This is a genomic window from Streptomyces griseobrunneus, from assembly GCF_046713465.1.
GTDB lineage: Bacteria > Actinomycetota > Actinomycetes > Streptomycetales > Streptomycetaceae > Streptomyces > Streptomyces microflavus.
Map to the genome: position 1 here is coordinate 2,676,859 of NZ_CP177080.1, position 57,146 is coordinate 2,734,004.

A 57,146-nucleotide genomic window follows, 5' to 3' on the forward strand; every position below is an offset into this window, starting at 1 on the left:
GGCGACCAGGCCCGGTCCGGCCGGTGCCTCGCGGTCCAGATCCGGTCCCGGAGGCAGTTCGAGCAGGCATGCCCTGGCCTCCAGCGTCAGGGGGTGCCACGGACCCAGCTGTGCATGTCGCCCGGCCACCGTCCGGTGCATCAGCCGCACCGCTTCCGCCGGCTGACCGAGCCAGGTCAGCGGACGGGACAGATGGAGGCAGGTGGTCAGGGTGTCGAGCGCCTGGGGCCCGCAGATCCTCTCAAGGTCGTCGAGCAGCCCCCGGTGCAGCTGCGCCGCCTCTTCGAGGCGCCCCAGCCGGTCGGTCGCCTTCCCGATCCGCTGCCTCAGCCGCAGCACGAGAACGTGATCGTCACCCAGCCGCCGTCGCGCGAGGTCCGCCGCTTGTTCGGCCGTGGCCAGCGCGGAGGTGTAGTCGCCCGAACGGTGCTGGGCCGTCACCAGACGCAGTGCGCAGTCGGCGGCGCTCTCGGCGGTGCCGACCCCGGTCTCGGGCCAGGTGATCACGCGGCGAAGCAGCGCCAGGGCGTGCGGGGCAAGGGCGGCGGGCCGACTGTCACGCAAGCCGCGTTCGGGCGACGGCGGCAGGGAGCGCAGCAGGAGTCCGGCCGCCGCGGCTGCGAGTCCGTCGCGTTCACCGGCCGGGGTGACGCGCGCGACGCTGTCGAGCAGCACCCCATGCGTGCGCAGGCAGCGGTTGTCGCCGGGCACGAGTTCGGTGAGCGAGCGGTCGAGCAGTCCCCGGAGCGCCAGTTCCACCCGCTCGGCGGGCAGCGGCAGGTCGAGCCGGGCATCGGCCAGCAGGGACAGGGGTAAGGGGTCGTTCGACCAGCAGGCCAGCAGGTGTAACAGGGTGACGGCCTCGGGCAGGTTCTGCGCGGTCAGGGAGTCCAGCGAGAGCTGCCATGTTCCGCTCACCAGGTGGCGCGAGTCGTTGCCCCCGCCCGGGGCACCCTGATCGATGAGCTCGATGGGATCCGCAAGGTCCCGCAGACGACGCCCGTACTCCTCCATGGTCCAGGGTGCGATCACCTGGTGGGCCAGGAACCCCCCGGCCAGGGTCAGAGCGAGCGGCAGGCGGCCGAGACGGTCGGCGACGGCGGCTGCGTCCGCGTCCGAACCTGCGCCGGGGGCCAGATCGCACAGGACCTGGGCCGCCTCCGCGCGCGGCAGGACACCTACGTGCAGCAGCTCGGCCGCGGGCCACCAGTGGCCGGCTGCCTGCCGTGTGGTCACGAGGACGATTCCGCGCGGGCTGGTGCGCACCCATCCGCCGTCTCTCAGGACCGCCGGGTCGTCGGCGTTGTCCAGGACCAGCAGCCACGGCAGGTCGGACCGGTCGAGGTAGTTCCAGACCAGGTCGGCGGCTGCGCGCAGTCCGTTGCGCGCGGCCATCAGCTCACCGTCCCTGGCACCGCGGTCGGCGGCCACCGCGAGCATCCCGCCCCGCAGGGATGCCTGGTCCGAGGCGTTGACCCACAGGCCCACACGTCCGAGTTCCCTGGTGGCGTGGTCGAAGAGCGCGCACGCCACGGCCGTTTTGCCGCATCCCCCCAGACCGTGCAGGACGAACACGGTGTTTCCGGCCCCCTCGGACACCGCTTCCCGCAGGCGTCCGACCAGCTCGCTGCGATCCCTGAGGATCGCCGGGGCCCGGCCGATGGGTGGATGACGTATCGAATCCGGGCCGGTCCAGGCGGCCCCGTGATGGTGGTGCTCGACGATGTGCTGGTCGCCGGAAGCCTGGTAGACGCGGCCCTGGTCGCTGGCCCGGCCGTCGTTGTGGCCCGTCACGGCTGGTCGATCATGAGGTCCCGGCCGGCCTGGTAGACGCGTGAACTGCCGGAGGCGGTGGCCCGTTGGGTGACGGTCACGGCGGCTGGTGCGTCGGGCGCCAGCTCGGTCAGCAGGGCGCGCAGCTCGGCCGCCAGCTCGGGGTGGGCGACGAGAAGGCGGCGGACGCGGCCTCGCCACTCCAGCGCGACCTCGCGCTCGGCCTCCTCGTCACCGTCGGACCGCGCGTCCAGGAGATCCCGTCGTGAGGTGTCGAGTTGAGCGGCGACCTGCTCCTCATCGTCCGGCCGTACGCGTCGCCACAGCGCGAGCACTCCGTTCCGCGCACCGCTCCACGCGTCGGTGGCCAGCAGCGTCGCGATCGTCGTCCCAGCGGTGCCTGCAAGCAGGGCGATTTCCGAGTCCATCCTCGGCCTCCCTCGATCCGGTCCGGGCTACAACTCTAGGGAGCCGGAGCAGGGTCGGTACACCGCGCCGATGAAGGCGCCCCGCATACCCCTCAGTGCGCCGCGAGCCTCTCCACCAGACCGATCCCCCGCGCCAGCAACTCCCGCTCCTCCGGAGTCAGTTCCGACTCGATCGCCCGCGCGAGCCAGTCCGTCCTGCGTCCCCGCTCCTCCTCCAGCAGCGCCTGCCCGGCGGTGGAGAGTTCGACCAGGCTCTTGCGGCCGTCGGTCGGGTGTGCGCGGCGGGTGATCAGGCCCTGGTCCATGAGCAGGCCGACTGCCCGGGCCATGGACTGTGGGCGCACCCGCTGGTCGGCCGCCAGTTCGCTGGTGGTCATCGCACCGCTGCGGTCCAGGGCGCCGAGAACGGCCACCTGGCCGAGCGGCATCTGGTCCTCAAGCTTCACGCGGCGCGTGAGCTTGCCCATCGCGGTGCGCAGTTCGGCCGCGATGGCGGTGGATTCCGGAAGGGACATACCGAATTTTAACGCGGGCGGGGCGGGCAGCCGCACGGCCGCACAGCGAGACCGCCAGCAGAACTGACCAGCACAACTACGCAGCGCCACTGCACAGCGCAACTGTACAGCGCCACTGTACAGCGCAACTGTACAGCCAAGCTAAACAGCACAACTGAACAGCACTGCTGTAGGGTCGACGGAGCCGGGTCCAGCGCCACCGTCGCCGCAGCCGAACCCGGCGAACGCATGCGACAACGGGAAAGGCATCCCATGACCGCCATCACCTCCGTCACCGGCCGCACCGTCCTCGACAGCAGGGGCAACCCCACCGTCGAAGTGGATGTGGAGCTGGCCGACGGATCCATCGGCCGGGCCGCAGTCCCCTCCGGCGCCTCCACCGGCGCCCGCGAAGCCGTCGAACTCCGCGACGGCGACCCCGCCCGCTGGCACGGCAAGGGCGTCGACCAGGCCGTACGCAACGTGAATACGGAGCTGGCCGCCGCCGTCACCGGGCGCGAGGCCGAGGACCAGGCCGGCCTCGACGCCGCCCTCGTCGCCACGGACGGCACCCCCACCAAGTCCCGGCTCGGCGCCAACGCGATCCTCGGGGTCTCCCTGGCCACCGCCAAGGCCGCGGCCGCCGCGCACCGCCTGCCGCTCTACCGCTACCTCGGCGGCTCCGACGCCCGGCTGCTGCCCGTACCGATGATGAACATCGTCAACGGGGGCGCGCACGCCGACAATCCCCTGGACTTCCAGGAGTTCATGATCGCCCCGATCGGCGCGGAGACCTTCGCCGAGGCCGTACGGATGGGGTCGGAGGTCTTCCACACCCTGCGCCGCGACCTCCTCGCCGCCGGGCACTCCACGGGCGTCGGCGACGAGGGCGGCTTCGCGCCCGCCCTCCGCACCGCCGAGGAGGCCCTCGACTTCGTCGTGGCCGCCGTCGAGCGCACCGGCTACCGGCCGGGCACGGACATCGGCCTGGTCATGGACCCCGCCACGTCCGAGTTCTTCCGCGACGGTGTCTACGACTACACCGGGGAGGGTGTACGCCGCTCGCCCGCCGGACAGGTCGACTACCTGGTCAAGTTGATCGACACCTACCCCATCGTGTCGATCGAGGACCCCATGGCCGAGGACGACCTGCCGGGGTGGCGGGACCTGACCGCACGGGTCGGTTCACGCTGCCAGCTCACCGGCGACGACGTGTTCTGCACGAACGAGACCATCCTGCGCGAGGGCATCAGCTCCGGCGTCGCCAACTCGGTCCTGGTGAAGGTCAACCAGATCGGCACGCTCACCGAAGCCCTGGCCACGGTCGGCACCGCTCACCGGGCCGGCTACACCGTCGTCATGTCGCACAGGTCGGGAGAGACCGAGGACACGACCATCGCGGACCTGGCGGTGGCCACGGGCTGCGGCCAGATCAAGACCGGGTCGCTGTCCCGGTCCGACCGCACCGCCAAGTACAACCAACTCATCCGCATCGAGGAGGAGTTGGGCGACAGCGCCCGGTACGCGGGGGCGGAGGCGCTGCGGGTCGGCACGGCCGCCTGACCGCCCTCCCCGAAGCAGGCCGCCGGCCGGCCCGGGGGCCACACACCCGGGCCGGCCGTCGGCGGAGCGGGCGGCGGGCCGACCCGGGTGTACCGGGCCCGGCCGACGCCGGACCCGGGGCGCACCGGGCGCGGCGCCGGCCGGGCGCGGCGCGTGAAATCAGTTGCCGATGCCCGAGCTGCCCACGCCCGTGTTGCCGATGCCGGAGCTGCCGATGCCCGTGTTGCCGAGACCCGAGTTCCCCAGGCCCCAGTTGCCGGCACCGGCGTTGCCCAGACCCTCGTTGGCCACACCGGCGTTGCCCAGGCCGCCGTTGGCGATGCCCGCGTTGCCCAGACCCCAGTTGGCGATACCGGCGTTGCCGATGCCGTCGTTGAAGGCGCCCGCGTTGCCGATGCCGTCGTTGAAGACGCCCGAGTTCCCGATGCCCGAGTTCCCGATGCCTGAGTTGCCCAAGCCGTCGGCACTGGCCGTGCCCGCGCCGCAGATGGCCAGAGCGGCCGCGGCACCGAGCGCCGTCGTCACGCGGATCAGGGTAGTGCGCATCGTTGCATACCTCCTATTTGGGAATTCTTGCTCGCTATCCCTAGCACGCTGCCAGGCCGGATACGGCGGGATGACTGCCTGAAGCCGCCGTGTCGCCCAGAGGTCTCGTCCGACGGTGGCAGGGCACGGGCCGCCGGGCCCGGGAAACGCGCTCACGGCCGGAAGCGGTCCCCTACGGCCCGTCCAGCGGGTCGGGCCGGGGTGCCGCAGGGTCCGCCGGCCACCCGTCGACGACCGCCGCCACCGCTTCGAGTGTGGGGTCCAGGACGTCCCAGTCGTGCGCGGAGGGGTGCCCGGCGAACAGCCCGCACGCGTCCTCGCTCCGCGCGTCGATGGCGGTGCACCAGGCCAGCCCCGCCAGCCTGGCCCGGTTCTCGTTCCACCGCACCCAGATGCCCTCGCGGTTCGCGTCGTCGTCCCACAGCAGGGTCGCGTGGTCCTCTTCGTGGTCGTCACCGAGTTCGCACAGGACGTACCCGGCCTGGGGCAGGTGCCCGGGGGCGGCAAGCCGGACGACGTGATCCGGGGGCGGTAACAGGGCCACGGCAGTGCACTGGTTCATGGGGCGGAAAACCTCCGGTTGCCGTCAAGGCTCGTCGGTGTCGGTGTTGGTGTCGGGCCCGCCGCGCTCGGTGATCAGTTCGCCGAGCGGGTCGGTCACGGAGAACGAGTGCGGGCCGGGATGGTGGTCGAAATACGCGCACAGGGTGACGGTCCGCGTGACCAGGTCGCGGAGGACGGCGGGGCACAGCCGCACGACGTCGAGCCGGTGGACGCGGTGGGCGCCGGTCCCCGCCCAGAACAGCCACAGGTCCCGGTCGTCCACGGTCTCGGCCGCCCACACATGCGCGGCGTGCTCGACCGAATCGTCGTGCTCGCCCAGCTCACAGAGCAGGAACTCGTCCTGCGCGAGGACCTCGGGCGGGTGCTCGGGGCCGCCTTCCATGGTGGCGAGCGCGAGGAGCGCTTCGTAGTACGGAACATCGGTTACGGCGGTGCACTGCAGCACGGCGTCAGATCTCTTCCCTGCGGTGCCGGGGCGGTACGAAGCCCTCGGCCGCGGTCTCCGAGTACAGGGGCGGCGGGTGGGCGGACCCGACCGGCCACCCGGCCAGGGTGACCCGCAGCCCGACGACGGGGTCGACCACCGTGAGCAGGGCGGGGTGGCCGGACTCCAGGGTGCATATGGCCTCGTCCTGCCGCTCCTCGTCACCGGCCCACGCCCGCAGCTCTTCCGGGGCGTCGGAGCCGTGGAAGGTGACCGGGCGGACGTCCCGCGCCCGGAGCCACGGCGAGCCGGGCGGCAGGTGCCGCCCGTGGCCGTCCGCCAGCCGCAGCGCCTGCCTGCGGAGCCACCGGAGGACGAGCCGGCGATGGGGTACGGCGATCCCGCCGAGCCAGACCGTGCGCCCGCCGCCGGTCGCGGTGACGGCCGCGATGTAATCCAGGTCCCTCATGCGGACCGCCCCCGAACCCTCAGGCGGCGCAAGGGGGTTGGTGGCTCGGGCGCTCTCACAGCACTTCCCCCCGGCTTCGGGCGTTGAGGCGTGCGGTGCGGGCGCGCAGTTGCTCTATGAGCAGGGCAGGGCGTACGTGACGGGGCTCAGCCTCCCACTCGCGCCCGCCGCCCACGGGGCGGAGGGACCAGTAGATGCCGGCCACCCCCCGGAACTCGCCCACCCGGTCGGCGCGGCTGGTGTCGACCATGAGGGTGCCGAGGGCGGGGAGTTCCGGGAGGCCAGGCGGCTCCTGGGTATTCGGACGCGCGTTCTCGCCGTACACCGATAGTTCCTCTCCGTAGCTGAATGACTACCGGGGTGGCTCAGCGTGGCCTAGCGTTGAATCGCCTTCAACGTTGCAGGGGTGGAGAGAACGTTGGTAAACCTCAAGGACTTGAACCCGGACGCCGGCCCGGAAGCGGCCTACGGCGCACGCCTACGCAGTGCGCGCGAGGAGCGGGGCTGGAAACAGGACGACCTCGCCGGGCGGATCGGGTACACCGGACGCCATGTCTCCGGGGTGGAAACTTGTCACAAATCCCCAACTCGCAAATTCTCGATTGCCGTTGACGTCGCACTGGGGTTCGTGGGATCGGCGGAGTCGTTCGAGCGCGAGTGGCGGAAGATCAAGCACGGGGTGCTGTTGCAGGGCTTCCCCGAGTACCTGGCCCTGGAGGGCCGGGCGGCGGAGATCAGGCTGTTCGAGGTGGGCGTCATTCCCGGCCTGCTGCAGACGCGGGAGTACGCGCAGGCGCTGGCCGACGGAGCGGTCGACCGAGGGGTCATCACCCGTGAACAGGCCGATGAACGGGTCGCGTTCCTCATGGCGCGTCAAGCTGCTTTGATGCGGGACGTACCGCCCGTGCTGATCGCCGTGCTGGACGAGAGCTGCATCCTCCGGCCGGTCGGCGGCCCGGACGTCATGGAGGCGCAGTTGCAGTACCTGATCGACTTCGCCGCCCAGCCCCACACCACGCTCCAGATCGCCCCGTACAGCATCGGCGAGCGTCGGCCCTTCAACCGGTCGGTGAACCTGCTGACCCTCCAGGACCGGTCCGTGGTCTCCTACGTCGAGTCCGAGACGCAGGGACACTTGGACCGTGAACTCGGCTCCGTCATCCCGATGGTGAGGGCCTACCATCAGTTGCAGAACGTGTCTCTGTCGCAGACAGATTCCGTGGACGTGATCCACCAGCATCGGAAGGGCACCCCGTGACGACCGAAACGACGACCCAGCAGTGGGTCAAGTCCTCCTACAGCGACAACGGTGGCACCTGCGTCGAGTGGGCCCCGCACACCGCGTCCACCACCGGCATCGTCCCCGTACGCGACTCGAAGAACACGACCGGCCCGGTGCTCAGCATCCCCGCCGCCGCGTTCTCCGCCTTCGTGGCGGGCGTCCGGGCCGGAGACCTCGGCACCGTCTGACCGACCCGTCGGCCGGTCGGCCGCATCCCGCCCCACCGCGCCGAGTGCGGTGGGGCGTTCTGCCGTCCGGGGCCGGGTCCAGGTCCGGGTCCAGGTCCGGGTCCAGGTCCGGGTCCAGGTCCGGGTTCGGGTCCGGGCGAGCGGCGGTCAGCCGAAGTTGTTGACGGCGAGGCCGTTGGTCAGGGACGTGACGCCGCTCTGAACGCCGTCGACCTTGACGGTCTGGCCCGACACGTGTTTCACGTACACACGCAGGAGGAAGTTCCGCGTTCCGCAGGCCGGGTCGATCGGGATGTCGGTCAGCCAGGAGTAGCCGACCGCGTGGTGCGCGTCGTCGGTGATGGTCCGGCGCGCGGTCGTGCTGTGGGTGCGGCAGGCGTGGCCGCTCATGGAGAGCTGGATGAACTCGAAGCGGGCGTCCACGACCGCGTTCTTCCCTCGCGGGTGGGACTGCATGGCCTCGGCGCAGGACGCGGTGCCGTGGTAGCACGTGGTCAGTTCCAGGTTGGCCTGCGCGGAGACGCTGACCGCGTCCGGGTGCGCCTCCCACTTGCGGGACGGGGTTCCGTCGTCGTAGAAGACCCAGGCGTCCCGGCGAGCCGGACCGGAACCGACGTACGTGCACGCGCCCGTGGGGTCGGCGCTCTCGCAGGCGGGGTTCTGCCACCAGCCGGCACCGACCTGGTCGATGTCGTCCGCCTCCAGCCAGGTCTTGTCGGCGACGGCGGTCAGGTGGTAGCTGCCGGTCAGCGACGAGTAGGCCGTGCCCTGGAGCACGCAGGTGTAGGCGCCGGCCGCCGGGGCGGTGAAGAGCAGGTCCGCGAAGAGCGGCAGATGGCCCGGGGCGGCGTAGGTGACGGTGTCGCTGCCCTCGTGGTTACGGGCCGACGCGGCGACCACGGGCACGGTCGCGCCCGATGCGTCGAGGCATCGGATGCGCTGGGTCAGGCCGACGATCCCGGTCGTCGTGCTGGTCGCCTCCAGCCGGGCCCGCAGGTGGCGCTTCTCCCCCTCGGCCAGGGTCATCGTCCGCCGTACGAGGTCGACCGTCACGCCTCGGGGGATGACGGTGTCCACGGCCAAGGCGGTACGGGTGGTACTGCCCGCCCCCGCCGGGGCCACTCCTGCTCCGGCCGGTCCTGCTCCGGCCGCTCGGGCGGGCGGCGCGGCGGGCCACAGCGCCACCAGCAGCACCAGCCCCAGAGCGACTGTGAGCGCTCCGCGCGCGGCTCTGCCTGTTCTTCTCCTGCTGCCCATGTGCTCTGTCCCCACCCCTGTTCCGGTCCCCGACGTGCGGCGCGCCCGTCGGACACGGACGCGCGGTGCGACCCTACTGGTGCGCCCGGTGCGCCGAATCCCCGCAGGTCCTGGAACTCCCCGCACGTTCCCCGTACGCGGCGAAGCGGAACGGGTGCCATCCCTCGTGACGGTCAGGACGGGCCGGGACTACGCACCAGGGGCCGGGGTTCACCCAGGCGACCATGGACCGCGCCACGGGCCGGGACCGGCACCCGACCGGGGGTACCGCCCGTTCCTCGAAGGGACACCGATGCGCGGAAGACGGCCTCACGCCCTCCTGTTGCTCACACTCACCGCCCTGCTGGCCCTCTCGCTCAGCACCGCGCCGACCGCCGCCCACGCCACCACTCCGCAGGACCGGGGGACGGCGCTGCCGATCGCGTACCACTGCGATCTCGCGGTGGACCAGCTGCACCAGCGCGTGTTCATCTCCGACTACATGAGCGGCACCGTCCTGGTCGCCGACTACCGGGGCCGCCTGATCGGCACCATCAAGAACCTGCCCGGCGTCTGCGACCTGGAGCCGTCCGCCGACTCCCGCACCGTCTACGCACCGCTCGCTCTCGGCGACGCCATCAGCGTCATCGACACCGGTACCGCCCGGCAGCGCGCACGCCACGCCACCGGGGCCGGAACCGTGCCGTTCCATGTCGCGCTGATCGGCCGGACCCTGTTCTTCGGGTACGGGGAGGACGCGGAAGCGAGCATCGGCTCACTCACCCTCGGCACCACGCCCCCGCGCGTCCGTCTGGGGCTGGTCCCCGAGGGCGACTTCAACGGGGCGCCGCTCATGGTGACCTCCCCCGCCGTGCCGGGCAGGCCAGTCGCCGGGGACCAGCGGACGACCCCGGGGGACATCGGGGTCTACGACGTCTCCGGGACGGGACTCGTACAGCGCGCCTGGGTGCGTGAGCCGGGCGGCAGCTCGTCCTTCAACGACCTGGGCCTCTCCCCGGACGGCAAGACGCTGCTGACCGCGTCCGGCGCGCCCTACCACCACCCCTCCTTCCGGCTGCCGGACATGAAGGAGGGGCACATCTACCCGAGCACGACCTAGCCCAACGCCGTCGCGGTCTCCTCGCGCGGCGACTTCGCGGCCGGGGTGAACAGCACCGAGCCGGAACCGGACATCCTCCTGTACCGGCTCGGTGCCGCTTCCCCGTATCGCACGGTGTCCCTCGCCCCCGCCACCGGCTACAACAACGGCGTGCTGCGGCCGCGCGGTGTCGCGTGGTCCCCGGACGGGACCCGCCTGTTCGCGATCAGCGAGCACAACGACGAGGATCATCTGCGGCTCGTGGTCATTCCGTCAGCCCACAAGCCGGTGTCCGGCTGAGCCCTCCGCCCCGCCGCGCCGAGCGCGCGGTGGGGCGGCCGCTCCGGGAACGTCCAGGGCGTGGCAGGTTCCGGACAGCCGACCCGCTCCGATGCTGCGCAGGCACACCATCGGAGTCCGGCAGACTTGCAGAAAGTTGTCATGCCCTTGACTATCCAAGCCCCCGTCAACAGGATCGGAAGCCCCACGGCAGACCGACTCGACGACGAAGAGGTACAGCCTCATGCGATCACGCCCCACCGGATTCCTCCTCGCGACGCTCGCAGGCGCGGTTCTCGCACTCGGCGGCACCTCCGCCGCATCCGCGTCCCCGGACACCGCCACCGCCACCACGGCCCCCGCGTCCACGGCGTCCGGGGACGTCGGAACGGCCGACGCCTGCTACACCTGGAGCGGCACCCTCCAGCAGGGTTCCAGCGGTGAAGCGGTACGCCAGCTTCAGATCCGCGTCGCGGGCTACCCGGGCACCGGAAACCAGATCGCCATCGACGGCGCGTTCGGCCCGGCCACGAAGGCGGCCGTGCAGCGCTTCCAGTCGGCGTACGGGCTGGCCGCCGACGGCATCGCGGGCGCCCAGACGTTCAACAAGATCTACCAGCTGCAGGACACCGACTGCACCCCGGTCAACTTCACCTACGCCGAGCTCAACCGCTGCAACTCCGACTGGTCCGGGGGCAAGGTCAACGCCGCCACCGCCCGCGCCAACGCCCTGGTGACCATGTGGAAGCTCCAGGCCATGCGGCACGCCATGGGTGACCGGCCCATCACCGTCAACGGCGGCTTCCGCAGCGTGTCCTGCAACAGCGCCGTCGGCGGCGCCGCCAACAGCCGCCACATGTACGGGCACGCGGCGGACCTCGGCGCCGGGCCCCAGGGCTTCTGCGCCCTCGCCCAGGCAGCGCGCAACCACGGCTTCACCGAGATCCTCGGCCCGGGCTACCCCGGCCACAACGACCACACCCACGTCGCCGGGGGCAGCGGCCGCTTCTGGTCCGCGCCCAGCTGCGGCATCTGACACCCGGCGGGGCGGGGGCGCGGATCAGCCGGGATCAGCCGGTACCGGCCTCCAGCAGCAGCTCCGCCAGTTCGCCCGGCACGGTGACCATGCAGTCGTGACCGCTGCGCACCTCCCGTACCCGCGACGGAGCCCCGTGGGGCTGCGCCGCGGGTACGGGCCGGCGCGTGACGCCCTCCGGCTCGCTGCCCACGCAGTGGATGTACGTACGGGGGATCGCGGCCGCCACCGGATCGCCCAGGCGGACCGGCCGCGAGGTCGAGCAGGTGCTGGGTGTGGGGCATGACGTCGAGGACGCTCTCACCGTCGGCCGGGACCATCGCGTCGACGAAGGCCAGACCGGTGACCCGCTCCGGGAGCCGGTCGGCGACGGCGGCTACGACCATCCCGGCATAGCTGTGGCCGACCAGCACCACGTCGGTGAGGTTCTCCTCGCCGAGAAGACCGACGACATCGGCGATATGGGTGTCGAGCCCCACGTCCGGGCCGAGCAGGTGCGTCTTCTCGCCGTGGCCGGTGAGCGAGGGGGCGGACACCCGGTGCCCGGCCCGGGTCAGGAAGGGCGCGAGCCGGTACCAGACGCGGCCGTCGTCCTGTTCGCGCTCAGCCGCGGTCCGTGCCGGCACGGCGAACTCGTCGACCTCGTCGGCGGCGTCTCCCGCAAGGTGCTGACCCAGACCCTGCGCAAGCTCCAGGGCTACGGCCTGGTCGAGCGCCGCGCGTACGCCGAAGCGCCGCCCCGGGTCGAGTGCCGCCTCACCGAGCTCGGCACGACCCTGGCCGAGCCCATCGCCGTACTGACGGACTGGGCGCGGTCGCACGGCGAGGCCATCGTCAGCTTCCAGGCGGAGGAGGAGGAGGACGACCGCCCGGGGAGCCCACCGAGTGAAGGAGCGCTCCCGGCAAGCCGCATGACGACGGGTCAGCTACGTGCGACTCATTGACAGTCGGGTGTCCCCCTGCCAACGTCTCGACTGACGGCGGCAGTTCCCGGACCCGGGCCCCAAGGGTCCCAGGGTCCACCGCGCACACCTCCCCCACCCCCGCGCCTCCCTCCCCCACAGCTCCGCCGCCGTCAAGTGGGAGCGCTCCCAGAGAAGGGCCGCACTCGTGAGAAGACTCCTTCGTACGCTCGCCGCCTCGGCGTTCGCCTGCCTGCTCCTCCCCCTCGGTGCCGGGCCGGGCAACGCCGCCACCCCCGCCACCACCGCCGCCGCCCTGGCCGACCCGATCGGCATGACCAGCGGTTTCTACACCGACCCCCACTCCAATCCCGCCGTCTGGGCCGCCGCGAACCCCGGCGACGGGCGCGCCGCCGCCATCCGCGACAACATCGCGTCCCGCCCCATGGCCCGGTGGTTCGGCGCCTGGAGCGGGGACATCGGGGCCGCAGTCGGCTCCTACGTGGGCGCCGCGGACGCCGCCGACAAGCTGCCCGTGCTGATCGCGTACAACATCCCCGGCCGCGACGCCTGCGGCGGGCACTCCGGCGGTGGCGCCGGGAACCCGGCCGCGTACCGGGCCTGGATCTCCGCCTTCGCCTCCGCCATCGGCTCACGGCCCGCACTGGTGGTGATCGAGCCCGATTCACTGGGCGACTTCAGCTGCCTGAGCCAGGCCCAGATCAACGAGCGCAACGCGATGCTCAGGGGCGCCCTCGCCGAGTTCCGTAACCGCGCACCCAACACCTGGACCTACCTGGACGCCGGGAACCCGGCCTGGATCAGCGCCGCCACCATGGCCCAGCACCTCGAAGGCGCCGGTGCCCGCGAGGCGCACGGCTTCTCGCTGAACATCTCCAACTACTTCACCACGGGCGAGAACACCGCCTACGGCAACGCCATCAGCTCGGCGCTGTCCGCGTCCTACGGCTACACGAAGCCGTACGTCATCGACACCAGCCGCAACGGCAACGGCTCCAACGGTGAGTGGTGCAACCCCGGCGGGCGCCGGATCGGAGCCGGCAGCCAGACGGGCGGCGGGGCCGAGATGCTGCTGTGGCTGAAGACCCCCGGGGAGTCCGACGGCAACTGCGGGGTCGGCGGCGGATCGGCGGCCGGGCAGTTCCTCCCGGAGGTCGCGTACAAGATGATCTTCGGGTACTGAGGAGGCGTGGGGCGGGCGGGCCTTGCGGGCCTTGCGGGCCGCAGAAGAAATTTTTGGCGGCCATGTCGAGAACCCGCGTCCCGCTCCGTCTCCCCGGTGAACGCGACCACAATGGGTCGTCCCGCACCGAGGAGAACCCCATGGCCAAGTACCTGCTGCTCAAGCACTACCGCGGCGCTCCCGAGGCCGTCAACGGGGTGCCCATGGACCGGTGGACGCCCGAGGAGATCTCGGCGCACATCCAGTACATGAACGACTTCGCCGGCCGGCTGGAGAAGACCGGGGAGTACGTCGACGGGCAGGCGCTCGCACCCGAGGGCGCGTGGGTCCGGTACGACGGGGAGGGGCGTCCGCCGGTCACCGACGGGCCGTTCGCCGAGACCAAGGACCTGATCGCCGGGTGGATGATCATCGACGTCGACACGTACGAACGCGCCGTCGAGCTGGCCGGGGAGCTGTCGGCCGCTCCGGGCGCGGGCGGGAAGCCGATCCACGAGTGGCTGGAGCTGCGGCCGTTCCTGACCGCGCCGCCCACCATCTCGGAGTGACACACCGATGGACGAGCTGCTGCTCCGGAGCATCGTTCCGGGCGTGCTCGGGGTCCTCGTCCGCCGCGGAGCCGGTTTCGCGGCGGCCGAGGACGCCGTACAGGACGCGCTGGTCGAAGCGGTCCGCGTCTGGCCCGCCGATCCGCCGCGCGACCCGAAGGCGTGGCTGGTCACCGTGGCCTGGCGGCGGTTCCTCGACGCGACGCGCGCCGAAACCGCCCGGCGGCGGCGGGAGGACCTCATGGAGGAGGCACCCACGCCCGGGCCCGCGCCCGGAACCGACGACACGCTCCAGCTCTACTTTCTCTGCGCCCACCCCTCCCTGGCGCCCTCGTCCGCCGTCGCGCTCACCCTGCGGGCCGTCGGCGGGCTGACCACACGCCAGATCGCCCAGGCCTACCTGGTGCCCGAGGCGACCATGGCGCAGCGGATCAGCCGGGCGAAGCGCACGGTGTCCGGCGTGCGGTTCGACCGGCCCGGCGATGTCTCCACCGTGCTGCGCGTCCTCTACCTGGTCTTCAACGAGGGGTACTCCGGCGATCTCGACCTCTCCGCCGAGGCCATCCGGCTCACCCGACGGCTCGCGGCCGCGATCGACCACCCCGAGGTGGCGGGGCTGCTCGCCCTCATGCTGCTCCACCACGCCCGGCGCGCCGCCCGGACCGCGCCCGACGGCAGCCTGGTGCCGCTCGCCGAGCAGGACCGGGGGCAGTGGGACACCGCCTCGATCGCCGAGGGGGTCCGGATCCTTCAGGCGGCGCTCGCCCGCGACCGGCTGGGCGAGTACCAGGCCCAGGCCGCCGTCGCCGCGCTGCACGCGGACGCGCCGACCGCCGAGGAGACCGACTGGGTGCAGATCGTCGAGTGGTACGACGAGCTCGTGGGGCTGACCGGCAGTCCGGTCGTCCGGCTCAACCGGGCGGTGGCCGCAGGTGAGGCGGACGGGCCCCGGGCCGGGCTCGCGGCCCTCGCGGAGCTGGACGACACGCTGCCCCGGTACGCGGCGGTGGCCGCGTACCTCCACGAACGCGACGGCGACCTGCGGACGGCGGCACGGCTGTACGCCGAAGCCGCCCGCAAGGCCCCGAACCTCGCCGAACGCGACCACCTGACCCGCCGGGCCGCCCGCCTCAACGCCCGGGAGGAGTAGGGGACGGCGTCAGAGTCACTGGCTTCTCGTCCCGTCCGTCACCCGCTCCAGCCGGTAGAGGTCGGCCACGCACCCGCCGGGCCAGTACCTGGCGCCTCCCTGGCTGAACGGCTCCAGCATGCCGCTGATGACGAGCCGTTCGTACGGCATCACCCGCTCACCGCCCGCCGCCCCCTGCCGCAGCCGCCGGTCCTGGGCGTCCCACTTCTCCGCCCGGGCCCGCATATTGCTGTCCAGGTTGAGCAGCGAGACGGCCGGGCCGAAGCAGACCAGCACGCAGAGCGCGGCGCACACGGCCTTCACCGGGGCCGTTCGGCGTACGTGCTGCCGCACGGCGAGGCCCAGGAGCGCCCCGGCCGCGACGAGGAGGACCACGTACAGCAGGAGGTAGTCGTTCCAGAGCCGGTTGGCGCTCGGGGCGCTCACCCGGTCCCGGAACACCGGGTAGGCGATCACCGTGCACAGGTAACCCGAGACGAGCAGCGTGAGCGGGGCGGTCCAGGCCAGGAGGGGCCAGTGGGCCGGTGGGCGGGGGGCGCGGCCGTCGCGGCGGCCGCAGAGCAGGCCGAGGATTACGCCGACCGCTACCGCGCCGACGTACTGCCAGGTCGTGACCACCGTGACGGTGATCTCCGCGAAGCCTCGGAGCGAGGCGGCGAGCGAGTCGGGGGCGAGGAGGGACGTGGTCTCGGCCGCGAACCGCTCCCGGCGGTGGAGGGAGCCGGGTGAGGTGATGAGGACGAGGCCGCCCGCCACCGTTCCGGCGATGCCCGCCGCGCACCACAGGCGGACGAACCCCCGGGCGGGGGCGGGGACCGCCCGGCCGCTCAGGAGCAGCGTGGCCAGCAGCACCAGCACCACCACGATCGCCGTCTCCTCCGAGAGGGTGGCGAGGAAGGCGCCCGCGAGCAGGGCGACGGCCAGGGCGGTTCCCCGGCCCCGGCGGGTGCGGGCGAGCAGCAGCGGGATCAGGGCGGCGCAGGCCAGGACCGGCGGCAGGGTGTGGGAGACGGAGGCGGCGGGCCAGTAGAACGTCTTGTACGTGTTCGGCGTGACGAACAGGAAAAGCGCGGTCATCATCGCCGCGACCAGCAGCGGCAGCCCGCGCGGCACCGTGATGCCGCCCCGGCGCAGCGCCAGGACGGTCACCGCCCAGAGGACCGCCAGCACCGGCACCCCGCTGACCAGGGGCAACCACTGGTGTCCGGCGACCTGGAACTTCGCGTAGGCGCCGACCAGCAGGGCGTTGGCCACGCGTCCGTTGTCGTCGAAGTAGAACTTGCCCACCAGGCCCGTGATGCCGTTGTCCCGTACGGCGGGGAGGAAGCACCAGTCGTCGGCACCGGGCCGCACCCACCGGCCGAACCAGGACGCGGCGGCGAGCAGGGCGAGGGGCGGAAGTGCGAGGGCGCTCACCCAGAGCGCGGTCGCCGGCCGTGCGCCCGGTTCCCGCACGTCCCGTGGGATCCGGTCCCCGGGCGTCGGCTCGTCCGGCACGGCGGTTTCCGGCGGGGTCCCGGTCATCAGGTCTCACCGGTCCTCGGATGAGCGCACGGAGGGCTGGGGGGCGGGGTGGGTGGTCGTCCTCGGAGCGAGGGACCTGTCCGCCACCGGGCGTCCGGGCAGTGGCCGGGCGGGACGCTCCGGTACGGAGACCTCTGGGGCCTCGGCGGCCTCGTTGTCGTTGGTGGCGTCGGAGGTTTCGGTGGCCTGGGCGCGGCGGCCCGACATGATCGCCCACCGGGCCAGCAGGAACGAGAGCGGTGTGACGATGATTCCGGCCGCCAGCGCGGCGAGGTTCTTGTCCATCCCGAGACCACTGACCGCGCCGTAGAGCAGTGCTCCGGACGCCACCAGGTTGGCCAGGCTGGAGACCGGGTAGCGCACGAACCCGTGCCAGGTCGGCTTCGTCCGGCAGGTGACGTAGGAGTTGAGGAGGAACGAGCAGACGATGCTGACCGCGTAGCCCAGCACATGGGCCGCGAGATAGGGGATCCAGCGGTTCAGCGAGGCGTAGACGCCCAGGTAGACGGCGGTGTTGACGCAGCCGACGAGGACGAAGCTGCCGAACTGACGCGCCGTGCGGGAGCGGCTGGAAGGGCTGGAGAGGGCGGGCTCGTGCGGCTCCACGACGACGGGCGAGCGGGCCTGGGAGGAAGCCTGCGGGGAAGTCTCTGGGGAGGCCTGCAGGTGGCGCTCCGGGAGGGTCCGGCAGGTCGCGTCGGTCTCCCGCACCACATAGGGCGGGCGGTGTTTCGCCTCGTGGTAGATGCGGCCCACGTACTCCCCGATGACGCCGAGGGTGACGAGCTGGATGCCGCTCAGCGCGACGACCGCGGTGAGGAGGGTCGCGTAACCCGGGGTCTCCGCGCCGTGCAGGACGACGGTGATCACCGTCCACAGCGCGTACGCCAGGGCCGAGACGAAGACCCAGAAGCCGGTGTAGATGGCGAGGCGGAGGGGGCGGTTGTTGAAGGAGAGGAGCCCGTCGATGCCGTAGTTCAGCAGGCGCTTGCTCCCCCACTTCGACCGGCCGGCCACGCGCTCGCTGTTGCGGTAGCGGAAGCTGACCGTGTCGAAGCCGATCCAGGAGAAGATCCCCTTGGAGAAGCGGTTGCTCTCGGGGAGCGAGAGGACGCTCTCCACGGCCCGGCGGGACAGCAGCCGGAAGTCGCCCGAGCCGTCGATCAGCTCCACGTCCATGCACCGCCGCACCAGGGCGTAGTACGTGTGGCTGAGCGTGGAGCGCACCATGCCCTCGCCCACCCGGTCGCGGCGCGGGATGACCTGGTCGTAGCCGTGCCGGTGCAGTTCGAGCATGCGGGGGATCAGCTCGGGCGGGTGCTGGAGGTCGGCGTCCATGATGACCACCGCCGCACCGCGCGACATGCGCAGACCGGCGAGCATGGCGGCCTCCTTGCCGAAGTTGCGGCTGAAGGCGGTGTAGCGGACGTGCTCGTCGCGCAGGGCGAGGGTGCTGAGGAGTTCCCGGGTGGCATCGCCGCTGCCGTCGTCCACGTAGCAGACCTCGAAGCGGGTGCCGGCGCCTTCGAGGACGGTGAGCAGGGCGGTGTGGAAGGCGTCGAGCACCTCGGCCTCGTCGAAGCACGGCACGACGACGGAGAGCTGAAGGCCGTTCATGGGAATCCTCCGGACTTCGGCGGCCGGTCACCTACGACTCAGGGACTCAGGGCCCCAGGGACCCAGGGCCCCGTTCTGATCTCTTTTCTCCACATTTGCCCATCCGCTGGGAGAGGCCGGGCCTTCCCCCTCCGGACGCGCGGTCCGCCGCGCCCTTTCATCCGAACAGCGCAGACGTCCCGGGGTGTCCGCCGGGGCCGCCCTGGCCCGCCTGGACTCCGGGTCGCGGGCTCCGACATGCGGACATAGCCTCGCGAACGTGACGCCATCCGTGGACCGTATCCGGAGCTCCGCGCCCGGCAGGGCCCTGCTCACCGGCCTGCTCGCGACGCTCTTCGCCGGGTGCTGGCTCGCCCTGCCCGGAGCGGTGGACGCCCGCGCCGAGGACCCGGTGGAGCTCTCCCGGGACGGCCAGATCACCGACCGGGTCGGGGCGCTGGGAGACCGGACGGACGCGGTGGAGGACGCCCTCGACCGGCTCTACGCGGAACAGCGCCTCCAGCTCTTCGTCGTGTACGTACGCGATTTCTCCGGGCGGTCCGGGCAGACCTGGAGCGACGAGACCGCCGACCGCAACGGGCTGGGCCAGAACGACGTGCTGCTCTCCGTCGCCACCCACGACCGGCAGTACGCCTACTCCGTGGACGCGGGCTCCGAGCTCACCGACGGGCAGCTGAGCGAGGTGGCGTCCACCGCGATCGAGCCCGCGCTGCGGGAGAACGACTGGGCCGGTGCGGCGATCGGGGCGGCGGACGGCTACGCCGCCGTCCTGGCCGGGCGCCCCGTGACCGCCCCCGCCGTCACCCCGGGCCCCGCAGACCCCGGTACGGGCGCCTCCGGCCCCTCCGGTGCGGGCGACTTCATCCTGCCGGTGGTCGTCGTCGGGGGCGCGGGGGCGCTCGCCGCGTTCGCGTACACCCGCCGCAAGCGGCGCTCCGCGACCCGCACCACCCCGGCCGCGACCGGCTGGGGGCGGAATGCGGAGGCGGGCGGTACGCCGGAGCCGCCGGTCCCCCTGGAGGAGCTGGACGCGCGGGCGAAGCAGGTGCTGGTGGACACCGATGACGCGGTCCGCACCAGCGAGGAGGAACTCGGCTTCGCGACCGCCCAGTTCGGCGAGGAGGCGGCGAAGCCCTTCACGGAGGCCGTCGCGCGGGCCAAGGACGAGCTGACGCAGTCGTTCCGGTTGCGCCAGCAGCTCGACGACGCCTTCCCGGAGGACGACGCCACCCGCCGCCGGATGCTGGAGGAGATCCTCACCCGGTGCGCGGCCGCCGACGAGGGGCTCGACGCCGTCTCGGAGGACTTCGACCGGCTGCGCGCCCTGGAACGCAACGCTCCGGAGGCCCTGGCCGCCGTCGAGACCACGTACCGCACGCTCACCGGGCGCGTCTCGGCGGCCGAGGCGACGGTCGCGGGGATGCGCGAGCGGTACGGGGACGGGGCCGCCGACCCCGTCGCGGGCGATGTCGAGCAGGCGAAGGACCGGCTCGCCTTCGCCGCCTCCGCCCTGGACCAGGCCCGCCAGGCGGTCGACGCCACCGACCACGCGCGGGCCGCCGTCTACATCCGGGCCACCGAGGGCGCGGTCGGCCAGGCGGGCACCCTCATCGACTCGGTGGACCGGCGCTCGGCCGAGCTGGCCGAGGCGGCCGGGAAGCTGCCCGCGGCCCTCACCGAGACGGAGACCGACCTCGCCGACGCGGGCGGACTCCTCGAAGGCACCGCGGCCGCCACCTCCACCGCCGACCTGCGGGGCCGGATCGCCCGCGCCGAGGCCGTACTCACCGACGTACGGGAGGCGATGGCTGCGGGTCCGTACGACCCGGTCGACGCGCTGCGCCGGGTGGAGGAGGCCGACGCGGCCCTGGACGAGGCGCTCGCCGGGGCCCGGGAGCAGGAGCAGGGCGGCCGGCGGGCCCGCTCGCTCCTCGACCAGGCGATGCTCACCGCCCGCTCCGCGATCGGGGCGGCGGCCGACTACATCACCACCAACCGGGGCGCGGTCGGCTCCCAGGCCCGCACCCGCCTCGCGGAGGCCCAGCGCCGCTGGGAGCAGGCCGGGCAACTGGCAGACGGCGACGCGCAGGGCGCCCTGGCCGAGGCGCAGCAGGCGGACGCGCTGGCGCGGCAGGCACTGGGCCTGGCCGAGCAGGACGTACGCGGCTTCCAGGGCCCGCAAGGGCCGGGAGGCTTCGGCGGTCCCGGCGGAACGCGGGGCGGCGGCGGCATGGGCGGGGCGGTGCTCGGCGGGATCATCCTCGGCGGCCTGTTCGGGGGCGGCCGGGGCGGCGGGATGGGCGGCTTCGGCGGCGGGCTCGGGGGCGGCGGCCGGTCCGGGGGGATCGGGGGCGGGCCGGGCAGTTTCGGCGGGGGCGGCACACGGGGGCGCCGGGGCGGTGGCGGCCGCTTCTGAACGACCGGCACACACCACACCACTCAGCTGTTCCCGACATCCAAGGAGCCGTGCCATGACCAAGCAGACCATCCTCGGCCGCGTCACCCAGCTGGCGAAGGCCAACATCAACGCCCTGCTGGACCAGGCGGAGGACCCGCAGAAGATGCTGGACCAGCTGATCCGCGACTACACCAGCAACATCGCGGAGGCCGAGCAGGCGGTCGCCGCGACCATCGGCAACCTGCGGCTGATGGAGCAGGACCACAAGGAGGACGTGGAGGCGGCCGCCGAGTGGGGCTCCAAGGCGCTGGCGGCCAGCCGGAAGGCCGACGAGCTGCGCGGGGCTGGGTCGGTGGCGGAGGCGGACAAGTTCGACAACCTGGCCAAGGTGGCGCTCGGCCGTCAGCTCCAGTCAGAGCAGGAGGCGAAGACGGCCATGCCGACGATCGCCTCGCAGAGCGAGGTGGTGGACAAGCTCAAGACGGGGCTCGACCAGATGAAGGTCAAGCTCTCCGAGCTGAAGGCCAAGCGGGACGAGCTGGTGGCGCGCGCCAAGTCCGCGCAGGCGCAGAACCAGATGATGGACGCCGTGAAGAACATCGACGTCCTCGATCCGACGAGCGAGCTGAGCCGCTTCGAGGACAAGGTGCGGCGCGAGGAGGCCCGGGCGCTGGGCAAGCAGGAGCTGGCCGCCTCCTCGCTGGACGCGCAGTTCGAGCAGTTGGACAGCCTGGGCGCCAGCGCGGAGGTGGAGGCACGGCTGGCGGCCCTGAAGACGGGGGCGTAACCGCTCCGGGCCCCGGGGCTCAGTACATGCTCAGCAGCTGCTCCACGGAGAGTTCCGCGGCCGGGGCCCCGGTCGGCAGGGCCAGTTCGAACCAGACGGTCTTGCCGCGCGGGGTGCGCCGCGAGCCCCACGCCGCGCTGAGCAGCCCGACCAGCTGCAGCCCGCGCCCGCCCTCGTCGGTGTCGCGGGCGCGGCGGCGGCGGGGCTGGACGAGTCCGGCGTCCCACACCTCGCAGACCAGGGTGCGGTCGCGCAGCAGCCTCAGCCGGATCTCGCCCTCGCCGTACCGCAGGGCGTTGGTGACCAGCTCGCTGACGAGGAGTTCGGTGGTGTCGACCAGGTCGTCCAGGTCCCAGGCCATGAGCTGGGAGCGGGCCAGTTCGCGGGCGCGGCCCACCGAGCGGGGTTCGCGCGGCAGCGTCCAGTCCCCCACCGCCTCCTCGGGCAGCCCCTGGATACGGGCCATCAGCAGGGCGATGTCGTCCTCGCCGTGCCGGGTGTCGAGCGTGGCGAGGACGAAGTCGCAGGCGTCCTCCAGGGGCATCTGCGGTCCGGTCAGCACGGCGCGCAGGGCGTCCAGGCCCTCGTCGAGCGGCTGTTCGCGGGATTCCACGAGCCCGTCGGTGTAGAGGGTGAGCAGGGCGTTCTCGGCGAGCTCCACCTCCACCTCCTCGAACGGTTCGCCGCCGACGCCCAGCGGCATCCCCGGCGGTACGTCGATGAGCCGGGCGGGCCTGCCGGGCTCCACGACGGCCGGGGGGAGGTGCCCGGCGTTGGCGAACGTGCAGCGCCGGGTGACCGGGTCGTAGACCGCGTACACACAGGTGGCGAGGTACACCTCGGAGAGGTCCGCCTCACGGGACTTCTGCGCCGCGCGGGAGGGCCACTGGGCTCCCCCGCTGCCGCCGAGACCCTCGGAGCGCTCGCCGCCGCCGGGGGAGCCGAGGCCGCGCGCGACCTCGTCCAGGGCGGAGAGCACCTCGGCGGGCTCCAGGTCGAGGAGGGCCAGCGTCCTTACGGCGGTACGGAGTTCACCCATCGCGACGGCGGCCCGCAGGCCCCGGCCCATGACGTCGCCGACGACCAGGGCGGTGCGGTGGCCCGGCAGCTCGATGACGTCGAACCAGTCGCCGCCGACCTCGGTCGCGGTGTTGCCCGGGAGGTAGCGGCAGGCGATGTCGAGCCCGGCGGCCTCGGGGTCACCGGGGGGCAGCAGGCTGCGCTGGAGGATCAGGGCGCGTTCGTGTTCACGGCGGTAGAGGCGGGCGTTGTCGATACAGACGGCGGCGCGGGCGGCCAGCTCGGTGGCGAGCGCCCGGTCCCGCTCCCCGAAGGGCTCGCTCCCCTTCGTACGGGAGAACTGGACGAGGCCGACGACGGTGTCGTGGGCGACCATCGGCACGGCGAGCGTCGACTGCACGAACCCCATGTCGTCGCCGGGGACCGCCTCGACCTGGCCCGAGCGCAGCGCGATCGCGCAGGGCGAGCCGAACGGGAAGCGGTGGACCGAGCCGAGCGCGGGCGGCAGGTCATGGGGGCCGGGGCCGCCGCTGCCCGCCACGGCGGTCGGCAGCGCGTCGGCGACGGCGCTGGCGTGGGCGACCCGGCGCAGCTCGGCCGAGCCGCCGCCGGATTCGCGGTGCGGGGGCGCCCAGCTGCCGGGTGCGGCCTCCTCGCCGGTGAGGAGGCCCTGGTAGAGGTCGACGGAGGCCAGGTCACAGAAGCCTGGGACGGCCACGTCGAGGAGTTCGCGGGCGGTGGTCTCCAGGTCGAGGGAGTTGCCGATGCGGGCGCTGGCCTCGTTGAGGAGGGCGAGGTTGCGGCGGGCGCTGGCGGCCTCGCGGGCGGCGATATGACGGCGGGTGACATCGGTGGCGAGGCCCGCGACGCCGACGGGGCGGCCGGCTCCGCTGTGCACCCGGTAGAGGTTCATGGACCAGTGGCGGCGGCCGGTGCCGCCGGGGGTGGGTCCGACCAGCTGGAGGTCGGTGACGGACTCGCCCGTCTCCATGACGCGTTTCAGCGTGGCGCCCAGCCGCTCGGCCTCGGGGCCCGGGAGGTAGTCGTCGACCGTGCGGCCCCGGTGGTCGTCGGCCGCGCCGCCGAAGACCGTGGCGAAGCGCTGGTTGGCCCGTACGACGGTGAAGTCCGTGCCGAACAGCACGAATCCGAAAGGAGATTGGCCGAAAATGGCCTGCGAGGCGGCGAGGTCCGTCTCGATCCTCCGCAACGCCCGGACGTCCACGACGATACAGAGCGCGGCCCGCTCACCGTCCGCCGTCAGACTGGGCATCACATAGACCTCGGCGAGCCCGTGCGCACCGCCCTCGCCCGGCATCCGGAACGGGACGAGGCCCGTCCACTCCTTGCCGTCCAGGATCTCGCCGACCCGCCGATGGCCGTCCGAGCGCAGCTCGGCGGGCATGAAGGCGTCGACCGGGTCACGCCCTATCGCCTCGTCCGCGGCCATGCCGAAGAGGCCGGCGGCCCGGCGGCTCCACTGCTCGATCAGGCCGTCGGGGCCGATCGAGAAGGAGGCGACCCTGATGTAGTCGTAGATAGAGCCGGGCGGACTGCTCTGCCACACGACGTCGCCCGTTGTCCCAGGTATTTCGCTCACGCGACCGTCCCCTCCAGCTCACACACCGGACCGGTCCTGCCCGCAGTATTCAGCACTACGGCCCCGACCGACACGGCGTTCACGATCACAGCAAGGTCTCAGTCCCTTTCAGCCAGGTTCTGCCCGACCTCTGGTGATCGCTGTGCGTCCCTCCCCACTCCTAACCAGGGAGAGCGAGCTCGAACCACACCGTCTTGCCACTCTTTCCACGACGGGTCCCCCAACGACGTGCGGAACAAGCCACGAGCTGCAGTCCTCGGCCGCCCTCGTCGTCGGGTCCCGCACTGCGTTCGGTGGGTGGATCCGGAAGCGGATCGGAGACTTCCACCAGCAGCCCCGGGGCGGCGAGCGGGCGGTCGGCGAGCCGGAGGTCGGTGGAGAAGTCTCCGGTGAGCCCGCCCGAACCGTTGCCCGAAGCGTTGCCCGAAGCGTTGCCCGAAGCGCTGTCCGAAGCGCTGTCCGATCCGTCGCCCGAGCCGCTCGGGCGCGAGCGCTCCAGCCGTACGCCGATGGGGCCGGAGGCGTAACGCAGGGAGTTGGTGACCAGCTCGCTGACCAGCAGGACCGTCATGTCACCGACCGCCGTGTCCAGGCCCCAGCAGTCCAGGGCGTCACGGACGGCGTGCCGGGCGCTGCGCACGGAACCCGGTTCGGCCGGGAAGGTCCACTCGGCGCAGTCGCCTTCGGTATCGATCACGCCGATCACTTCCCAGGGCAGACCACGGGCGCACCCCACAGATAAATGGGGACTAAACAGCCCATACCCACCATTTATTGCTTACTACCGCGCAACCCTTCGTTTGGTGCAGACGGGGGTACGGGACCCCGCCCGCCTCGGGCGGGGGGTCAGCGCAGCTCGCCCGCGGCTTCGAGGTCGTCGAAGAGCAGCTGGTCCACCGGCGGCACGAGAGGCCGGTCGGCGTAGGAGAACCACGCCACCTCCTCGATCTCGCTGCTCGCGGCCAGGTTCCCGCGATAGTCGGCGTAGTAGCAGCTCATCGTGACGAGGGGGGCGTCCGGACCGTCATGGGCGTGCGCCTCGTACGTACCGGCGTGGACGACGGTCTCCGGGATCAGGCCGACCGTCAGCTCCTCCTCGATCTCGCGCAGGAGGGTCTCCAGGTCGGTCTCGGCACCCTCGCGCTTGCCGCCCGGGATGTAGAAGACGTCCTTGCCCTTGGGGCGGGCGCAGAGAATCCTGCCGTCCTCGATCCGCACCCATGCCACCGTGTCGATCAGCACCGGCATACTCCGCACTCCACCCTCGCTCGCCGCACCCGGAACCCTCACACCGGACGGCCGGGACGGTCAGGACGCCCGGGGACGCCCCAGACGCTCGTACCGGACGGTCGGGACCCTACCGGCTGTGCGGCAGGGCCCCGGAACGCGATGGGGCGTCCGAGGGTCCCCAGGGGCCGGCGGCGCGGCCCTCAGGGCAGGCCTCAGGGCCGCCCTCCCTGGCCCACGCGCTCCACCCGGTACACCTGGCGGTGCTTGCGGTCGTCCAGGCCGTCGGCGACCTTCTGCGCCTCGGCCTGGGTGGCATATCTGCCGACCCGGTAGCGGTTGCCGCTGTCGTCCTGCCGTATCACCAGCCACGGGAGCACAGCACCACTGTCGCTCATCGTGTTGCTCCCCCGCATATGCCCCCTCTTTCCACCGGCGTGCACGTCTCTAAGGATCCCCAGGAAACCGCAGTACGCATATGCCCGAGCGTACGCCTGACCTTCACTCAGCGCAGGCGCCTTTACACAAAGAGATACACATCCGGCCATCACGAAGGGGGCGCATCCACTGGATGCGCCCCCTTCCCTGCACCATCGCCCCTGGTTCCGGGGCCGCCGCCCGGCCCGACGGGGCGTCAACTCATCTGACCGGCAAGTGATAGGCGACCCGGTAGCGGTCGGCGGGCACCACCACGTCGGCCGTCTCCACGGCCCGGCCGGAGGCGTAGTACGTGCGCCCGATGACGATGACCACATGGCCCGGCACCCCGCCGAGCGCCAGCAGCTCCTCCGCGAGCCCGGGGCGCGCGCCGACCTCCTCGGCCACGTTGTCCACGACGATGTCGATCGCCGCCATCCGGTCGACCACCCCGCAGCCACCCAGCGGACCCTCCTCAGGGAGCATCACCGGCGTACGCCCGGTGACAGAGAGGGGCTCCCAGGAGGTGGAGAGCATGATCGGTTCTCCCGCCTCCCGGAACACGTAATGCGTCCGCATGACCCGGTCGCCCGGCTCGACGCCCAGCCGCTCGGCGACCTCGGCGCTCGCCCCCTCCTGCTCGCTGCGGGACTCCCAGGTCCCGCGCACCCCGTCGGCGGTCTGCTCCTGGCGGAACGGGCTGGCCCCCTTCCCGGGCCGGTATCCGGAGCGGGCGATCATGCGGGGGACGGGGCGCTCGCGCACATAGGTGCCGGAGCCGGAGCGGCCCTCGACCAGCCCCTCGGCCATCAGGACCTTCCGCGCCTCCAGCGCGACGGTGTCCGATACCCCGTACTCCTCCCGGATGCGGGCCTGCGACGGCAGGCGGGTATGGGGCGGCAGCGCGCCGTTCACGATCTTCTCCCGCAGATCGCTCGCCACGCGCAGATAGGCGGGCTGCTCACCGAAAGTCACAGGCCACTCCCAACAGGTTGACAGTCTGCAACAGCCTGACAACCGTGGGTTGTGCACCGCAAGCATGGGCCAGGGTTTCACTCAATGTGGTGACGCTGCAGTCGTTCATGCATGAATCAACCGTGAGCACCAGGGCGCTTACCAGTCATTCCCCACCCGGAACCCGCCCCGAACCCGCCCCGAATCTGCCCCGAATCCCGCCGGTCGACACCGTCGCGGAGACCCACAACTCCCCAGCCCTTGACCGTTTTTGGTCCAGACCAATACCTTCCTGTGCACAGCACGGCTCCCGATGTCCCTCCCGCACCGGATCACGCACAGGAAACGAGCCTCATGCGTCGAAGAAACCTGTCCCGTCTGACCATCGCCGGCGTCGCCCTCGCTCTGCTGGCAGGCACCGCCCCGGCCGCAGTGGCCGGCAGCGACCGCGGCCAGAGCAGCGGCGGCGACCGCTCCAAGGGCAACCACCGCCCCGCGTACAAGAACATCGGCTACTTCACCCAATGGGGCGTCTACGGACGCGATTTCCAGGTCAACGACCTGCAGACCAGCGGGTCCGCGGCCAAGCTGACCCACATCAACTACGCCTTCGGCAACGTCAGCGCCGAGGGCAAGTGCTTCACCGGCAACATCCCCGGCCAGGCCGACGCCTGGGCGGACTACGCCCGCCCGCTCGACGCGGCGAACTCGGTGGACGGCGTCGCCGACACCGACACCCAGCCGCTCGCGGGCAACTTCAACCAGCTGCGCGAGCTGAAGGCCAAGAACCCCGGCCTCAAGGTCATGATCTCGCTCGGCGGCTGGAGCTGGTCCACCCACTTCTCCGACTCGGTGCGCACCGCGGCCTCCCGCAAGGCGCTCGTCGCCTCCTGCATCGACCTGTACATCAAGGGCAACCTCCCGGTGGACGGGGCGCGCGGCGGCCAGGGCGCGGCGGCGGGTGTCTTCGACGGGATCGATGTCGACTGGGAGTGGCCCGGCTCGGCGGCCAACGACGGCACGGTCTTCCGCCCGGAGGACAAGAAGAACTTCACCGCCCTGATCGGCGAGTTCCGCAGCCAGCTCGACGCGTACGCGAAGAGCCAGGCCAAGCAGGAGAAGGGCAAGGGCCACCACAAGCCGAAGCCCAAGCACTACGACCTGTCGGCGTACGTCCCGGCCAACCCGGCGGCGATCGACGCAGGCTTCGACGTGAAGCGCCTCATGAAGGACTTCGACTTCGTCAACCTTCAGGGCTACGACTACCACGTCTCGGGCGAGAAGAAGACGGCCCAGCAGTCGGCGCTGTACGCGAAGAACGACTTCAGCGTGGACCGGACCGTACGGGACTGGGTCCGGCGCGGCGCCCCCAAGCACAAGCTCGTGGTGGGCATGCCGACGTACGGCCAGGGCTGGACCGGAGTGAGCGGCGGCGGCAAGGGCCTGGGCCAGCCGGCCACCGGCCCGGCTCCGGCCACCTGGGCCAACGGCTACGAGGACTACAAGGTCCTGAAGAAGCTGGCCGCGTCGGGCACGTACAAGATCCACCGGGACACGAAGAACGGCCACGCCTGGCTCTTCGACGGGACCTCGCTGTGGACGTACGACGACCCGCAGGTGCTGCGCGCCAAGACCTCGTACATCCGGGACAAGGGCCTCGGCGGCGCGATGTTCTGGTCGCTGGACGGGGACACGGACGACGGTGAGCTGGTCAGCACCGTCGACCGCGGGCTCAACCGCCGCTAGACACGAAGAAGTCGGGGCGGTCGCTGTCCGCGACCGCCCCGACCTCATGTCATCGGCTCAGTACCGCTGCTGCGCGGGGATCAGAACTGCAGTCCCCAGCTGTTGATCCGACCGGTGTCCGCCGCCGCGTTGTCAGCGACCCGGAGCTTCCAGGTGCCGTTGGCGACGACGGAGGAGGCGTTGACCGTGTACGTGGTGACCACGTTGTCGCTGCTGCCGCCGGAGCCGAACGCCTTCAGGTTGAAGACCGTGCCGTTGGGAGCGACCAGGTCGATCTTCAGGTCACCGATGTAGGTGTGCGAGATGTTGACCGGGACCTGCAGCGCGGCCGGGGCGTTGCCGGTGATCTCGGTGACGGTGACCGGCGACTCGACCGTGGAGTTGTCGTTGATCGCGTACCCGGTGGTGTTCTCGAACTTCTTGCCAGGCGGGTTGGTGCTGCCCGCGCCCACGTAGAGGAGGCGGTTGGGCGAGCCGGTGCCCGGGTTGGTGACGACGCCGGGGGTCGAGGCCGCGACGAGACCGGCGGAGACCTGTGCGGGGGTCGAGCCCGGGTTGTCGGCGAGGTAGATGGCGGCCGCGCCGGCGACGTGCGGGCTGGCCATCGACGTACCGGAGATGGTGTTCGTGGCGCTGTCGCTGGTGTTCCACGCCGAGGTGATCGACGAGCCGGGCGCGAAGATGTCCACGACCGCACCGAAGTTGGAGAAGCTGGAGCGCGCGTCGGTGTTGGTCGTCGAGCCCACCGTGATGGCCTCGGCGACACGCGCCGGGGACTTCGTGTTCGCGTTGGTCGACTCGTTGCCCGCCGCGACGGCGTAGGTGATGCCGGAGGCGATGGACCGCTGCACGGCCGCGTCGAGGACCGAGTCGGCGCCACCGCCGAGGCTCATGTTGGCGACGGCGGGCTTCACGGCGTTGGCCGTCACCCAGTCGATGCCCGCGACGACCTGCGCGGTGGTGCCCGAGCCCTGGTTGTTCAGCACCCGGACGCCGACGATCTTCGCCTTCTTGGCTACGCCGTAGGCGGTGCCCCCGACGGTGCCCGCGACGTGCGTGCCGTGGCCGTGGCCGTCCTGCGAGACGTTGTCGTTGTCGATGGCGTCGTAGCCGTTGAAGGCCCGGCCGCCGAAGTCGCCGTGGCTGATCCGTACCCCGGTGTCGATGACGTAGGCGGTGACGCCCTCACCGGCCTTGTCGGGGTAGGTGTAGCGCTGGTCCAGCGGGAGGCTCCGCTGGTCGATCCGGTCCAGACCCCAGGAGGGCGGGTTGTTCTGGGTGGCGGAGACCGTGAAGGTGCGGTTCTGCGAGACGGACGCGACGGCCGGGTCGGCGGCGAACTTCTTCGCCTCCGCGGCGGTGGCCTCGACCGCGTAGCCGTTGAGGGCCGAGCGGTAGGTCCGTTCGATGGACGCGCCGTACTTCTTCGCGAGGGCCTTGCCCTGGGCGGAGTCGGACCTGGCGGCCGAGTCCTTCAGCGTGACGATGTAGCTGTCGCTGACGGTGCCCGGGGCACCCGCGTTCAGAATCACGCCTTCGGGCGCACGCTCGGCCGCGGTCGCCGGGAGGGTACCGGCGGTGGCGAGCGCGACGGCTGCCGCGGTGGCTATGACGGTCGCCGCGGCGAGTCTTCGACGTGCATGGGGGGTGTGACGCATCACTGACATGTGAGGGGTCCTCCTCATAGGCGGTGCGCTGGTGGGGGGTGGTTCCGGAGCCGCGCGAGGCTCCCGGCAGGGGCATGACAAATCAACCGTCCGAACGCCCCGTTTTCTGCGCCGTCCGCGACCGGCATGCCCTGCTGCCAGCGAAAGATTGACCGATCCATGGCAAACCCACAAGGGTGCCTTGAGCCACGCCATATGTGCGTCATTCACCTGCCATATGCCTGACATCCTGGCGACCATGACCACCTATCACTGCCCCCAGGACGGAACCCGGTCCGCCGTTTCCGCCCTGACCTGGCGCTGTCCGGTTTGCCGTGGACCATGGGACCTGGACTTCGCACCGGCCCCGGGGCTCGCCCTGAACGCGCTTTCCGGGCGCGCCAATTCACTCTGGCGTTACGAAGAGATCCTGCCGCTCTCCGCCCCCTCGGTCTCCCTCGGCGAGGGCCGCACCCCGCTAGTCCCGCTCACGGACACCGTCTCGGCAAAGCTCGACCATCTGATGCCGACGCTCTCCTTCAAGGACCGGGGCGCGGTGATGCTCGCGGAGCTGGCCCGGCGGCTGAACCCGGACCGGGTGGTGGCGGACAGCAGCGGCAACGCGGGCACATCGATCGCCGCGTACTGCGCACGGGCCGCGCTGCCCTGCACGGTGTACGTCCCCGAGGGCACATCGCCCAAGAAGACCGAGCAGATCCGGGCCCACGGGGCGCGCCTGGTGACCGTCCCCGGCGACCGGGAGGCGACGGCCCTGGCCGCCCGCGCGGCGGCCGACGAGGCGGGGGTCTTCTACGCCTCGCATGTCTTCAACCCGTACTTTCTGCACGGCACGAAGACGTACGTGTACGAGCTCTGGGAGGACCTCGGCGGCCGGCTCCCCGACACCCTCGCGGTCCCGGTCGGCAACGGCACCCTGCTCCTCGGCGCGGCGCTCGCCACGGCCGAACTGCACGCCCTGGGCCTGATCACGGCCCGGCCCCGGCTGATCGCCGTCCAGGCCGAGGCGGTCGCCCCGCTCGCCGCCGCCTTCCACGCGGGCGCGGACGACCTGCTGCCCACCTCCGGACCCGGTGCCGCCGTCCCGACCCTGGCGGAGGGCATCGCGATCCCGCGTCCGCCGCGCGCCCGGCAGATCCTGGCGGCGGTACGGGGGTCGGGCGGCACGTTCCTGACGGTGACGGAGGACGAGATCCGGGACGCGCAGAGGGACCTGGCGGCGCGCGGGTTCTACGTCGAGACGACGGGAGTGGCGTGCTGGGCGGCGGTACGGGACGGCCTCGGGCGGGGCGGCGATCGGCCGGGGCTGGGGCTGGGCAGCGTGGTGGTGCCGTTGTGCGGGGCGGGGCTGAAGACGGGGATGGCGGGTTAGGGGATGGCGGGTTACGGGACGGCCGGTTGGGGGTGGCGGGTCAGGAGGCGGCGTCCGATGGGCTCAGCTCCAGCAGGTACGTGTCCAGCTCCGCGGCCCCCGCGAGCAGCGCGCGCCCTCGGGCGGAGAGCCGGGAGTGCCAGTCCCCGAGGGCGGCCTCCAGGGGCGCGAGCCCGCCGGCCGCCCGGACCTGGTCGATCAGCGGGGCGATCTGCTCCAGGAGGTAGCCGCCCCGCCGGAGCTGGTGGACCAGCCGGGCATCCCGTACGTCGGCCTCGCCGTACACGCGGTACCCGGTCAGCGGGTCGCGGCGCGGGCGGACCAGCCCGGCGTGCTCCCACTTGCGCAGGGTGGCAGGCCGGATGGAGAGCCGGTCGGCCAGGGGGCCGATGAAGGTGGGGGTGGGGGTGGAGATGGCGGTGGAGGCAGGGCTTTCGGAGGCCTCGGGCTCCGTGGTGGCGGGCGCGGCCTCCGTGCCGGCGAGCCCGGTCCCGGTCGCCCCGGGCCCCAGATCGCGGAGGGCGCTCTCCACCGCCCGCAGGGTCCGCCGGTCCTCCAGGAGCTGGGCATGGCTCTCGTCGATGAGGAGGAACGCCTCGTCGGCCGCGCCCTGGTTCACGGCCCGCATGATGCCCGTGGCCGTCCGGTGGCCATGTCCTGGCACCAGGGCGAGGAACGTGCCGAGGGCGCGCGCGTGCAGCGGGGTGTAGGTGCGGTAGCCGCTCCCGGTGCGCCCGGCGGCAGGGAGGATGCCGGCCTCCTCGTAATTCCGTACGGCCTGCGTGGAGAGACCGTGCGGACGGGCCAGGTCGACCGGCCGGAGCCGTACCCGGCTTTGAAGGTTCTCCCCCACACCAACCCCCGAAAACCCGCCGACTCCAGCACTTCCGGCGAAAAAGTTTCCACCGAAGGTTCAACGATACCGTTGAATCCATGGTCACAGACATCACGTACATCGCGCAGACCACCCAGGCCGTCGAAGCCGCAGCTGTCATGAAAGTGCTCCCGTCCCGCCCCCGGATGCTCGCCCTGGGCGAGCCCACCCACGGCGAGGACACCTTGCTCGACGTACGCAACGAACTCTTCCGGGACCTCGTGGAGCAGGAGGGTTACCGGACGATCGCGATCGAGAGCGACTGCCTGATGGGCCTCCTCGTGGACGACTACGTCACCGGGGGCGAGGGCACCCTGCACGACGCCATGGAGCACGGATTCAGCCACGGGTTCGGGGCATACGCCGCCAACCGCGAACTCGTGCGCTGGGCAAGGGAGTACAACGAAGGCCGCCACGCCTCCGACCGCCTCCGCTTCGCCGGGTTCGACGGCCCGCTGGAGATCACGGGCGCCGCGAGCCCCCGGCAGGCCCTCACCGCACTCCACGACCACCTCGCCTCCTGGCTGGACGCGGACGACCTGCTCCCCTGCACCGCCGCCACGCTCGATCACCTCCTCGGCAGCGACGACCGCTGGACCGAACCGGCGGCGATGACGGACCCGTCCCGCTCCTTCGGACGGTCACCCGAGGCGGCGCAACTCCGCCTGCTGGCCGACGACTTGGTGGCTCTGCTGGACGAGCGGACCCCGCACCTGCTCGCAGCGGCCGGGCGGGAGGCCTGGGACCGCGCCCGCCTGCACGGCCGCACCGCCACCGGCCTGCTGTGCTACCACTCCTGGATGGCCGACACCTCACCGGTCCGCATGGTGCGGCTGCTCGGCGTGCGGGACCGGATGATGGCCGACAACCTCCTCGCCCTCGCCGCACGCGGCCCGGTCCTGGTCTTCGCCCACAACAGCCATCTCCAGCGGGAGAAGAGTTCGATGCGGATGGGCGGCATGCCGCTGGAGTGGTGGAGCGCCGGCGCGATCGTCGCCGCGCACCTGGGTGCGGAGTACGCGTTCCTCCCCACCGCCCTGGGCACCATCCGGCACCACGGAGTGGACGCCCCGCCGCCGGACACCGTGGAGGGGCTCCTGTACGCGCTGCCCGGCGACCGCCTCCTGGTCGACGCGCGCCGACTGGCCGTCGCCCTGGGCGAGGCGCTCCCCGCGCCCCGCGACTCCCCCTGGTTCGGCTACTTCGGCCTGGACCCGGCGCACCTGGCGGAGGCGGACGGGCTGGTCTTCGTCAGGGACCTCGCTCAGAGCTGAGGGCCGCATCGAAGAAGGACAGGGCGGAGAGGACCATCCGGCGGGCGGGTTCCGGGAGGCACAGGACCATCCGACCGGCGGGTTCCGGGGGACAGGGCCATCCGGCGGGCGGGTTCTGGGAGGAACAGGGCCATCCGGCGGGCGCGTTCTGGGAGGAACAGGGCCATCCGGCGGGCGCGTTCTGGGAGGAACAGGGCCATCCGGCGGGCACGTTCACGCCAAGCCCCCGGGGCGGGCGTGCCGTACCGCCCGCCCGTACGACCGCCTCCCTACCTTCGTACCGTGAGCCTCTCGCGTATCTCCGCCCTCGCACCCCTGGTCGCGGCCGCCCTGATCGCACCGCTGCCACCCCTCCCCCAGGCGGCCGCCGCCCACCCGACGCCGCCGCCGTCCCCGGCCGTACCCGCCTGCGGCCGGACGGACGGCCAGGGCGCTCCCGGGACCTCCTGGGCGCCGACGTCCACCCGCTTCGGTGAGGCGGACGGCTATGACCCGTACGTGGGCAACGGCTATCTCGGCCACCGGGTCCCCGCCACCGGCACCGGCTACGCGGCCACCGGTGAGAAGACGGGCTGGCCGCTCTACACCCCCCGCTACGACGGCGCGTTCGTCTCCGGGCTGTACGCCAGGGACAAGGCGGTCTCGGAGGGCCGCGAGGTGATCGCCGCGCTGCCGAGCTGGACGACGATCGAGGTGGGAGTCGGCAACGAGAAGTACGGCGCGGACACATCGGCGGGCCGGATCTCGCAGTACCGGCAGACGGTCTTCCTCAGCTGCGGCCTCGTCCGCACCTCGCTGCGCTGGACGACGGCGGACGGACGGGCCACGGACCTCACCTACGACGTCCTGGCCGACCGGTCCGACGTCCACACCGGCGCCGTACGCCTGCGGATGACCCCACGCTGGAGCGGCACGGCGACGGTCAGGGGCCGGCTGGACGACCGGGGCGCACGCCGGATCACGCTGCGCAAGGACGGCACGTTCAGGACGCTCGGCACCGGCGTGGAGGGGGCGGTGGCGCAGACGATGCGCCGGGGTTCCGGGGTAGTCGAAACACTGCGTCCCGAGTCGCCTACGGCCCCGAGGCCGACTCCGGTGCGTGAGGGGACGACGTACACCTTCGAGAAGTACGTGGGCGTCGACACGGCCCTGACCTCCGCCGCCCCCGCCGAGGACGCCCGCGAGGCGGCGCACCGCGCGGCCCGGCGCGGCTGGGAGCGGATCTTCGCGGCGAACGAGAGGGCCTGGCGCGAGGCCTGGTCCGCCGATGTCCTGGTCAACGGCCGCCCGGAGCTGCAGCGCTGGCTGCGCTCGACCCAGTACGGACTCCTGGCCAGCACCCGGCGCGGCTCCTCCGACAGCATCGCTCCAGCGGGCCTGACCAGCGACAACTACGCCGGCATGATCTTCTGGGACGCCGAGACGTGGATGTTCCCGGGTCTGCTCGCCACCCGCCCGGAACTGGCCCGCTCGGTGGTGGAATACCGCTACCGCACCCGGGACGCGGCCCGTGCGAACGCGGAGAAGTACGGCCACCGGGGCCTGTTCTACCCCTGGACCAGCGGGAGCAGGGGCCGCATCGACTCCGAGTGCCAGAGCTGGGACCCGCCGCACTGCCTGACCCAGAACCACCTCCAGGGCGATGTCTCGCTCGCCGTCTGGCAGTACTACCTGGCCACCGGCGACCGCGACTGGCTGGCGGCCAGGGGCTGGCCGCTCCTGAAGGGCATCGCGGAGTTCTGGCAGTCGCGCGCCACGGCGAACGCGGACGGCAGCTACTCCATCAAGAACGTGGCGGGCCCCGACGAGTACAGCAACGGCGTCGATGACGCCGTCTTCACCAACGCGGTGGCCGCCACCGCCCTCCGCAACGCGACCCGCGCGGCCGACCTGCTGGGACACCGCCCACCGACCGGCTGGAACCGCGTGGCGGACGGCCTCCGCATCCCCTACGACACGGACCGGAAGGTCTTCCTCCAGTACGCGGGCTACAACGGCTCCACGATCAAACAGGCGGACACGGTCCTGCTGATGTACCCGCTGGAGTGGCCGATGGAGCCCGGCGCGGCGGCCGCCACCCTGGACTACTACGCGTCCCGCACCGACCCCGACGGCCCCGCCATGACCGACTCCGTGCACGCGATCGACGCGGCGGCGATCGGGGAGCCGGGCTGCTCGACGTACACGTATCTCCAGCGCGCGGTACGCCCGTTCATGCGGGGCCCGTACGACCTGTTCTCCGAGGCGCGTGGCGACAAGTCCGGCGCCGAGGACCCCCTGTCGGGCTTCCCCGCCGAGGACTTCCTGACCGGCAAGGGCGGTTTCCTCCAGGTCTTCACGCACGGCCTGACGGGCCTGCGCCTGCGCGAGGACGGCGTGCACCTGGACCCGCTGCTGCCGCCTCAACTGCAGGAGGGCGTGCGGCTGACGGGGCTGCGCTACCGGGACGCGTCGTACGAGGTCGAGATCGGCGCCCGTACGAGCACGGTCCGCCTGACGTCGGGCACCCCGTTCACGGTACACACGCCATCCGGCCCCCACCTTCTCTCCTCGTCCCTCACGCTCCCCACCCGCCGCCCGGACCTGACCCCCACACCGGACGCGGCCCGCTGCCGCCCAGCAACGGCCACCTCGGAGACCCCCGGCCTCTACGCGGAGGCGGCGGTGGACGGCAGCCCGGCGACATCCTGGTCCCCGGACGGCGCGGAGGGGGCCCTGACGGTGGACCTGGGGCCGCACGCCCTTCGCATCACCTCGGTGACCCCGCGCTGGAGCGACGTACCCCCTGCGTCCCACACGTTGGAGACCTCCGTCGACGGCCGCTTCTGGCGCCCGTACCTGGCGGGTGACACGGCCCGCAAGGTCCGGGTGACGGTCCGCTCCCAGGACCCGGAGAAGCCGGCGGGGATCGCGGAGCTGAGGGTGGAGGCGGGAAGGTAGGGGAACCTGACCAACCCTGATCCGTTCTCTGGCAGCCCCGCCGGGCCGCTGCGATGCTCCCCCCATACGGCGAAGGGGAAGCGCTACATGATCACCGGTAATCGCATCAAGCGCCGCTATGAGAAGAAGTACGCCCGTTTACAGGAAATGCGACGTATGGATGTGCGGGAGGAGTACAGCCGCATCTGGTGGATGTCCGTCGACTACGAATTCCCCTGGGACTTCAGCGTCGCGGGCTCGCTTGCCTTCTACAACAGCGTCGCCCCCGCACACATGGCCGAGCTGCTGGTGGAGACGGGCGAACTGACGGAGAACACCCAGCGCAGGCTGGAGCACTTCGGTCTGATCAGCCTGGAAATCGCCCGGCGCGGCTTCAAGGACCCGCGGGGCAGGGCGGCCGTCCGGCAGTTGAACCGTATCCACAAGAACGCCGTCAAGAGCATCAGCGACGAGAACCGCCAGTGGTCCATCAGCAACGACGACTACCTGTTCGTACTGGGCACGAGCATGGTCATACCGGCCCGCTGGGTGGACCGTTACGCCTGGCGCCCGCTGAGCCGTCACGAGCGGACGGCCCTCTTCCTGCACATCAAGGAGCAGGGCGAACTCATGGGGATCAAGGAAATACCCGATTCCTACGAGGGGTTGGCCAAGTTCCACGACGACTACGTCGAGAAGCACTTCCGCTACTCCCCCGACGCGGAGAAGCTGTGGAAGGTCCTGGAAGGCATGATCATCGACCCGATGGTCGGCTGGCTGCCGGAGAAGGCGCGGCCCCTCGGCCGCCGGGCCGCCCGCGTCGCGGTGCCCGCGCTCCTGACTCCGCACATGCGCACGGCTTTCGGTGTCCGCGAGCCCTCACGTCTGCTCTGCCTGGCCGTCGACACCGCCATCAAGGCGCGCTCCGCCTATGTGCGCCGACAGCCGCCGCGCACCGCGCCGTCCGTTCCCGACCCCCTGCCGACCCCGAATTTCCCCACCGGTGAGTTCGACATCGAGAAGCTCGGCCCCGCGCACACCACCGGCGTGACCACCACCGACTGACGCCGCCGCCGGACGCGGGCGGGCCCGCGGTCGTCTCCCCGGCAGGGGTGGACGACCGCGGGCCCGTTCGCGTACCGGAGCCCCGGTCAGCCCCGGGCCGCGACGAGCTTCTCCATCTCGGTCACCATCTCGGCGGGCAGGGGGAGTTGGGCGATCTCCCGCGACACGATCTCGGCCTTCTCGCGGTAGCCGGGGTCACTGAGCAGCTTCTGGCACGCCTCGGTGATGTCCTGCGGCCCGCCGGACTCGACGAGGATCCCGGCGCCGAATTCCGCCACCTTCCGCACCGCCGCCGTGGGGTATTCCGGATGCGCGATCAGCTGGGGCACGCCCGCGTTGAGCGATGTCATGTCGGTGCCGCCGCCGCCGTGGTGCACGATCACGTCGCAGGTGGGGGCGAGGATGTCCAGCGGCACCCAGCCGATCCGTACGTCCGGCAGCGCGTCCCGCAGTTCCGCGGCGACGTTCTCCGGGGCCCCGACGACGACCTCCACGCCCAGGCCGCCGATATTCTCGGCCAGGCCCTTCAGGGCGTCGCCGCTGAACAGCCGGGTCCCCGCGGTGATGTACACCCGGGGCCGGTCGCCCTTGGTGTACATCCAGGGCTCCAGCGGCTTCTGCGGATTGCCCGGCACCCAGCGCATCGGCCGGGCCGGCAGCGGGTCGGCGGGCTGGAGGCTGGGCGGGCACACATCCAGCCACAGGTCGGGGGCGGGCACCCGGTCCAGGCCGAGTTCGTGCAGGACGGGTGCCAGCACCTCGTCGGCGCCCGGGTCGTACATGCGCGTGTCGATCCGGTCCCACTCCAGGCGTACCGAGGGGATGCCGAGATGCTGGGCCAGGAGGGGGGCGGTGTAGAACATCCCGCCGCCGACCACGATGTCGGGACGCCAGTGCTCGGACAACTCCAGCAGCCGGTCCAGGCTGTTGACGGCGATCTCGGCGTAGCCGCGGCCCACCGCCTTGGCCCACTCCACCGGATCGTCCGGCATCGCGCCCATGAAGGCGCTGACCTCCTCCACCGACAGCGGGGTGATCTCGACCGGCGGCAGGCCGACGCTCGCGATGTTGGGCAGCACCCAGTTGATCCCGCCCATCAGGACCTGGTGTCCCGCGTTGCGGGCGGCCGTGGCGAGCGGCGCGTGCGAGAAAATGGGGTACGGGCTGTTGCCCGGGATGAACAGGACCTTCATATCGTCTCTCCTAGGGGTACGGGCGGTGTGGTGGGCCTGGTGGCGGTCAGTCCGCCCGCGTCAGCGCCTCGGCGGCCCGGAAGCCGGACAGGAGCGCGGCCTCCGTGGTGGGTGAGTTGAAGTAGTCGCCCGCGAACACCACCGGGGCGCCCTGCTGCTTCATGACCTCGACGGCCTGGCGGTAGCGGCCCGGGGCCGGGATCGGGAACCCGTACGGGCGCTCGGCCACGTGGAACGGCTCGGCCTCGCCCGAGAAGTCCGCCCAGAGGGTCTTGAGCCATGGGAGGACCGCGGCGAACTGCTCCTCCGGCGGCAGGCCCAGCAGACGCCGGGTGTTCGCCCGGCCCGGGTAGGCGAAGACGAGGAGCTTGTCGACCGCCCGGCCCCGCTCGTCCCGCACCGTGCGGGGGTAGGTGATCATGTTGCGCAGCGGCTGGTCGCCCGGTCCCCCGGCCACGATGTGCGCCTCGGACGGCAGGCCCCCGACGTCGACCAAATAGGAGACGGAGAGCGCCGGTTCGTACCGCTGGCTCTCCAGGAACCGCCGTGCGTCGCCACCGACGATCTCCGTGGGGAGTGCGGCGGTGAGCTTCGCGGCGATCGGCGCGGGGGTGGCGAACACCAGCTCGTCGAAGGTCTCGGTCGCGGGATCTCCGCCCACCGGGCCCGCCGTGACCCGCAGCCGGGCGCCCGCCAGCTGCACATCGGTCACCTCGTGCGCCAGGCGCAACTCGGCGCCCTCCGCGTTCCTCTCGGCGATGATCTGCATACCGTTGCGGAAGACGTAGAAGCTGGAGCCGCCCATCCAGGCCAGGAGCCCCTTGGCATGGACCGCGGAGGCGTCCTCGGACGCGAAGTTCCAGAACCCTTCGACCTGGGGCCGGAGCATGAAGTCGAAGCCGCGCCGCGACATCTGCTGGTAGCCCCAATCGGCGGCGCTCAGCCCGTCGTCCAGCTGGGCGGCCTTGATCGGGTCGAAGAAGTCGATCCGGCTCTTGTCGCGCACCTGCTTGATGGTGGTCCGCAGGAAGGCGAGGCGGTCGCGCAGACTGACGTGCTTGTACGTGAGCGGGCTGAGCGGGGAGTCCGGGGACAGGGGGATGGCCCTGCCGCGGTCGGAGATGTAGATGTCGCTGGAGAGCTTGACGAGCTCGCTCTCCAGTCCGTACTCGCTGATGAGCTCCGTCATCAGCTTGTAGAAGCTGACGTACATCAGGTTGATGCCGACGTCGGGTTCGATCTCCGGCCGGTGCCAGGAGCGGGCCCGTCCGCCGAGACCGTCCGCCGACTCGTAGATGACGACCTCGCGGCCGGACGCGATGAGTTTCTTCGCGGCGGCACTGCCGGCCATTCCGCCGCCGATCACCGCGGTGCGCTTGCGCGTACGTGTGCTCATGACGCCCTTCTTGGATTCTGGAGGAGAATGGGATGCGTCTTCCGCACTCCGGCCGAGAACGTGGTGACGTTTCCGCGTCGGCCCGGCCCGGGTCCTCGGCGGCCGATATCCCGCCGGAGAGGGCCCTCAGCGGAGTCTGCGACCACGGCGGTCCGCCCTCAAGGAGAGGCCGGGCCCTGTGTCAAGTCAGTGCCGGGGAAAACGAATCCGGCCCTTCGGGATGATCGCGAAGGGCCGGAATCGCCTGCCGGGTGATCCAGGGCGGCCGGACTCGGCGTCAGCGCCTCGGGCCGTTCACGACCGGTCTCCTCTCGTCACTTCGGCGGCCGGATCGACAGCCGGTGGTTGAAGAAGTTGGTCGGGTCCCATGTGGCCTTGATCCGCTGAAGCCTCGGGTAATTGGCCCCGTAGTACAACTCGGACCAGGGCGTGGTGGACTTGTTGAACTCCGGGTCGGCGACATCGCTGTCCGGATAGTTGATGTAGCAGCCGGCGTTGACCCTGTTCGGTACGGGAACGCCGCCGGTCTCCGCGTACATCTCGGAGTAGATCTTGCGGGTCCAGGCGACGTGCTTGTCGTCGTCCTTCTCGTCCTGCCAGTGGATCTCCCACAGCAGCTGGAAGATGGAGTCCCGCTGCGGGAAGGCGGTGGCGTCGGAGGCCACCTCGTTGACCTTTCCGCCGATGGAGGTCAGCACCAGCCACGCCAGGTCGTACTCGTTGTCGTAGTCGGTCTCGGCCATGTTCCGGTAGAGCGCGTCGATCTGGTGCTGGGTGAACGACTTGCGCAGGTAGGCCGACCGGTGCTCGCCGCGGAGCGTCGGGTTCATGAAGACGTCCCCGCGACCCGCGTTGAGGTTGTAGGCGCGCAGGAAGGTCAGCCGCTGGAGGTCCGGCGGCCCGGCGGAACCGCCGCCCACCGCCTCGTTCATCTCCTCCATGTAGGCGCGCACCAGCTCCTCGCTCCGCGCGTCCGCCCCGTCCATGTACGCCCAGAGCTCGATGCGCCCCTTCGGCCCAGGGAAGAAGGAGAGGTAGCTGCCGATTCTCCGGTTCTCGTCGCCCTTGCCACTGTGGTCCAGATGCCACTGGGCGTGCTTGGCGAGGAGGTTTCCGAGATCCTTCCGGCTGACCTTGTCCCACGCCCATTTGTAATGGACGGTGATGACCTCGTCCGACGGGACCGGAAGCAGTCCCTTCGGCTCGTTCCCGGTCGCGCCCGGCGCCCGCATCCAGTAGCGGGTGATAATGCCGAAATTGCCGCCTCCGCCGCCGGCGACCGCCCACCACAGATCGCGGTTCGGGTCGTTCTTCTCACGGGTGGCGACGACGCTGCGGACCTTCTTGTTCGGCCCGACCACCACGACTTCGACGGCGTACATATTGTCGACGGTCAGCCCGAGGCTCCTGGAATACATTCCGGTCCCGCCACCGGTGACCTGACCGCCCACTCCGACCAGCGGGCAATAGCCGGAGGGGACCGTGACACCCCAGCCGCGATAAAGCTGCTCGTACATCTCGCGCAGCTTGATTCCCGGCTCGATCATGAAGGCACGGCGCTTCTCGTCGAACGAGACCTCATTCATGAGGCTCATATCGACAATGACTTCGACCTCGGCGTTGTAGACGAAGTCCTCGTAACAATGCCCACCGCTGCGCACGGTGAGCTTCTTGTTCTCGTTGACCGCTTTCTGGACGGCGGCGACCACCTGTGCCGTCGAGGTGGGGAAAAGCACCCGCTCCGGCCGGGCCTGCCAACGGTTGTTGTATCCGGATGTCACATCGCCGTACTGCGGGTCGTCCGGACCGGCCGACAGGATTTTCGCACTGCCCTCGGAATGCGCGGAAGCGCTGGAGTTCCCGAGGCCGGCAGCAGCGCCGACGGCGACGGCCGAGCCCGCTCCCACGGCGGAGATGAATTTCCTTCTGCTGTGATCTGACATGATTCCTTACGCATTCCTCGGGAACGGGTGGATAAACGCGTACATCGGAGCAGGGCAGTCGGCCGCCCATCATCGAACGGTCGAGCGAAGGGTGCGGTCGAGGGCGGCGAGGGCGATACGGCCGCGACGGCCCGGAGCGCGGCCCTCCGGAGGCGATGGGCAGGGGCGGGACTTCGCCAACGGTGTCGGGTCGCTTGTCAGCCTCTCCGAACGGAGGGGCTTCTCCGAGGAGCGAAGATCAGACTTTGTCAGGTTCCGGAACTTGACAAACAAAATCGATCGCCACTGGCCCCCGCGTGTCCGACTGCCTATTATCGGCACCGGCAGGGAGGAATTAGGTGCCCATCCCGAGTGGGAAGGTAATCGAGTTTCCCGGTGGACGTGGTGTGGTTGACGGAGTATCGACGTATCGGTGGTCGTGACCGGTAATCTGCAACTGCCGCAGCTTTTTTCGTTCGGTACGAAAGGAACATCATGACGGAATCGACAACCGGGGGCCCGGCGGGCGCCGGCAGCCAGGTCACCGTGCTCGGACTCGGTGAAATGGGCTCGGCGATCGCCAGGACGTTCGTCGACCGCGGATACCGCACGACGGTCTGGAACCGGACCGCGAGCAAGAGCGCGCCGCTGGGCGAAGCCGGTGCCACGGTGGCCGCGACAGCCGCGGAGGCGGTGGAGGCGAGCCCGCTCGTCGTGGTCTGTCTGCTCGACGGCCCCGCCGTCGACGAGGTACTGGGTTCCGTCGAGACCGCGGTCGCGGGCAAGGTGCTGGTGAACCTCACGAGCGGCTCCCCCGCCCAGGCGCGGGCGAACGAGAGCTGGGCGCGTGAGCACGGCGCCGAGTACCTCGACGGCAAGATCATGGGAGACCCGCCGTACGTGGGCACCCCGAACATCATGTTCCCCTTCAGCGGCTCCCCCAGCGCCTACAAGACCCACGAGCCGACGTTGCAGGTGCTGGGCACCATCGCCCACCACGGCGAGGACGCCGGTCTGGCCGCCGTGGAGTTCATGGGCCAGGTCGCGGTGGCCTACGAGCTGCTCATCGGCTTCCTGCACACGCTCAAGCTGGTCGAGGCGGAAGGTGTGGACGTGGCCGAGTTCGCCGACCGCATCGCCGGCTCGATCGGCGCCTTCCCGCCCCTGCTGTCCTCGATCGGCAAGGCCGTCAAGAGCGGCGAGTTCCCGCCGGACCTCGGTTCGCTCAACGTCCAGGCCGCGCTGATGGACGACATGATCAGCCACCGGGAATCCGTCGGCGTGGAGGCCGTGCGGATGCGCGAGGTCAAGCAGCTGATGGACCGCCGTATCGCCGGAGGCCACGGCGACCAGGGCTTCTCGAGTCTGTTCGCTCTGCTCTCCAAGTAGACGCGAGTCAGCTCGCTCCGCTTTTGGAGTGAGCGCGAGGCGCGTCCGGCCACGGTGACGTGTGCCGGTCACCACCGCGGGGTGCGCGACGCAGCGATATCCGGACCGAAAGGGAACCGAGAGCGGACCGAGAGCGCATCACGAGTGGCACGGCGCACCGTATGAGGTGCAGGCACCGAGCCCGAGGGAGAACCGTGATGCGGGAACGCAGACTGAACGTGGCCGTACTCATCGGCAGCACCCGCGTCGGCCGCTTCGGCCCCGTCCCCGCCCAGTGGATCGCCGCCGAGGCGGCCAAGCGCGACGACTTCGACGTCGATGTGATCGACCTGGCCCAGGTGTGGCTGCCCGACGTGCTGCCAGAGAGCCTCGACGGCCCGCTGCCGCAGGCCGTGACCGACCTCGCCCCCTGGCTGGACAGGGCGGACGCGTTCGTGATCGTCACACCTGAGTACAACCACAGCTTCCCCGCCTCCCTGAAGAACGCCATCGACTGGTACGTCGACGCGTGGAAGGCGAAGCCGGTCGCCTTCGTCTCCTACGGCGGCATGGCCGGCGGGCTGCGCGCGGTGGCCGACCTGCGGGGAATCTTCCCCGGGCTGCACAGCGTCACCGTCCGGGACTCCGTCTGCTTCCCGAACTACCAGGAGCACTTCGACGCCGAGGGCCGGCCCGTGGACCCCGAGGGCTGTGCAACGGCGGCCAAGACCATGTTCGACCAACTCGCCTGGTGGGGCCACGTCCTGAGCGACGCCCGCGCCCGGCAGCCGTATCCGGGCTAGGGCGTGTCCGGTCCTGATCCGCCGGACACGCCCTGGACCCCGCGGCCATACACGTACGCAACCACGCCTGATCACGTACCAGGCCCAAGAAAGGAAAGCCATGTCATCGAATGCCCCCGAGGCCCCGGTCCGGAAGGCCGGGACGCGGGAATGGGTGGGACTGGCGGCGCTGGCCCTGCCCACCCTGCTGATCTCCCTCGACCAGAGCGTGCTGTACCTGGCCCTGCCCCACCTCGCCGAGGGTCTGAACCCCACCGGTACCCAGACGCTGTGGATCATGGACATCTACGGCTTCCTGATCGCCGGCTTCCTGATCACCATGGGCACGCTGGGCGACCGGATCGGCCGCCGCAAGCTGCTGCTGATCGGTGCGACGGCCGTCGGCATCACCTCGATCGCCGCCGCCTACTCCACCAGCGCGGAAGGTCTGATCGCCACCCGCGCCCTGCTCGGCATCGCCGCCGCCACCCTGATGCCGTCCACCCTCGCCCTCATCAGCAACATGTTCGAGGACCCGTACCAGCGTGGCCGCGCCATCGCGGTGTGGGCCAGCTGCTTCATGGGCGGCACCGCGCTCGGGCCGGTCGTCGGCGGCGCGATGCTGGAGTACTTCTGGTGGGGCTCGGTGTTCCTCATCGGGGTGCCCGTCATGGTGGTGCTGCTGATCGTCGCTCCCTTTGTCCTGCCGGAGTACAAGAACCCCAACGCCGGCAAGATCGACCTGCTCAGCGTCCTGCTGTCGCTGGTGTCGATCCTGGCGATCATCTACGGGCTGAAGGAGCTCGCGCGTTACGGCTTCGAGCTGGTGCCGGTCCTCTCGATCGTCCTCGGCCTGGCGGTCGGCGCGGTGTTCCTGTCGCGTCAGGGCAAGCTCGACGATCCGCTGCTGGACCTGAAGCTCTTCAAGATCGGCGCGTTCACCGCCGCACTGCTGATCCTCATGGTCTCCATGCTGGGCACCGGCGGCGGCTACCTGTTCATCACCGGGTTCGTCCAGATGGTGGAGGGCTATTCGCCGCTGGAAGCGGGCCTGTGGATGGTGCCCGCGGCCATCGCGTCGATCGTCGCGGCGCAGCTGGCGCCGATCTTCGCCAAGCAGCACCCTCTCAGCACCGTCATCGGGGTGAGCCTGCTGATCGGCATGATCGGTTACCTGCTCCTCATCTTCGTCGGCCCGGTCGGTGGGATGCCACTGCTGATCACCGGCTTCGTGATCACTTTCATCGGCGTCGGCACCTTCGGGGCGCTCGGCACCAACCTGGTCGTCGGGTCGGTCCCGCCGGAGCGGGGCGGCTCCGCGGCGGCGCTCTCCTCCATCAGCGGTGACCTGGGCACCGCACTCGGCATCGCCACGCTCGGCAGCCTGGGCACCGCCGTCTACCGCAGCTCGCTCGACGTGCCCGACGGCACACCGTCCGGCGCGGCCGACTCCGCCGAGGGAGGCATGGAGGGCGCGCTCAGGGCCGCTCGCGAACTGCCGTCCGATGCCGCCGACAGCCTGCTGGCCGCCGCGTCGGACGCCTACGCCAGCGGGCTGAACGCGATCGGGATCGCCTGCGCCGTCGTCACCGCGATCAGCGCGACCTTCGCGTTCACGCTGCTGCGCAAGAGCCGCGGGGCCGTCCCGTCCGGCGACGCTCCGAAGGAGCAGGAGGAGAAGGCCGAGGACTCGCTCTCGACCACCTGAGCCCCTCCGGCGGGAACGGGGAACCAGGCACCGGGAACCAGAGGGGGGACGCCGGCCCAGGACCTCACGGTCCGGGCCGGCGTCCCCCCGTACATTCCACGCGGTCCGCCGAGGGCTCGGCCCCCTCGGCAGCGGCACCTCGGTGGCGCCGGGCGCCGGCGCTCACGGGCCGGTCCCGGCCGCCCGCCGGACCAGTATCGTCCTGTCATTGCCCGCTGCGCTGGGTTAGCGTGATCACATGCATTTCGGGGTTCTCGGTTCGTTAGCGGTGTGGACGGGGGACGGACGACCGGTCCGGATCCCGGAGCTCAAAGTCCGCGCTCTGCTGGCCTGCCTTCTGGCCCACCAGGGACGAGCGGTCTCCGCGGACAGGCTGATCGACGACCTATGGACCACGAGGCCGCCCAACAACCCGGCAGGCGTGCTCCAGAACAAGGTGTGGCAGCTGCGGCGGGCGCTTGAGGACGCCGAGCCGGGCGGCCGGGACCTCGTGGTGTCCCACTCACCGGGATACCAGCTGCGGGCGGGCGCCGACGCGGTGGACGCGGACCGGTTCCACGACCTGATGACACGGTCGCGGGCGACCGAGGACTTCCGGGTGCGCGCCGCCCTGCTGGCGGATGCGCTGGCGTTGTGGCGGGGGCCCGCCTTCGCCGACTTCGCCGACGAGGAGTTCACCCGGGCCGCGCGGGACCGGCTGGAGGAGCAGCGGCTGACCGCGCTGGAGGAGCAGGCCGAGGCCCGGCTGAACCTCGGTGAGCACGCGCTGGTGGCCGACGAGCTCGGTGATGTGGTGGACCTGCACCCCCTCAGGGAACGGCTGCGCGCCGCTCATGTGCGGGCGCTCTACCGTGCGGGCCGGCAGAGTGCGGCCCTCAGCAGCTACTCCGACCTGCGTAAACACCTGGCCGAAACCCTGGGTCTGGACCCCAGCCCCGAGCTGGCGGCCCTGCACCAGTCGATCCTCACCCAGGACACGGCGCTGACCGCCGCCCCCGCACCGGACACGGCCGCGGCCGGCCCGCCGACGAACGTGCCGACCTCCCTCACCGGCCTGATCGGCAGGGCCGAGGCGCTCGGCGAGCTCCGGGAGCTGCTGGGCGCGAACAGGCTGGTCACGCTCATCGGTCCGGGCGGGGTGGGCAAGACGCAGCTGGCGCTCTCGACCGCCGCGCAGGTCGGAGCCGAGTTCCCCGGCGGCGTACGGCTGGTCGAGTTCGGTGCGCTCGACCCCTCCCCGTCGAGCGCCGACCGGGGGAAGGGTGCCGCCGCCGCGCAGGTCGCGGTGCACGAGTTGCTCGGGTCGGTTCTCCGGGTCCGGGACGACACGGCCTCGGGACCGGGGTCCGGGGGCGCGGCGCCCTCGATGACCATCCGTGTCGCCCAGGCGCTGGGCGAGCGGCCGGCCCTGCTGGTGTTCGACAACTGCGAGCATGTGGTCGGCCCGGTCGCCGAGCTGACCGACCAACTCCTCAAGGCCGCGCCCGCCTTGAGGATCATGGCCACCAGTCAGGTGCCCCTGGGCATCACCGGCGAATACCTCCAGGAGGTGCCGCCGCTACGAGGGCCCGAGCCCGCGGCGGAGCTCGACCCCGAGTCCGTACGCCGGTACAGCGCGGTGGAGCTGTTCGTGGCGCGGGCGACCGCGGCGGCCCCGAATTTCGTACTCGCCGCGAGCAACGTCGAGGCGGTCGTCTCGATCTGCCGGCGCCTCGACGGCATTCCGCTGGCCCTGGAGATGGCCGCCACCCGGGTGCGGGCGCTGGGGGTACGTGAGCTGGCGGCGCGCCTGGACGACCGGTTCCACCTGCTCGCGGTGGGCGCGCGCAGCGCCCCGGCGCGGCAGCGCACCCTGAGGGCCGTGATCGACTGGAGCTGGGAGCTGCTCGGCGACCAGGAACGGGTGGTGCTCGGGCGGCTGGCCGTGCACGCCGACGGCTGCACCCTCGACGCCGCCGAGGAGATCTGCGCGGCGGACGACCTGGACCGTACGGAGGTGTTCGACGTCGTCGCCCGGCTGGTGGACTGGTCGCTGGTGGTCATGACCGACGGGACGGACGGGCCCCGGTACCAGCTGCTCGAATCGGTCACCGCATACTGCATCGAACGCCTCGTGGATAAGGGCGAGTTCGAGGACCTCCGGCGCAGGCACTGCGACTACTACACCGGTCTCGCCGAGCGCGCCGAGCCGCATCTGCGGGGCCACGGCCAGCGGCAGTGGCTGCATCGCCTGGACGCCGAAACCGCGAATCTGCGGACCGCGTTCGACTACGCGGCGCAGCTCGGCGACGCCGACTGCGCGCTGCGTCTCGCCAACGCCCTCAGCTGGTACTGGTACCTGCGCGGCCGGAGCAACGAGGCGAAGCGGTCCCTGACCGTGGCGCTGTCCCTCGGTGGGGCGGCGCCGGCCGCGGTGGCCAAGGCCACGGCCCTGCTGGGCGGCTTCAAGCTGGTGCTCGGCGGCGTCGCCGACCCGGTGGCGGAGTACCGCACGGCGCTGCGGCCGTACGAGGAGCTGGACGATCCGGGCGGGCGGGCGCGGGCCCAGTGGTTCCTCGGGTCCAGCCTCTACGGGATCGGCGACGTGGGGCCGAGCGAGGAGCTGGTCCACCGGGCGCTGGCCACCTTCCGGTCGCTCGGCGACCGCTGGGGTATGGCGGCGGCCCTGGGCAGCCGGACCTTCCACGCGAATCAGCGGGGCGACCTCAACGCGTTGCGGCGGGACGGCGAGCAGAGCCTCGCGCTCTTCCGTGAGCTGGGCGACCAGTGGGGGCAGCTCCAGGCATCGGTGCCGCTCGGGACGCTGGCCGAAACCGTGGGCGACTACCAGCGGGCCGGGCGGCTGTACCGGGAGGGCCTGCGGATGGCGGAGGACCTGGGGCTCTGGCCGCAGGCGTCTTTCCAGCTCTCAGGCCTCGGCCGGGTCGCGCTGCTGACCGGGGACCTGCCTCGGGCCGAGGAGTTCCATGAGCGCGCGGCACGGCTCGCTGCCGGGCAGTCGGACAGCTTCGGGGAGCAGTACGCCGAGATCGGCCTCGCCCTCGGGGCGCGCCGGGCGGGAGACCTCGACGCGGCCGAGCGGCATCTGACCCGGGTGCTCGACCTGCACCGCCAGATGGGTTACGAGCCGGCCAGGCCCTCGGTGATCCTGGCCGAGCTGGGCTTCGTCGCGGAGGCCCGGGGCGACGCCCCGGCCGCCCTCGCCCTGCAACTGGACGCCCACGCCGCCGCCCGCGACACCGGGAACCCGCGGGCGGTGGCGCTGGCCCTGGAGGGCCTGGCCGGGGCCCAGTCGCTGGCCGGTCACTCCGAGCACGCCGCCCGCCTGCTCGGGGCGGCCACGGCGGCCAGGGAGTCGGTCCAGGCACCCCTGCGGGGCGGCGAGCGCTTCGACGTGGACCGCATCACCACCCGGGTCAGGGATGCGCTGGGCGAGGCCCGCTACCAGGCCGAGTTCGAGCGGGGCAGCACACGGGCCCCGGAGGAGCATCTGACGGACCCACTCCCCTGACCTGGGTACGGAAGGCGCGCCGACTCCCTCTGGCCCATCCCCTCGCCCAGTCCGTCCGCGGAGACGGCCGCCCCCGCAGCCCGTCAATCCTCGGAAGCGGGCCGGTCCCGCGCCCCAGCAGTCCGCAGAGCCGGTCCGCCTCCCCGCTCAATCACCTGACGCGGGCCGCCGTCCCGGCAGCTGGACCTCCCCCGCTGCCTCGGCCTCGGCCTTCGCGTCGCTCACTGCGGCGGCGGCCTGCTTGGCGGCCTCGTCAGCGGCCGCGACGGCGTCCAGCGCGAGCGTCGGGTCCGTCTCCAGCTCCGGAGCCCCGCCCTCACCCTCCGACGGACCCTCTCGGGCTTCCTCCTCACGCTGCACGGATACGGGAGCACCCGCCGACGACTGGTCAGCGAACGCACTGGTGACCGTGCGAACCGCCTCGGTCAGCTCGCCCGGGATCACCCAGAAGGTGTTGTTCTCGCTCTTCGCCAGGTGCGGGAGGGTCTCCAGATACTTGTACGCCAGGACCTTCGGGTCTGCGTTGTTGCGATGCACGGACTGGAAGACGAGCTCCACCGCCTTGGACTCGCCGTCCGCCCGCAGGATCATGGCCTGCTGCGTGCCCTGGGCCTCCAGGATGTCCTTCTGCTTCGTACCCTCCGCGGTGAGGATCTTGGCCTGCCGCTCCCCTTCCGCGTGCAGGATGGCCGCGCGCTTGTCCCGCTCGGCGCGCATCTGCTTCTCCATCGCCTCTTTGATGGTGTTCGGCGGGTCGATGGCCTTGATCTCGACGCGGTTGACGCGGATGCCCCACTTGCCGGTCGCGTCGTCGAGGACGGCGCGGAGCCGGGCGTTGATCTCCTCACGCGAGGTGAGGGTGCCCTCCAGGTCCATGGAGCCGATGACGTTCCTCAGCGTGGTCACGGTGAGCTGATCGATGGCCTGCAGATAGTCGGCGACCTCGTAGGCCGCCGCCCGGGGGTCGGTGATCTGGTAGTAGAGCACGGTGTCGATGTTCACGACGAGGTTGTCCTCAGTGATCACCGGCTTGGGGTCGGACGAGTAGACCTGCTCACGGACGTCGAGTTTGGTGTTGACACGGTCCGCCACCGGCAGGACGAAGTTCAGACCGGGCTGGAGCGTACGGCGATACCGGCCGAACCGCTCGATGTTGTAGCGGCGCGCCTGCGGAACGATCCGCACGGTGGCGGCCACCAGAAAGACAACAACGATCGCCGCCACGAGAATCGGGATGACCACCGGATCCATTCGTCCTCCCTCGCTAGGTGTTCAGCCGTTCACGGAAGAAGCTCGCGCGGGTATACGACGGCTGTGGCGCCCTCGATCTCCATGACGTCCACCAGCGTTCCCACCGGGATCACATGGCTCTCGTCGAGAGCCCGGGCGGACCATTCCTCGCCGGAGACCTTGACCAGGCCATGGGTCGCAGTCACCTCCTGCATGACCTCGGCCCGCTTGCCGATCAGGGCGTCGCTGCCCTCCAGGGTGATGGGCGAGCGATCCATGGCCCGCAGGGCGATGGGCCGCACGATGACGAGACCCGCCACCGCCGCCAGGGCGAGCGCCACCAGCTGCCCGAGAAGGCCGATGCCCACACCGGCCACCACAGCAGCGACCAGCGCGGCGCCGGCCAGCAGCCCGAAGACCAGCGTCAGGGTGAAGAACTCCGCAGCGCCGAGCGCCGCGGCGGCGAGCAACCATGCGAGCCACGGCATCGAATCAGCCTCCCCAAGGGGACCTATACATCACATACCCGCCATAACCGGTACAGAACCGCTCTCCCCGTCCACTCTGCGATTCGGCAGGTCGGCCGCAGGGAGGGGGCGGCATCCGCCGACCCCCTCGTGTCGTGGACTATCGTTGGAATGCACTGCGTGCCCTCCTCGGAGGGTGCACGCGGCGTGACCAGGGGAGTACGCAATTCCCTTCGGTTCGGTGACACAGCCCCACGGTGTGCTCCCGGCGGGAGCCATCCGGCGCCGTCACCGATCACACCGAGGGGGACATATTCCCGTGGTTGCTGTCGAGTACAGGCCCAAGCGCCGCACCTGGATCCGTGATGTCCTGGTTGGCATTGCCGCGAGCCTCGGCTCGAACCTGGCGTGGGCTTTGGCGCAGGTCGTGGTGCACCGCCTCGGCTGAGCCGGGCGGCGGGCGGGCCTCCAGGGGCCCGCCCTTCTTCTTTCGAAGCCGGGTAATCTGCAGAATGTCATTGCGGCCCGACGGGCTTCCGCTCCGCTTCGGCGAAGTCACGAAGGACATGCCCCCACCCGCACGAGTCATCTCGTGCCTGGGGACCCTTCGTGCTCCTGCAACTGTCCGCAGCTGAACTCGGCCGACTCATCGTGGCCCGAGCCGACTCGGCGTACCTTCCACTCACCGAGCAACTGATTCACGAGCATTCCCGGATCAAAGGGGGAGCAGCCGGCCAAGGTGACATCGCTTCCTGGAACAACAGCGTCCCGGTAGTGGTGAAAGCGCTGCTTGACTGCGGCCTCGACCAAGTCGAGGTGCAGGTCGAGGTCGACTTGCCGCACACCAACTCCGCAGTCGACCTGGTGCTGTGCGGCCGGCACCCCGGTACAGGGACGGATTCCTACCTTGCGGTTGAGCTGAAGCAAGTACGGCACGCCACGGTGGACCCGCTGTGCCCGATCGCCGTCGATCTCGGATTCGGCGACGGGAAGAACAAGCTGCATCCGGTCCGGCAGGTCCAGCGCTACTGCGAGTACATGCTGCGATATCTGCCCCATCTTCGCGCGCACGAAGACCAGTTGATGGGTGTGGCACTGCTCCATAACGCACGTGATGCGGATGTGGAAGCGCTGTTCGGTCTACCCGAGACCGACCACGGCTTCCTCTACACACTCGATGACCTGGCCCGCTTCCAACGAGTACTTACTTCGAGATTCGCCGCCGCGTCCGGGAAACGTGCGGCCTCCGCGCTGGAGCAGGACCGCCAAGACCCGTTGGTCAAGGTCACCGATGTGGCCCGTCAGCGCTCTGTCGTCGGTGGCGGGCTTACGCTCCTCGACGAGCAGTACGTCGCGGTCGACCGGATCACCCGGCACCTGGAGAAGACCGCCCACTTCACTGGCTTCGATGTCGGGTTGTTCTACGACGCCGAAGACGCCCCCAGCCCGGCTCCCGATCCGGGCGGCAAGCGTGTCTACATCCTGCGGGGCGGCCCTGGCAGCGGGAAGAGCGCAGTGGCCCTCGAGTTGCAGCGTGCCCTCGGACTCAAAGGCCGTGAAGCTGTGCTGGCAAGCGGCTCACACGCCTACACAGAGACTCTGCGCGAGATCGTCCTGAGCACGGCCCGTCGAGGGCAGACAGCAGACAAGCGCCGAGCGGCCAACAGGCTGTACCGGTACTTCAACAGCTTCAGCGAGACCCCGCCGGACAGCATCGACGTCCTCATCTGCGATGAGGCGCACCGCATGCGACGCAGCTCGACGTACCGCTGGACGCCGAAGGCTCTGCGGGACGACGACCGGCCGCAGGCGACTGAGGTGATAAGAGCCGCCAAGGTGCCAATCTTTCTGCTCGACGATCATCAGTCGATCCGTCCGGACGAGGTGGGCACGGCCACGTATCTCAAAGAGCTCGCCGAGGGCATGGGCTGCGATGTCGAAGTGACCGATTTGGAAGGCACGTTCCGGGCAGGCGGCAGCAAACGGTACCAGCGCTGGGTCCAGCAGTTGTTGGGCCTCGACGCCTCCGATCCGGTCGCCTGGCGACCGGACGGGAGGATGACGCTGACGGTCGCCGACTCCCCCGAGCAGATGGAGCAGTTCATCCGGGAACGCCATTTGGAAGGGGCCACGGCTCGCATCACCGCGGGCTTCTGCTGGCCGTGGAGCAACCCGGATGGAGAACAGCTTGTCAACGACGTGGACATCGGGGACTGGCGTCGGCCTTGGAACGTGAAGCCGGAGCACAGCGTCCCGAATGCACCACGGTCGGACCTGTGGTCGACCGATCGCCGTGGCATCGACCAGATCGGCTGCGTCTACACGGCACAGACCTTCGAGTACGACTGGAACGGCGTCATCATCGGACCCGATCTGGTTTTCCATGAGGGGAAGTTCAAGGTGGACCGGACCGCTTCCTGCGATCCCGCCTTCCGGGGGCAGATCGACGACGCGATCGTCACCCGGTGCGTCCTCAACGCCTACCACGTGCTCCTCACCCGCGGCGTGGTAGGCACCGTGGTCTACGCGGTCGACCCGGCGACACATAACGAACTGCGCCGCCTCATCACAGGCGCCATCGGCATGCAGCACTACGACCGTGCCCAGCCGAAGCTCACCGCCGAAGGATCACAGCTGCCATCTGCCTACCGCAGGCGACACGGGTAACCTTGATCCCGACGTAGCTGCGGACCGCCGGGCTTCCGCTCCGCCTTGCGGAGTAACGAAGGACATGCCCCCACCCGCACGAGATTCTTCGTGCTGCCTGGGGGCATGTTTTGCTGTTCCGCGACTCCGCCGCAGCGGTTGCTGCCGAGTGCCACTCCGGGGCCCTGTTCTTCCGCTTGACGGAGCAGTTCGTGCGCGCGCACGGCCACAAGCCCAGTTCGTCCGAGGTGCGCTCGTGGGAACGGAGCATCCCCGTGCTCGCGAGTGCGCTCAACGATGCCGGTCTCGGGCAGGTGGAGGTGCTCCTGGAGTACGGACTGCCGTTGAACAGCAAGCGGGCCGATGCCGTGCTGGCCGGAGTACACCCCGAGACGGGGCTGCCGTCGTACGTTGTCGTGGAACTGAAGCAGTGGAGCAGCGCCGAGCCTGACGATGACGATCCTTCACTGTGCCGCATCGACTCGTACGCGCGGGCGGTACTGAACCCAGTTGACCAGGTACGCGGCTATTGCCAGTACCTCGTCTCCTTCAACGGAGTGCTCGCCGAACATCCGGAACGCGTCAACGGTGCCGCGTATCTGCACAATGCCACCGAGTTCGGCGTCACCGGGCTCTTCGAGGTCGAGCAGGACCAGTACGGTCAGCTCTTCATCGGGGCTCGACGCAGCGAGTTCATCGATTATCTGCGGACGAAGCTGGGGCCGGAATCCGGTGCTTCGTCCGCGGACGAGCTTATCAACGGGAAGATCGGCCCATCCAAGCAGCTCATGGCGTTGGCTGCACAAGAGGTCCGCGAACGTGAGCAGTTTGTGCTGCTGGACGAGCAGCAGATCGCGTACCGCATTGTCCTGAACGCTGTACGCCGCGCCAAGCAGTCCGATCACAAGGAGGTCGTGATCGTCACCGGCGGGCCCGGCACCGGCAAGAGCGTCATCGCGCTGTCGCTTCTTGGTGAGCTGTACCGGCAGGGCACCACCGCTCTGCACGCGACGGGCTCCAGCTCGTTCACGACCACCATGAGGAAGGTCGCGGGCGCCCGGAAGCGCGAGGTGAAGGACCTCTTCAAGTACTTCAACAGCTTCATGACCGCCGAACGCAATGGTCTCGACGTCCTTATCTGCGATGAGGCCCACCGCGTGCGGGAGACATCGGCCAACCGCTATACGCCGGCGACGAACCGCACCGGAAAGGCCCAGATCGAGGAACTCATCGACGCGGCACGCGTTCCGGTCTTCCTGCTTGACGAGCACCAGGTCGTTCGGCCCGGCGAAATGGGCACGGTCTCGGAGATCAAGGCAGCCGCCTCGAAGAAGGGGCTCCACTGTCGGGTAGTACCGCTGGACAGCCAGTTTCGGTGCGGTGGAAGCGATGCCTATCTGCGCTGGGTGGTAAGGCTCTTGGGACTTGAGCCCGGCGGCCCGGTGGTATGGGAACCCGATGACAAGATGCAACTCACTTTCGTGGACAGCCCGCAGGAGTTGGAGGCATTCCTCGACGACCGCCGTTCCCAGGGATACAGCGCGCGCATGTCCGCAGGCTACTGCTGGAAGTGGACGAAGGAAGTGCCACCTGGGGAGGCACTGCCTGCCGACGTTGTCATCGGGGAGTGGGAGCGGCCCTGGAACGTCTTCGGTGACCGGGCCGTCGCGGGCGCGCCTCCAGCCGCGCTGTGGGCAACCGATCCGGCCGGTTTCGGGCAAGTGGGCTGCGTGTACACGGCACAGGGCTTCGAATACGACTGGAGTGGAGTCATCATCGGCCCAGACCTGGTGTGGCGCACCGACCGGTGGGTCACCGACCGTACAGCCTCCAAGGATCCAGTCTTCAAGAAGTCCAACCCGGATGCCGATGTGGACCGGCTGATCCGCAATACGTACAAGGTGCTACTGACGCGCGGAATGATCGGCACCGTGGTGTACTCGACCGATGCCGAAACACGCCACAAGCTCCGCGCCCTGGCCGGCGCGACCTTGAGCGTCGCAGCCGTGCACTGACTGGGTCGGCCAGGTATAGCCGAGCGGTAGACCGGTCCGCTCGAGCACCCGCGTCCGCGTCCGCCGATTCCGGATCGATCAGCGCCGCGTAATCCTCGGCCGAGACAAGCACGGCGTTGCCGTGCTTCGAGACGATCTCGATAGCCTCGCGGTTCTGGGTTGCCTTCTTGATCAGCGGAAAGAGTTCCTTGCGGGCTTCGCTCGCGGTTATGGACACTCTCGGCACTCTCCGGCCAGGCCGAATGACTGATGGGCGGTCAAATTTCCCAGCACCATCCCAGCACGGGAAACCACAAGGGGCCGACTCCTGGCGGAGTCGACCCCATCTGACCTGTCTGTTTGCCACACCTGCGGCGTGCTGCTAATCCATCCGCTCACACGTTGAAGCGGAACTCCACCACATCCCCGTCCTGCATCACATAGTCCTTGCCCTCCATGCGCGCCTTGCCCTTGGCGCGGGCCTCGGCGACGGAGCCGGTCTCCACCAGGTCGTCGAAGGAGATGATCTCCGCCTTGATGAAGCCCTTCTGGAAGTCGGTGTGGATCACACCGGCCGCCTCCGGGGCCGTCGCGCCCTTCTTGATGGTCCAGGCGCGGGCTTCCTTCGGGCCTGCCGTGAGGTAGGTCTGGAGGCCCAGGATGTCGAAGCCGACGCGGCCGAGGGTGGCGAGGCCGGGCTCTTCCTGGCCCATGGACTGGAGGAGCTCCAGGGCCTCGTCGTCGTCGAGTTCGATGAGCTCGGACTCGATCTTGGCGTTGAGGAAGATCGCCTCGGCGGGGGCGACCAGGGCGCGCTGCTCGTTCTTGAAGTCCTCGTCGACCAGCTCGTCCTCGTCGACGTTGAACACGTAGAGGAACGGCTTGACCGTGAGGAGGTGCAGCTCGTGGAGGAGCTTGCCCTTCTCGGTGCCGGCCGTGATGCCCGCCGAGAAGAGGGTCTCGCCGGACTCCAGGATCTTCTGCGCGTCCTCGACCGCGGCGAGCACCGCGACCTTCTCCTTCTGGAGGCGGGACTCCTTCGTCAGGCGCGGGACGGCCTTCTCGACGGACTGGAGGTCGGCGAGGATCAGCTCCGTGTTGATCGTCTCGATGTCGTCCTTGGGCGAGACCTTGCCGTCGACGTGGACGACGTTCTCGTCCTTGAAGGCGCGGATGACCTGGCAGATCGCGTCGGACTCACGGATGTTCGCGAGGAACTTGTTGCCCAGGCCCTCACCCTCCGACGCGCCCCGGACGATGCCGGCGATGTCGACGAAGTCCACCGT

The 57,146-nt window shown here is 70.7% G+C and carries 48 protein-coding genes and 2 pseudogenes (2 of these 50 only partly in view); 24 read left to right on the top strand and 26 right to left on the bottom strand.

Annotation, left to right across the window (positions count from 1 at the left end):
- The 3 genes from ACK8N7_RS11715 to ACK8N7_RS11725 all read right to left on the bottom strand — a co-directional run.
- A protein-coding gene (locus ACK8N7_RS11715; protein ID WP_403209368.1) for a tetratricopeptide repeat protein crosses the window boundary here: on the bottom strand, positions 1 to 1,794 show its 5' portion. It extends 363 nt beyond the left edge of the window; only the first 1,794 of its 2,157 coding nucleotides appear in the window; its start codon is at positions 1,792 to 1,794; its stop codon lies off the left edge, out of view.
- Positions 1,791 to 2,201 (bottom strand): hypothetical protein, encoded by a 411-nt coding sequence (locus ACK8N7_RS11720; RefSeq protein WP_403209366.1) that lies wholly within the window; start codon positions 2,199 to 2,201, stop codon positions 1,791 to 1,793. Before ACK8N7_RS11720 ends, ACK8N7_RS11715 begins: the two co-directional genes overlap by 4 nt.
- Positions 2,202 to 2,293: 92 nt before the next feature.
- A complete protein-coding gene (locus tag ACK8N7_RS11725; protein WP_403209365.1) occupies positions 2,294 to 2,716 on the bottom strand; it encodes a MarR family winged helix-turn-helix transcriptional regulator in 423 nt (140 codons plus the stop codon).
- Between the two features lie 252 nt (positions 2,717 to 2,968).
- On the opposite strand from ACK8N7_RS11725, the gene eno reads away from it, so the two are divergent.
- Positions 2,969 to 4,258 (top strand): phosphopyruvate hydratase, encoded by a 1,290-nt coding sequence (eno, locus tag ACK8N7_RS11730; RefSeq protein ID WP_500442171.1) that lies wholly within the window; start codon positions 2,969 to 2,971, stop codon positions 4,256 to 4,258.
- A 159-nt stretch (positions 4,259 to 4,417) separates the two neighbouring features.
- On the opposite strand, the gene ACK8N7_RS11735 is transcribed toward eno, so the two are convergent.
- From ACK8N7_RS11735 to ACK8N7_RS11755, 5 genes are all read right to left on the bottom strand, one after another.
- Positions 4,418 to 4,804, bottom strand: coding sequence for a hypothetical protein (locus ACK8N7_RS11735; protein WP_403209360.1), 387 nt, complete (start codon positions 4,802 to 4,804; stop codon positions 4,418 to 4,420).
- A gap of 172 nt (positions 4,805 to 4,976) precedes the next feature.
- Complete coding sequence (locus ACK8N7_RS11740) at positions 4,977 to 5,366, bottom strand: hypothetical protein (RefSeq protein ID WP_403209359.1); 390 nt, start codon at positions 5,364 to 5,366, stop codon at positions 4,977 to 4,979.
- A gap of 24 nt (positions 5,367 to 5,390) precedes the next feature.
- Positions 5,391 to 5,813, bottom strand: coding sequence for a hypothetical protein (locus ACK8N7_RS11745; protein ID WP_500442173.1), 423 nt, complete (start codon positions 5,811 to 5,813; stop codon positions 5,391 to 5,393).
- Between the two features lie 4 nt (positions 5,814 to 5,817).
- Positions 5,818 to 6,261, bottom strand: coding sequence for a hypothetical protein (locus ACK8N7_RS11750; RefSeq protein WP_500442175.1), 444 nt, complete (start codon positions 6,259 to 6,261; stop codon positions 5,818 to 5,820).
- A 55-nt stretch (positions 6,262 to 6,316) separates the two neighbouring features.
- Positions 6,317 to 6,586 (bottom strand): hypothetical protein, encoded by a 270-nt coding sequence (locus ACK8N7_RS11755; protein ID WP_403209353.1) that lies wholly within the window; start codon positions 6,584 to 6,586, stop codon positions 6,317 to 6,319.
- Between the two features lie 93 nt (positions 6,587 to 6,679).
- Here ACK8N7_RS11755 and ACK8N7_RS11760 point away from each other — a divergent pair, with 93 nt between their 5' ends.
- Together ACK8N7_RS11760 and ACK8N7_RS11765 are read left to right on the top strand one after the other, a co-directional pair.
- Positions 6,680 to 7,519, top strand: coding sequence for a helix-turn-helix domain-containing protein (locus ACK8N7_RS11760; protein WP_403210064.1), 840 nt, complete (start codon positions 6,680 to 6,682; stop codon positions 7,517 to 7,519).
- Complete coding sequence (locus tag ACK8N7_RS11765; protein WP_403209351.1) at positions 7,516 to 7,731, top strand: DUF397 domain-containing protein; 216 nt, start codon at positions 7,516 to 7,518, stop codon at positions 7,729 to 7,731. The genes ACK8N7_RS11760 and ACK8N7_RS11765 overlap by 4 nt, the downstream gene beginning before the upstream one ends.
- A gap of 147 nt (positions 7,732 to 7,878) precedes the next feature.
- On the opposite strand, the gene ACK8N7_RS11770 is transcribed toward ACK8N7_RS11765, so the two are convergent.
- Positions 7,879 to 8,988: a hypothetical protein gene (locus ACK8N7_RS11770; RefSeq protein WP_403209350.1), complete on the bottom strand. Its 1,110-nt coding sequence runs from the start codon at positions 8,986 to 8,988 to the stop codon at positions 7,879 to 7,881.
- Between the two features lie 322 nt (positions 8,989 to 9,310).
- Here ACK8N7_RS11770 and ACK8N7_RS11775 point away from each other — a divergent pair, with 322 nt between their 5' ends.
- The 3 genes from ACK8N7_RS11775 (at position 9,311) to ACK8N7_RS11785 (ending at position 11,381) form a co-directional block, all read left to right on the top strand.
- Positions 9,311 to 10,087 (top strand): YncE family protein, encoded by a 777-nt coding sequence (locus tag ACK8N7_RS11775; protein ID WP_500442177.1) that lies wholly within the window; start codon positions 9,311 to 9,313, stop codon positions 10,085 to 10,087.
- Between the two features lie 45 nt (positions 10,088 to 10,132).
- Entirely contained in the window at positions 10,133 to 10,366 is a 234-nt protein-coding gene (locus ACK8N7_RS11780) for a hypothetical protein (RefSeq protein WP_403209346.1), read from the top strand.
- 223 nt (positions 10,367 to 10,589) lie between these two features.
- The gene (locus tag ACK8N7_RS11785; RefSeq protein ID WP_403209344.1) at positions 10,590 to 11,381 is read left to right on the top strand and encodes a D-Ala-D-Ala carboxypeptidase family metallohydrolase; all 792 of its coding nucleotides are present in this window, start codon (positions 10,590 to 10,592) and stop codon (positions 11,379 to 11,381) included.
- 34 nt (positions 11,382 to 11,415) lie between these two features.
- Here the strand turns inward: ACK8N7_RS11785 and ACK8N7_RS11790 are convergent.
- Positions 11,416 to 12,007: pseudogene (locus ACK8N7_RS11790) on the bottom strand (alpha/beta fold hydrolase).
- Here ACK8N7_RS11790 and ACK8N7_RS11795 point away from each other — a divergent pair.
- From ACK8N7_RS11795 to ACK8N7_RS11810, 4 genes are all read left to right on the top strand, one after another.
- Positions 11,921 to 12,325, top strand: a complete 405-nt coding sequence (locus ACK8N7_RS11795; RefSeq protein ID WP_500442180.1) for a winged helix-turn-helix transcriptional regulator — start codon at positions 11,921 to 11,923, stop codon at positions 12,323 to 12,325. The pseudogene ACK8N7_RS11790 and the gene ACK8N7_RS11795 overlap by 87 nt on opposite strands.
- 166 nt (positions 12,326 to 12,491) lie before the next feature.
- Entirely contained in the window at positions 12,492 to 13,487 is a 996-nt protein-coding gene (locus ACK8N7_RS11800; protein ID WP_500442181.1) for a glycoside hydrolase family 6 protein, read from the top strand.
- Between the two features lie 140 nt (positions 13,488 to 13,627).
- The gene (locus tag ACK8N7_RS11805) at positions 13,628 to 14,035 is read left to right on the top strand and encodes a YciI family protein (RefSeq protein WP_403209338.1); all 408 of its coding nucleotides are present in this window, start codon (positions 13,628 to 13,630) and stop codon (positions 14,033 to 14,035) included.
- Between the two features lie 7 nt (positions 14,036 to 14,042).
- The gene (locus tag ACK8N7_RS11810) at positions 14,043 to 15,185 is read left to right on the top strand and encodes an RNA polymerase sigma factor (protein WP_500442183.1); all 1,143 of its coding nucleotides are present in this window, start codon (positions 14,043 to 14,045) and stop codon (positions 15,183 to 15,185) included.
- Between the two features lie 15 nt (positions 15,186 to 15,200).
- On the opposite strand, the gene ACK8N7_RS11815 is transcribed toward ACK8N7_RS11810, so the two are convergent.
- The gene (locus tag ACK8N7_RS11815) at positions 15,201 to 16,709 is read right to left on the bottom strand and encodes a DUF6056 family protein (protein ID WP_500442185.1); all 1,509 of its coding nucleotides are present in this window, start codon (positions 16,707 to 16,709) and stop codon (positions 15,201 to 15,203) included.
- A 6-nt stretch (positions 16,710 to 16,715) separates the two neighbouring features.
- A complete protein-coding gene (locus ACK8N7_RS11820; protein ID WP_500442187.1) occupies positions 16,716 to 18,326 on the bottom strand; it encodes a glycosyltransferase in 1,611 nt (536 codons plus the stop codon).
- Between the two features lie 271 nt (positions 18,327 to 18,597).
- Between ACK8N7_RS11820 and ACK8N7_RS11825 the strand changes: the two genes are divergently transcribed.
- Entirely contained in the window at positions 18,598 to 20,742 is a 2,145-nt protein-coding gene (locus ACK8N7_RS11825) for a TPM domain-containing protein (RefSeq protein ID WP_500445728.1), read from the top strand.
- Between the two features lie 55 nt (positions 20,743 to 20,797).
- Positions 20,798 to 21,511, top strand: a complete 714-nt coding sequence (locus ACK8N7_RS11830; RefSeq protein ID WP_403209330.1) for a PspA/IM30 family protein — start codon at positions 20,798 to 20,800, stop codon at positions 21,509 to 21,511.
- Positions 21,512 to 21,530: 19 nt separating this feature from the next.
- On the opposite strand, the gene ACK8N7_RS11835 is transcribed toward ACK8N7_RS11830, so the two are convergent.
- From ACK8N7_RS11835 to ACK8N7_RS11855, 5 genes are all read right to left on the bottom strand, one after another.
- A complete protein-coding gene (locus ACK8N7_RS11835) occupies positions 21,531 to 24,098 on the bottom strand; it encodes a SpoIIE family protein phosphatase (RefSeq protein WP_403210060.1) in 2,568 nt (855 codons plus the stop codon).
- Positions 24,099 to 24,291: 193 nt separating this feature from the next.
- Complete coding sequence (locus ACK8N7_RS11840; protein WP_500442189.1) at positions 24,292 to 24,837, bottom strand: ATP-binding protein; 546 nt, start codon at positions 24,835 to 24,837, stop codon at positions 24,292 to 24,294.
- 140 nt (positions 24,838 to 24,977) lie between these two features.
- Entirely contained in the window at positions 24,978 to 25,379 is a 402-nt protein-coding gene (locus tag ACK8N7_RS11845) for an NUDIX hydrolase (protein WP_403209328.1), read from the bottom strand.
- Positions 25,380 to 25,573: 194 nt separating this feature from the next.
- Positions 25,574 to 25,774: a hypothetical protein gene (locus ACK8N7_RS11850; protein WP_015611084.1), complete on the bottom strand. Its 201-nt coding sequence runs from the start codon at positions 25,772 to 25,774 to the stop codon at positions 25,574 to 25,576.
- Between the two features lie 223 nt (positions 25,775 to 25,997).
- Positions 25,998 to 26,750, bottom strand: coding sequence for a GntR family transcriptional regulator (locus ACK8N7_RS11855; RefSeq protein ID WP_403209326.1), 753 nt, complete (start codon positions 26,748 to 26,750; stop codon positions 25,998 to 26,000).
- Between the two features lie 333 nt (positions 26,751 to 27,083).
- On the opposite strand from ACK8N7_RS11855, the gene ACK8N7_RS11860 reads away from it, so the two are divergent.
- On the top strand, positions 27,084 to 28,475 hold the full coding sequence (locus ACK8N7_RS11860; RefSeq protein WP_403209324.1) for a glycoside hydrolase family 18 protein: 1,392 nt from the start codon (positions 27,084 to 27,086) through the stop codon (positions 28,473 to 28,475).
- Between the two features lie 80 nt (positions 28,476 to 28,555).
- Here ACK8N7_RS11860 and ACK8N7_RS11865 read toward each other — a convergent pair whose 3' ends face one another.
- Positions 28,556 to 30,142 carry a S8 family peptidase gene (locus tag ACK8N7_RS11865; RefSeq protein WP_403209322.1) on the bottom strand — a complete coding sequence of 529 codons (1,587 nt, stop codon included), beginning with the start codon at positions 30,140 to 30,142 and terminating at the stop codon, positions 28,556 to 28,558.
- A 238-nt stretch (positions 30,143 to 30,380) separates the two neighbouring features.
- Between ACK8N7_RS11865 and ACK8N7_RS11870 the strand changes: the two genes are divergently transcribed.
- Entirely contained in the window at positions 30,381 to 31,511 is a 1,131-nt protein-coding gene (locus tag ACK8N7_RS11870) for a threonine synthase (protein ID WP_500442193.1), read from the top strand.
- 40 nt (positions 31,512 to 31,551) lie between these two features.
- Here ACK8N7_RS11870 and ACK8N7_RS11875 read toward each other — a convergent pair whose 3' ends face one another.
- Positions 31,552 to 32,364: a TioE family transcriptional regulator gene (locus ACK8N7_RS11875; protein WP_403209318.1), complete on the bottom strand. Its 813-nt coding sequence runs from the start codon at positions 32,362 to 32,364 to the stop codon at positions 31,552 to 31,554.
- 80 nt (positions 32,365 to 32,444) lie between these two features.
- On the opposite strand from ACK8N7_RS11875, the gene ACK8N7_RS11880 reads away from it, so the two are divergent.
- The 3 genes from ACK8N7_RS11880 to ACK8N7_RS11890 all read left to right on the top strand — a co-directional run bounded on the left by ACK8N7_RS11880 (position 32,445) and on the right by ACK8N7_RS11890 (position 37,643).
- Positions 32,445 to 33,659, top strand: coding sequence for an erythromycin esterase family protein (locus tag ACK8N7_RS11880; protein WP_500442195.1), 1,215 nt, complete (start codon positions 32,445 to 32,447; stop codon positions 33,657 to 33,659).
- Between the two features lie 282 nt (positions 33,660 to 33,941).
- Positions 33,942 to 36,599: a glycosyl hydrolase family 65 domain-containing protein gene (locus ACK8N7_RS11885; protein WP_500442197.1), complete on the top strand. Its 2,658-nt coding sequence runs from the start codon at positions 33,942 to 33,944 to the stop codon at positions 36,597 to 36,599.
- An 87-nt stretch (positions 36,600 to 36,686) separates the two neighbouring features.
- Positions 36,687 to 37,643, top strand: a complete 957-nt coding sequence (locus ACK8N7_RS11890; RefSeq protein ID WP_403209312.1) for an oxygenase MpaB family protein — start codon at positions 36,687 to 36,689, stop codon at positions 37,641 to 37,643.
- Between the two features lie 86 nt (positions 37,644 to 37,729).
- Here the strand turns inward: ACK8N7_RS11890 and ACK8N7_RS11895 are convergent, their stop codons facing one another.
- The 3 genes from ACK8N7_RS11895 to ACK8N7_RS11905 form a co-directional block, all read right to left on the bottom strand.
- On the bottom strand, positions 37,730 to 38,836 hold the full coding sequence (locus ACK8N7_RS11895; RefSeq protein ID WP_500442199.1) for a nucleotide disphospho-sugar-binding domain-containing protein: 1,107 nt from the start codon (positions 38,834 to 38,836) through the stop codon (positions 37,730 to 37,732).
- Positions 38,837 to 38,882: 46 nt separating this feature from the next.
- The gene (locus tag ACK8N7_RS11900; RefSeq protein WP_493638429.1) at positions 38,883 to 40,232 is read right to left on the bottom strand and encodes an FAD-dependent oxidoreductase; all 1,350 of its coding nucleotides are present in this window, start codon (positions 40,230 to 40,232) and stop codon (positions 38,883 to 38,885) included.
- Positions 40,233 to 40,546: 314 nt separating this feature from the next.
- A complete protein-coding gene (locus ACK8N7_RS11905; protein WP_403209306.1) occupies positions 40,547 to 42,175 on the bottom strand; it encodes an FAD-binding oxidoreductase in 1,629 nt (542 codons plus the stop codon).
- 474 nt (positions 42,176 to 42,649) lie between these two features.
- On the opposite strand from ACK8N7_RS11905, the gene ACK8N7_RS11910 reads away from it, so the two are divergent.
- The 4 genes from ACK8N7_RS11910 to ACK8N7_RS11925 all read left to right on the top strand — a co-directional run bounded on the left by ACK8N7_RS11910 (position 42,650) and on the right by ACK8N7_RS11925 (position 49,523).
- Complete coding sequence (locus ACK8N7_RS11910) at positions 42,650 to 43,543, top strand: NAD(P)-dependent oxidoreductase (protein WP_403209305.1); 894 nt, start codon at positions 42,650 to 42,652, stop codon at positions 43,541 to 43,543.
- A gap of 197 nt (positions 43,544 to 43,740) precedes the next feature.
- Positions 43,741 to 44,325, top strand: a complete 585-nt coding sequence (locus ACK8N7_RS11915; RefSeq protein ID WP_403209303.1) for an NADPH-dependent FMN reductase — start codon at positions 43,741 to 43,743, stop codon at positions 44,323 to 44,325.
- 100 nt (positions 44,326 to 44,425) lie between these two features.
- The gene (locus tag ACK8N7_RS11920; protein WP_403209301.1) at positions 44,426 to 46,012 is read left to right on the top strand and encodes an MFS transporter; all 1,587 of its coding nucleotides are present in this window, start codon (positions 44,426 to 44,428) and stop codon (positions 46,010 to 46,012) included.
- 238 nt (positions 46,013 to 46,250) lie between these two features.
- Positions 46,251 to 49,523, top strand: coding sequence for an ATP-binding protein (locus ACK8N7_RS11925; protein ID WP_500442203.1), 3,273 nt, complete (start codon positions 46,251 to 46,253; stop codon positions 49,521 to 49,523).
- 147 nt (positions 49,524 to 49,670) lie between these two features.
- Here ACK8N7_RS11925 and ACK8N7_RS11930 read toward each other — a convergent pair whose 3' ends face one another.
- Positions 49,671 to 50,774 (bottom strand): SPFH domain-containing protein, encoded by a 1,104-nt coding sequence (locus ACK8N7_RS11930; RefSeq protein ID WP_388410881.1) that lies wholly within the window; start codon positions 50,772 to 50,774, stop codon positions 49,671 to 49,673.
- 29 nt (positions 50,775 to 50,803) lie between these two features.
- Positions 50,804 to 51,241, bottom strand: a complete 438-nt coding sequence (locus ACK8N7_RS11935; RefSeq protein ID WP_403209297.1) for an NfeD family protein — start codon at positions 51,239 to 51,241, stop codon at positions 50,804 to 50,806.
- 298 nt (positions 51,242 to 51,539) lie between these two features.
- Between ACK8N7_RS11935 and ACK8N7_RS11940 the strand changes: the two genes are divergently transcribed.
- The 3 genes from ACK8N7_RS11940 to ACK8N7_RS11950 all read left to right on the top strand — a co-directional run bounded on the left by ACK8N7_RS11940 (position 51,540) and on the right by ACK8N7_RS11950 (position 55,881).
- Entirely contained in the window at positions 51,540 to 51,668 is a 129-nt protein-coding gene (locus ACK8N7_RS11940) for a DUF6408 family protein (RefSeq protein WP_403209295.1), read from the top strand.
- Positions 51,669 to 51,829: 161 nt separating this feature from the next.
- Positions 51,830 to 53,887: a DUF2075 domain-containing protein gene (locus tag ACK8N7_RS11945; protein WP_403209294.1), complete on the top strand. Its 2,058-nt coding sequence runs from the start codon at positions 51,830 to 51,832 to the stop codon at positions 53,885 to 53,887.
- A gap of 110 nt (positions 53,888 to 53,997) precedes the next feature.
- Positions 53,998 to 55,881, top strand: coding sequence for a DNA/RNA helicase domain-containing protein (locus tag ACK8N7_RS11950; RefSeq protein WP_403209292.1), 1,884 nt, complete (start codon positions 53,998 to 54,000; stop codon positions 55,879 to 55,881).
- 49 nt (positions 55,882 to 55,930) lie between these two features.
- Here ACK8N7_RS11950 and ACK8N7_RS11955 read toward each other — a convergent pair.
- Together ACK8N7_RS11955 and ychF are read right to left on the bottom strand one after the other, a co-directional pair.
- Positions 55,931 to 56,098: pseudogene (locus ACK8N7_RS11955) on the bottom strand (type II toxin-antitoxin system Phd/YefM family antitoxin); the annotation flags it as partial.
- Between the two features lie 157 nt (positions 56,099 to 56,255).
- On the bottom strand, positions 56,256 to 57,146 hold the 3' portion of the coding sequence (gene ychF / locus ACK8N7_RS11960; RefSeq protein ID WP_403209290.1) for a redox-regulated ATPase YchF. The gene runs 198 nt beyond the window's last position; only the last 891 of its 1,089 coding nucleotides appear in the window; its start codon lies beyond the right edge, outside the window — the gene reads right to left on this strand; it ends in the stop codon at positions 56,256 to 56,258.

Excerpts from the sequence above, each read along its gene's own strand:
- ACK8N7_RS11720 (WP_403209366.1), bottom strand. The coding sequence starts at position 2,201 with ATGGACTCGGAAATCGCCCTGCTTGCAGGCACCGCTGGGACGACGATC.
- ACK8N7_RS11725 (WP_403209365.1), bottom strand. The coding sequence starts at position 2,716 with ATGTCCCTTCCGGAATCCACCGCCATCGCGGCCGAACTGCGCACCGCG.
- eno (WP_500442171.1), top strand. The coding sequence starts at position 2,969 with ATGACCGCCATCACCTCCGTCACCGGCCGCACCGTCCTCGACAGCAGG.
- ACK8N7_RS11735 (WP_403209360.1), bottom strand. The coding sequence starts at position 4,804 with ATGCGCACTACCCTGATCCGCGTGACGACGGCGCTCGGTGCCGCGGCC.
- ACK8N7_RS11740 (WP_403209359.1), bottom strand. The coding sequence starts at position 5,366 with ATGAACCAGTGCACTGCCGTGGCCCTGTTACCGCCCCCGGATCACGTC.
- ACK8N7_RS11750 (WP_500442175.1), bottom strand. The coding sequence starts at position 6,261 with ATGAGGGACCTGGATTACATCGCGGCCGTCACCGCGACCGGCGGCGGG.
- ACK8N7_RS11770 (WP_403209350.1), bottom strand. The coding sequence starts at position 8,988 with ATGGGCAGCAGGAGAAGAACAGGCAGAGCCGCGCGCGGAGCGCTCACA.
- ACK8N7_RS11785 (WP_403209344.1), top strand. The coding sequence starts at position 10,590 with ATGCGATCACGCCCCACCGGATTCCTCCTCGCGACGCTCGCAGGCGCG.
- ACK8N7_RS11805 (WP_403209338.1), top strand. The coding sequence starts at position 13,628 with ATGGCCAAGTACCTGCTGCTCAAGCACTACCGCGGCGCTCCCGAGGCC.
- ACK8N7_RS11810 (WP_500442183.1), top strand. The coding sequence starts at position 14,043 with ATGGACGAGCTGCTGCTCCGGAGCATCGTTCCGGGCGTGCTCGGGGTC.
- ACK8N7_RS11815 (WP_500442185.1), bottom strand. The coding sequence starts at position 16,709 with ATGACCGGGACCCCGCCGGAAACCGCCGTGCCGGACGAGCCGACGCCC.
- ACK8N7_RS11820 (WP_500442187.1), bottom strand. The coding sequence starts at position 18,326 with ATGAACGGCCTTCAGCTCTCCGTCGTCGTGCCGTGCTTCGACGAGGCC.
- ACK8N7_RS11830 (WP_403209330.1), top strand. The coding sequence starts at position 20,798 with ATGACCAAGCAGACCATCCTCGGCCGCGTCACCCAGCTGGCGAAGGCC.
- ACK8N7_RS11845 (WP_403209328.1), bottom strand. The coding sequence starts at position 25,379 with ATGCCGGTGCTGATCGACACGGTGGCATGGGTGCGGATCGAGGACGGC.
- ACK8N7_RS11850 (WP_015611084.1), bottom strand. The coding sequence starts at position 25,774 with ATGCGGGGGAGCAACACGATGAGCGACAGTGGTGCTGTGCTCCCGTGG.
- ACK8N7_RS11860 (WP_403209324.1), top strand. The coding sequence starts at position 27,084 with ATGCGTCGAAGAAACCTGTCCCGTCTGACCATCGCCGGCGTCGCCCTC.
- ACK8N7_RS11865 (WP_403209322.1), bottom strand. The coding sequence starts at position 30,142 with ATGTCAGTGATGCGTCACACCCCCCATGCACGTCGAAGACTCGCCGCG.
- ACK8N7_RS11870 (WP_500442193.1), top strand. The coding sequence starts at position 30,381 with ATGACCACCTATCACTGCCCCCAGGACGGAACCCGGTCCGCCGTTTCC.
- ACK8N7_RS11880 (WP_500442195.1), top strand. The coding sequence starts at position 32,445 with ATGGTCACAGACATCACGTACATCGCGCAGACCACCCAGGCCGTCGAA.
- ACK8N7_RS11890 (WP_403209312.1), top strand. The coding sequence starts at position 36,687 with ATGATCACCGGTAATCGCATCAAGCGCCGCTATGAGAAGAAGTACGCC.
- ACK8N7_RS11895 (WP_500442199.1), bottom strand. The coding sequence starts at position 38,836 with ATGAAGGTCCTGTTCATCCCGGGCAACAGCCCGTACCCCATTTTCTCG.
- ACK8N7_RS11900 (WP_493638429.1), bottom strand. The coding sequence starts at position 40,232 with ATGAGCACACGTACGCGCAAGCGCACCGCGGTGATCGGCGGCGGAATG.
- ACK8N7_RS11905 (WP_403209306.1), bottom strand. The coding sequence starts at position 42,175 with ATGTCAGATCACAGCAGAAGGAAATTCATCTCCGCCGTGGGAGCGGGC.
- ACK8N7_RS11910 (WP_403209305.1), top strand. The coding sequence starts at position 42,650 with ATGACGGAATCGACAACCGGGGGCCCGGCGGGCGCCGGCAGCCAGGTC.
- ACK8N7_RS11915 (WP_403209303.1), top strand. The coding sequence starts at position 43,741 with ATGCGGGAACGCAGACTGAACGTGGCCGTACTCATCGGCAGCACCCGC.
- ACK8N7_RS11920 (WP_403209301.1), top strand. The coding sequence starts at position 44,426 with ATGTCATCGAATGCCCCCGAGGCCCCGGTCCGGAAGGCCGGGACGCGG.
- ACK8N7_RS11925 (WP_500442203.1), top strand. The coding sequence starts at position 46,251 with ATGCATTTCGGGGTTCTCGGTTCGTTAGCGGTGTGGACGGGGGACGGA.
- ACK8N7_RS11930 (WP_388410881.1), bottom strand. The coding sequence starts at position 50,774 with ATGGATCCGGTGGTCATCCCGATTCTCGTGGCGGCGATCGTTGTTGTC.
- ACK8N7_RS11935 (WP_403209297.1), bottom strand. The coding sequence starts at position 51,241 with ATGCCGTGGCTCGCATGGTTGCTCGCCGCCGCGGCGCTCGGCGCTGCG.